The organism is Allobaculum stercoricanis DSM 13633 (assembly GCF_000384195.1).
Classification (GTDB): Bacteria; Bacillota_I; Bacilli_A; order Erysipelotrichales; family Erysipelotrichaceae; genus Allobaculum; species Allobaculum stercoricanis.
In genome coordinates, this window is the sequence record NZ_KB913034.1 from 1,474,070 (window position 1) to 1,531,740 (window position 57,671).

At 36.4% G+C, this 57,671-nt stretch carries 47 protein-coding genes and 2 pseudogenes (2 of these 49 running past the window's edge); 4 read left to right on the top strand and 45 right to left on the bottom strand.

Features of this window, described 5'->3' with window-relative positions; genetic code table 11:
- The 15 genes from ALLST_RS11320 to ALLST_RS0106860 form a co-directional block, all read right to left on the bottom strand.
- Positions 1–488 carry the 5' end (the start) of a hypothetical protein gene (locus tag ALLST_RS11320; RefSeq protein WP_019893383.1) on the bottom strand. The gene continues 916 nt to the left of window position 1, outside the view, so 488 of the gene's 1,404 nt are visible here — the first part of the coding sequence; it begins with the start codon at positions 486–488; its stop codon lies off the left edge, out of view.
- Positions 489–788: 300 nt separating this feature from the next.
- Positions 789–2,222, bottom strand: coding sequence for a hypothetical protein (locus ALLST_RS11325; RefSeq protein ID WP_019893384.1), 1,434 nt, complete (start codon positions 2,220–2,222; stop codon positions 789–791).
- Positions 2,223–2,522: 300 nt separating this feature from the next.
- Positions 2,523–3,950, bottom strand: coding sequence for a hypothetical protein (locus ALLST_RS11330; protein ID WP_019893386.1), 1,428 nt, complete (start codon positions 3,948–3,950; stop codon positions 2,523–2,525).
- A gap of 220 nt (positions 3,951–4,170) precedes the next feature.
- A complete protein-coding gene (locus ALLST_RS11335) occupies positions 4,171–5,604 on the bottom strand; it encodes a hypothetical protein (protein ID WP_019893384.1) in 1,434 nt (477 codons plus the stop codon).
- 221 nt (positions 5,605–5,825) lie between these two features.
- A complete protein-coding gene (locus ALLST_RS11110; protein ID WP_019893387.1) occupies positions 5,826–7,286 on the bottom strand; it encodes a hypothetical protein in 1,461 nt (486 codons plus the stop codon).
- A gap of 877 nt (positions 7,287–8,163) precedes the next feature.
- Positions 8,164–9,576, bottom strand: coding sequence for a hypothetical protein (locus ALLST_RS11340; protein WP_019893369.1), 1,413 nt, complete (start codon positions 9,574–9,576; stop codon positions 8,164–8,166).
- 992 nt (positions 9,577–10,568) lie between these two features.
- Entirely contained in the window at positions 10,569–11,225 is a 657-nt protein-coding gene (locus ALLST_RS0106815) for an acyltransferase (protein ID WP_019893388.1), read from the bottom strand.
- 208 nt (positions 11,226–11,433) lie between these two features.
- Complete coding sequence (locus ALLST_RS0106820; protein ID WP_019893389.1) at positions 11,434–14,097, bottom strand: hypothetical protein; 2,664 nt, start codon at positions 14,095–14,097, stop codon at positions 11,434–11,436.
- Positions 14,098–14,407: 310 nt separating this feature from the next.
- Positions 14,408–16,588 carry an ATP-dependent helicase gene (locus tag ALLST_RS0106825; RefSeq protein WP_019893390.1) on the bottom strand — a complete coding sequence of 727 codons (2,181 nt, stop codon included), beginning with the start codon at positions 16,586–16,588 and terminating at the stop codon, positions 14,408–14,410.
- Between the two features lie 404 nt (positions 16,589–16,992).
- On the bottom strand, positions 16,993–17,217 hold the full coding sequence (locus ALLST_RS0106830) for a type II toxin-antitoxin system RelB/DinJ family antitoxin (RefSeq protein WP_019893391.1): 225 nt from the start codon (positions 17,215–17,217) through the stop codon (positions 16,993–16,995).
- Positions 17,218–17,272: 55 nt separating this feature from the next.
- The gene (locus tag ALLST_RS0106835; protein ID WP_019893392.1) at positions 17,273–18,328 is read right to left on the bottom strand and encodes an FxLYD domain-containing protein; all 1,056 of its coding nucleotides are present in this window, start codon (positions 18,326–18,328) and stop codon (positions 17,273–17,275) included.
- Positions 18,329–18,736: 408 nt separating this feature from the next.
- Positions 18,737–20,185 (bottom strand): RNA/DNA-binding domain-containing protein, encoded by a 1,449-nt coding sequence (locus ALLST_RS0106845; RefSeq protein ID WP_019893393.1) that lies wholly within the window; start codon positions 20,183–20,185, stop codon positions 18,737–18,739.
- A gap of 157 nt (positions 20,186–20,342) precedes the next feature.
- Positions 20,343–21,653 (bottom strand): RNA/DNA-binding domain-containing protein, encoded by a 1,311-nt coding sequence (locus ALLST_RS0106850; protein WP_019893394.1) that lies wholly within the window; start codon positions 21,651–21,653, stop codon positions 20,343–20,345.
- A gap of 256 nt (positions 21,654–21,909) precedes the next feature.
- A complete protein-coding gene (locus ALLST_RS0106855; protein WP_019893395.1) occupies positions 21,910–22,095 on the bottom strand; it encodes a hypothetical protein in 186 nt (61 codons plus the stop codon).
- Positions 22,096–22,182: 87 nt separating this feature from the next.
- Entirely contained in the window at positions 22,183–23,109 is a 927-nt protein-coding gene (locus ALLST_RS0106860; RefSeq protein ID WP_019893396.1) for a diacylglycerol/lipid kinase family protein, read from the bottom strand.
- A 648-nt stretch (positions 23,110–23,757) separates the two neighbouring features.
- Here ALLST_RS0106860 and ALLST_RS11345 point away from each other — a divergent pair.
- On the top strand, positions 23,758–25,596 hold the full coding sequence (locus ALLST_RS11345; RefSeq protein ID WP_019893399.1) for an MraY family glycosyltransferase: 1,839 nt from the start codon (positions 23,758–23,760) through the stop codon (positions 25,594–25,596).
- Between the two features lie 98 nt (positions 25,597–25,694).
- On the opposite strand, the gene ALLST_RS0106880 is transcribed toward ALLST_RS11345, so the two are convergent.
- From ALLST_RS0106880 to ALLST_RS10415, 20 genes and pseudogenes are all read right to left on the bottom strand, one after another.
- Complete coding sequence (locus ALLST_RS0106880) at positions 25,695–26,132, bottom strand: arsenate reductase ArsC (protein ID WP_019893400.1); 438 nt, start codon at positions 26,130–26,132, stop codon at positions 25,695–25,697.
- Positions 26,133–26,142: 10 nt separating this feature from the next.
- Complete coding sequence (locus ALLST_RS0106885; protein WP_019893401.1) at positions 26,143–26,493, bottom strand: thioredoxin family protein; 351 nt, start codon at positions 26,491–26,493, stop codon at positions 26,143–26,145.
- Between the two features lie 15 nt (positions 26,494–26,508).
- Complete coding sequence (locus ALLST_RS0106890; protein ID WP_019893402.1) at positions 26,509–27,516, bottom strand: permease; 1,008 nt, start codon at positions 27,514–27,516, stop codon at positions 26,509–26,511.
- 83 nt (positions 27,517–27,599) lie between these two features.
- Positions 27,600–27,905 carry an ArsR/SmtB family transcription factor gene (locus ALLST_RS0106895; protein ID WP_019893403.1) on the bottom strand — a complete coding sequence of 102 codons (306 nt, stop codon included), beginning with the start codon at positions 27,903–27,905 and terminating at the stop codon, positions 27,600–27,602.
- A 226-nt stretch (positions 27,906–28,131) separates the two neighbouring features.
- Entirely contained in the window at positions 28,132–28,755 is a 624-nt protein-coding gene (locus ALLST_RS0106900) for an alpha/beta fold hydrolase (protein ID WP_019893404.1), read from the bottom strand.
- Positions 28,752–29,342 (bottom strand): hypothetical protein, encoded by a 591-nt coding sequence (locus tag ALLST_RS0106905; protein WP_019893405.1) that lies wholly within the window; start codon positions 29,340–29,342, stop codon positions 28,752–28,754. The genes ALLST_RS0106900 and ALLST_RS0106905 overlap by 4 nt, the downstream gene beginning before the upstream one ends.
- Before the next feature lie 768 nt (positions 29,343–30,110).
- A complete protein-coding gene (locus ALLST_RS0106915; RefSeq protein ID WP_026472835.1) occupies positions 30,111–30,299 on the bottom strand; it encodes a sugar nucleotide-binding protein in 189 nt (62 codons plus the stop codon).
- Between the two features lie 45 nt (positions 30,300–30,344).
- Positions 30,345–30,443, bottom strand: coding sequence for a hypothetical protein (locus tag ALLST_RS11830; protein ID WP_169336057.1), 99 nt, complete (start codon positions 30,441–30,443; stop codon positions 30,345–30,347).
- 402 nt (positions 30,444–30,845) lie between these two features.
- Positions 30,846–31,229, bottom strand: a complete 384-nt coding sequence (locus ALLST_RS0106920; RefSeq protein ID WP_019893407.1) for a hypothetical protein — start codon at positions 31,227–31,229, stop codon at positions 30,846–30,848.
- Entirely contained in the window at positions 31,204–31,644 is a 441-nt protein-coding gene (locus tag ALLST_RS0106925) for a hypothetical protein (RefSeq protein WP_019893408.1), read from the bottom strand. Before ALLST_RS0106925 ends, ALLST_RS0106920 begins: the two co-directional genes overlap by 26 nt.
- A complete protein-coding gene (locus ALLST_RS0106930) occupies positions 31,644–32,309 on the bottom strand; it encodes a DUF4417 domain-containing protein (protein WP_019893409.1) in 666 nt (221 codons plus the stop codon). The genes ALLST_RS0106925 and ALLST_RS0106930 overlap by 1 nt, the downstream gene beginning before the upstream one ends.
- A 222-nt stretch (positions 32,310–32,531) precedes the next feature.
- Positions 32,532–33,071, bottom strand: coding sequence for an ImmA/IrrE family metallo-endopeptidase (locus ALLST_RS0106940; RefSeq protein ID WP_019893411.1), 540 nt, complete (start codon positions 33,069–33,071; stop codon positions 32,532–32,534).
- Positions 33,068–33,385, bottom strand: coding sequence for a helix-turn-helix domain-containing protein (locus ALLST_RS0106945; RefSeq protein ID WP_019893412.1), 318 nt, complete (start codon positions 33,383–33,385; stop codon positions 33,068–33,070). The genes ALLST_RS0106940 and ALLST_RS0106945 overlap by 4 nt, the downstream gene beginning before the upstream one ends.
- Positions 33,386–33,556: 171 nt before the next feature.
- Positions 33,557–34,807 (bottom strand): annotated as a pseudogene (locus ALLST_RS10845) (IS110 family RNA-guided transposase).
- Positions 34,808–35,336: 529 nt separating this feature from the next.
- Positions 35,337–36,200, bottom strand: a complete 864-nt coding sequence (gene rfbD / locus ALLST_RS0106955) for a dTDP-4-dehydrorhamnose reductase (RefSeq protein WP_019893415.1) — start codon at positions 36,198–36,200, stop codon at positions 35,337–35,339.
- 188 nt (positions 36,201–36,388) lie between these two features.
- Positions 36,389–37,423 (bottom strand): dTDP-glucose 4,6-dehydratase, encoded by a 1,035-nt coding sequence (gene rfbB, locus ALLST_RS0106960; RefSeq protein WP_019893416.1) that lies wholly within the window; start codon positions 37,421–37,423, stop codon positions 36,389–36,391.
- A 64-nt stretch (positions 37,424–37,487) separates the two neighbouring features.
- Positions 37,488–38,060, bottom strand: a complete 573-nt coding sequence (rfbC, locus tag ALLST_RS0106965) for a dTDP-4-dehydrorhamnose 3,5-epimerase (protein WP_019893417.1) — start codon at positions 38,058–38,060, stop codon at positions 37,488–37,490.
- A 264-nt stretch (positions 38,061–38,324) separates the two neighbouring features.
- Positions 38,325–39,212 (bottom strand): glucose-1-phosphate thymidylyltransferase RfbA, encoded by an 888-nt coding sequence (gene rfbA / locus ALLST_RS0106970; RefSeq protein ID WP_019893418.1) that lies wholly within the window; start codon positions 39,210–39,212, stop codon positions 38,325–38,327.
- 203 nt (positions 39,213–39,415) lie between these two features.
- Positions 39,416–40,189 (bottom strand): glycosyltransferase family 2 protein, encoded by a 774-nt coding sequence (locus ALLST_RS10410; protein ID WP_019893419.1) that lies wholly within the window; start codon positions 40,187–40,189, stop codon positions 39,416–39,418.
- A 73-nt stretch (positions 40,190–40,262) separates the two neighbouring features.
- Positions 40,263–41,333, bottom strand: a complete 1,071-nt coding sequence (locus tag ALLST_RS10415) for a hypothetical protein (RefSeq protein ID WP_019893420.1) — start codon at positions 41,331–41,333, stop codon at positions 40,263–40,265.
- A gap of 382 nt (positions 41,334–41,715) precedes the next feature.
- On the opposite strand from ALLST_RS10415, the gene ALLST_RS0106985 reads away from it, so the two are divergent.
- Together ALLST_RS0106985 and ALLST_RS0106990 are read left to right on the top strand one after the other, a co-directional pair.
- Positions 41,716–41,994 (top strand): type II toxin-antitoxin system RelB/DinJ family antitoxin, encoded by a 279-nt coding sequence (locus ALLST_RS0106985; protein WP_019893421.1) that lies wholly within the window; start codon positions 41,716–41,718, stop codon positions 41,992–41,994.
- Positions 41,991–42,281 (top strand): type II toxin-antitoxin system YafQ family toxin, encoded by a 291-nt coding sequence (locus tag ALLST_RS0106990; protein ID WP_019893422.1) that lies wholly within the window; start codon positions 41,991–41,993, stop codon positions 42,279–42,281. Before ALLST_RS0106985 ends, ALLST_RS0106990 begins: the two co-directional genes overlap by 4 nt.
- A gap of 276 nt (positions 42,282–42,557) precedes the next feature.
- Here ALLST_RS0106990 and ALLST_RS0106995 read toward each other — a convergent pair whose 3' ends face one another.
- The 10 genes and pseudogenes from ALLST_RS0106995 to ALLST_RS0107045 form a co-directional block, all read right to left on the bottom strand.
- Positions 42,558–43,562: a glycosyltransferase gene (locus ALLST_RS0106995; protein ID WP_019893423.1), complete on the bottom strand. Its 1,005-nt coding sequence runs from the start codon at positions 43,560–43,562 to the stop codon at positions 42,558–42,560.
- 44 nt (positions 43,563–43,606) lie between these two features.
- On the bottom strand, positions 43,607–44,788 hold the full coding sequence (locus tag ALLST_RS0107000) for a glycosyltransferase family protein (RefSeq protein WP_019893424.1): 1,182 nt from the start codon (positions 44,786–44,788) through the stop codon (positions 43,607–43,609).
- A gap of 396 nt (positions 44,789–45,184) precedes the next feature.
- Positions 45,185–46,234 (bottom strand): C39 family peptidase, encoded by a 1,050-nt coding sequence (locus ALLST_RS0107010; RefSeq protein ID WP_019893426.1) that lies wholly within the window; start codon positions 46,232–46,234, stop codon positions 45,185–45,187.
- 357 nt (positions 46,235–46,591) lie between these two features.
- Entirely contained in the window at positions 46,592–48,964 is a 2,373-nt protein-coding gene (locus ALLST_RS11115) for a hypothetical protein (protein ID WP_019893427.1), read from the bottom strand.
- A 273-nt stretch (positions 48,965–49,237) separates the two neighbouring features.
- Positions 49,238–49,408 (bottom strand): annotated as a pseudogene (locus ALLST_RS11720) (hypothetical protein); the annotation flags it as partial.
- Positions 49,409–49,465: 57 nt separating this feature from the next.
- Positions 49,466–49,645 carry a winged helix-turn-helix transcriptional regulator gene (locus ALLST_RS0107025; protein ID WP_211215119.1) on the bottom strand — a complete coding sequence of 60 codons (180 nt, stop codon included), beginning with the start codon at positions 49,643–49,645 and terminating at the stop codon, positions 49,466–49,468.
- A 153-nt stretch (positions 49,646–49,798) separates the two neighbouring features.
- The gene (locus tag ALLST_RS11120) at positions 49,799–52,165 is read right to left on the bottom strand and encodes an LCP family glycopolymer transferase (protein WP_019893430.1); all 2,367 of its coding nucleotides are present in this window, start codon (positions 52,163–52,165) and stop codon (positions 49,799–49,801) included.
- A 346-nt stretch (positions 52,166–52,511) separates the two neighbouring features.
- A complete protein-coding gene (gene ftsZ, locus ALLST_RS0107035) occupies positions 52,512–53,645 on the bottom strand; it encodes a cell division protein FtsZ (protein ID WP_083922025.1) in 1,134 nt (377 codons plus the stop codon).
- 165 nt (positions 53,646–53,810) lie between these two features.
- A complete protein-coding gene (locus ALLST_RS0107040; RefSeq protein ID WP_019893432.1) occupies positions 53,811–55,067 on the bottom strand; it encodes a cell division protein FtsA in 1,257 nt (418 codons plus the stop codon).
- Positions 55,068–55,613: 546 nt separating this feature from the next.
- Positions 55,614–56,567, bottom strand: a complete 954-nt coding sequence (locus ALLST_RS0107045; protein ID WP_083922026.1) for a glycerophosphodiester phosphodiesterase — start codon at positions 56,565–56,567, stop codon at positions 55,614–55,616.
- 219 nt (positions 56,568–56,786) lie between these two features.
- On the opposite strand from ALLST_RS0107045, the gene ALLST_RS0107050 reads away from it, so the two are divergent.
- A protein-coding gene (locus ALLST_RS0107050; protein WP_019893434.1) for a hypothetical protein crosses the window boundary here: on the top strand, positions 56,787–57,671 show its 5' portion. It continues 426 nt past the right edge of the window; the window shows 885 of its 1,311 coding nt (coding positions 1–885); it begins with the start codon at positions 56,787–56,789; the stop codon falls past the right edge of the window.

Below are 57,671 nucleotides of genomic sequence, written 5' to 3' on the forward strand. Positions count from 1 at the left end.
ACATCTTCATCATCTTCATTTTTATCGGCTTTTGGAAGTTCAATTCCATTTAAAATAGAAGCTTTTTTTACAGATAATGTTTTCAATTTAACGTTTGCAGAGAAATCTAATGCTTCGTTTGTTACTGCTGTAGCATTTGTATCATCAAATTTTTCTAATTTAGTGAAGTATTTTAAACCTTTAATTTCACCATTAGTATTTGCTGTTAAATTGATTTCAGTAACTTCTGCTAAATCAGCAGTTTTTACTTTTTTACCTTCTACTAATTCAGTTGTTCCTGGCAGTTTTGAGAAAGCAGATTTTTGTTCTTTTACCAGAGCACCGAAGTTAGCTTCGTTCCAAACTACTTCTGTTGGTACTGGAATTAAATCACCTGGTTCAACAACATTGGATTCTTCAACAAAATCATCGGCAAAGACAGCGATAGAACCAGACGCAGTGAAAGCCATAGTTGCAGAAGCTAAAGCTGCAAAAAACTTTTTGTTCATAATGTTCCTTCTTAGGCATTTTGGCACTTCGATCATTTTTCCATTAAAACCCAGATTATCTATTTTTCCTATTGCCTGAATTGGTTATTTTAAATTGCACAAATTGGTAGTTCTTATATTGCATTTAACAACCACCTCTTTTCGATTGCACTCAATCGCTTTATTTTCTTTATCTTTAATTATAAATTTCATCATAAATAAAAAAATCGCGAGCTTCCCGCTCCTTGTTCTGGAGCGACAACCCGCTTCTTGGCTTCTTTCGATTCGTTGATCGATTCGATTCTTTGTTTTTAAATCAGATTACTGAAGAGCGAACCAAGCAGTTCCTTCTGGAGTCCATCCTAGGGATACTAAGTGGTCGTTTTCAGCTTTGTCTGTAGTGTAGTTGTGAGATCCTGCACCGTTAGCGTATGGGTTGTATTGACGATAAACTTCTACAGTATCACCAGTAGCGGAATACCATCCAATGTTTTCGTATTTCCATCCATAAGCAACAAGAACATCTCTTTCTTCAGCTTTCATTGTGTAGTGGTGGTCACCAGCATTTGGGTTATATAAACGGAAAACTGGAGCTTTTGCTGATTTTCCTTCTGCTACTGTTGGAGCTACCCATCCGAAACCTTCATCATTCCATCCAAGTGCAACTAAAGCTTCTTTTTCTTTAATGTCAGCTGTATAGAAGTGTTCACCGGAGTTAGGGTTATACACACGGTTCATTGGGTTTGCTTTTTCAACGTTTACAGTGAGCGCATGTGTTTTATTTGCCTTGTCATAAGCAGTGTATGTGTATCCATTCGTACCATCAACTAATTTTAATACACCTGTTTTTGGGTTATAGTTATCCCCTTTGAAATCATGAGTATCAATGTTAGCAAATGTATCTTTTACATTGATTGTTGCTAAAGTTTCTGAAACATATAATTTTTGATTCTGTAAAGCGATTGTTTTAGCAGTATCTGCAAATGTTGTTTTGCTTAAATCAAGTACACCAAGACGGTTTTCGTCCAATGCTAATGTATCATTAACTTTAACGTTTTCAAGATTAATATCTTCTAAAGAGTTAACTGAAAGGTTTAATGTGTCATAAGCATATGGATTTGCATTAGTTCCTTTTGCAACAGTTACATCTTTTAAATTTTTATTTTTTGTAACTCGAACATTGTTAAGTTCTGTTTGTTCGGATAAATCCAAGGAAGTAAGTTTAGTATTTTCTAAAGTTAAATCTGTTAAAGAGTAATATACTTTTTCGTCTTCATCAACAGTTGGTTCTGGAAGAACGATTCCTGTTAATTGTGTTGCGTTTTTAACAACTACAGATGCTAATTTTTTGTTTGCAGAGAAATCTAATGTTTTGTTTGTGAATTTTTTAGCTCCAAAATCGTCAAATTGTTTTAAGCCAGTGAAATATTCTAAACCTTTGATTTCACCATCTAAATCTGTGCAATTAATAGTTTCTACTTTTGCTAAGTCAGCAGTTTTAACCATTTTACCTTTTACTAAAGTAGCAGGGTCACCTGCGTATGAAACAAACGCAGATTGGTCTAATTCAACTAAATCACCGAAGTTTTCTCTATTCCATTTAACTGTTTCTTCAACAGTATCAGGTTTTACATCGTTACCGCCTAATACTGGAGCGTTTTCTTCAACAAAATCATCGGCAAAGACAGCGATAGAACCAGACGCAGTGAAAGCCATAGTTGCAGAAGCTAAAGCTGCAAAAAACTTTTTGTTCATAATGTTCCTTCTTAGGCATTTTGGCACTTCGATCATTTTTCCATTAAAACCCAGATTATCTATTTTTCCTATTGCCTGAATTGGTTATTTTAAATTGCACAAATTGGTAGTTCTTATATTGCATTTAACAACCACCTCTTTTCGATTGCACTCAATCGCTTTATTTTCTTTATCTTTAATTATAAATTTCATCATAAATAAAAAAATCGCGAGCTTCCCGCTCCTTGTTCTGGAGCGACAACCCGCTTCTTGGCTTCTTTCGATTCGTTGATCGATTCGATTCTTTGTTTTTAAATCAGACTATTTTAAACCGTACCAAGCAGTTCCTTCTGGAGTCCATCCTAAGGATACTAAGTGGTCATTTTCAGCTTTATCTACTGTATAGTTGTGGGATCCAGCACCGTTTGCGAATGGATTGTACTGACGGTAAACTTTAACACCTCTAGTGTCATCATCGGAGTACCATCCTTTTCCTTCATCTTTCCATCCGTAAGTCACAAGAGTGTCTTTTTCAACTTTGTTTGTTGTGTAGTGGTGATCTCCAGCGTTTGGATTGTAAAGACGATAGACTGCTTTATCTCCAGATTGATTTGCTTTTGGAGCTACCCAACCGTAACCTTCATCATTCCATCCAAGAGAAACTAACGCTGCTTTTTCTTTGATGTCAGCTGTGTAGAAGTGTTCACCGGAGTTAGGGTTGTATAAACGGTTCATTGGGTTAGCTTTAGTCAGTGTAACTTCTAATTTTTGAACCCCACCTTTTTTTGCTTTAGAAACATAGCTATATCCCTTAGCTTTTTCAAGGTCTAATTCACCTGTTTTTTTGTTGTATCCAGCATCAGCAGAGAAATCATGTGTATCTACATCACCAAATGTGTCTTTTAAGTTTACTGTTGCTAATGTTTCAGAAACATATAATGTTTGACCAGTTAAAGTTGCTTTTGAACCAAGAGTTGTTTGACTGAAATCAATTACTCCAATATGGTTTCCACTTAAATCAAGTGAATGGAAAGCACAGTTTGCAAGATCAATTGTCTCAATAGAGTTTGCAGAAAGATCTACATCTCCATATGGTGTTGGATGTGCTTTTGTTCCGTGAAGAAGTTTAACATCTTTTAAGTTTGCATTGTTTTTAACTGTTACATCTTTTACAGAATTTTGTGCAGTAAGATCTAAAGCTGTTAATGCTGTATTTTCTAAAGCTAAAGTAGTTAAAGAATATACATCTTCATCATCTTCATTTTTGGATGGTTCTGGTAAAACAAGTGTTGCTAAATCTTCTGCGTTTTTAACAGTTAATGTTTCTAATTTTGTGTTTGCAGAGAAATCTAAAGCTGCATTTGTAACTTTTTTAGTTGAAGCCACTTTGCTATCATCAAATGTTTTTAATCCAGTGAAGTATTGTAAACCTTTTACTTCCCCTTCAAAATATTGTTGTAAGTTGATTGCTGTAACTTTTTTCAAATCATCAGTTTTAACTTCTTTATTTTTTTCTAATGTAACACCTACAGGAAGACCTACGAAAGTATCCTTTTGATTTACAACAGTAACTAAATCACCGAAGTTTTCTTTATTCCATTTAACTGTAGTTTCGACTGGTTTTACATCATCGCCAGTAATGATATCGTTTCTTTCTTCAACAAAATCATCGGCAAAGACAGCGATAGAACCAGACGCAGTGAAAGCCATAGTTGCAGAAGCTAAAGCTGCAAAAAACTTTTTGTTCATAATGTTCCTTCTTAGCGTTTTGGCACTTTAATCACTTTTTCCGATCATCAACCGCTACTATTCAATAATCATCAATATCCCAGTTCTCCTTCTCTAGTTTTACCGATTTCATCATAAATAAAAAATTTGCGAACTTCCCGCTCCTTGTTCTGGAGCGACAACCCGCTTCTTGGCTTCTTTCGATTCGTTGATCGATTCGATTCTTTGTTTTTAAATCAGATTACTGAAGAGCGAACCAAGCAGTTCCTTCTGGAGTCCATCCTAGGGATACTAAGTGGTCGTTTTCAGCTTTGTCTGTAGTGTAGTTGTGAGATCCTGCACCGTTAGCGTATGGGTTGTATTGACGATAAACTTCTACAGTATCACCAGTAGCGGAATACCATCCAATGTTTTCGTATTTCCATCCATAAGCAACAAGAACATCTCTTTCTTCAGCTTTCATTGTGTAGTGGTGGTCACCAGCATTTGGGTTATATAAACGGAAAACTGGAGCTTTTGCTGATTTTCCTTCTGCTACTGTTGGAGCTACCCATCCGAAACCTTCATCATTCCATCCAAGTGCAACTAAAGCTTCTTTTTCTTTAATGTCAGCTGTATAGAAGTGTTCACCGGAGTTAGGGTTATACACACGGTTCATTGGGTTTGCTTTTTCAACGTTTACAGTGAGCGCATGTGTTTTATTTGCCTTGTCATAAGCAGTGTATGTGTATCCATTCGTACCATCAACTAATTTTAATACACCTGTTTTTGGGTTATAGTTATCCCCTTTGAAATCATGAGTATCAATGTTAGCAAATGTATCTTTTACATTGATTGTTGCTAAAGTTTCTGAAACATATAATTTTTGATTCTGTAAAGCGATTGTTTTAGCAGTATCTGCAAATGTTGTTTTGCTTAAATCAAGTACACCAAGACGGTTTTCGTCCAATGCTAATGTATCATTAACTTTAACGTTTTCAAGATTAATATCTTCTAAAGAGTTAACTGAAAGGTTTAATGTGTCATAAGCATATGGATTTGCATTAGTTCCTTTTGCAACAGTTACATCTTTTAAATTTTTATTTTTTGTAACTCGAACATTGTTAAGTTCTGTTTGTTCGGATAAATCCAAGGAAGTAAGTTTAGTATTTTCTAAAGTTAAATCTGTTAAAGAGTAATATACTTTTTCGTCTTCATCAACAGTTGGTTCTGGAAGAACGATTCCTGTTAATTGTGTTGCGTTTTTAACAACTACAGATGCTAATTTTTTGTTTGCAGAGAAATCTAATGTTTTGTTTGTGAATTTTTTAGCTCCAAAATCGTCAAATTGTTTTAAGCCAGTGAAATATTCTAAACCTTTGATTTCACCATCTAAATCTGTGCAATTAATAGTTTCTACTTTTGCTAAGTCAGCAGTTTTAACCATTTTACCTTTTACTAAAGTAGCAGGGTCACCTGCGTATGAAACAAACGCAGATTGGTCTAATTCAACTAAATCACCGAAGTTTTCTCTATTCCATTTAACTGTTTCTTCAACAGTATCAGGTTTTACATCGTTACCGCCTAATACTGGAGCGTTTTCTTCAACAAAATCATCGGCAAAGACAGCGATAGAACCAGACGCAGTGAAAGCCATAGTTGCAGAAGCTAAAGCTGCAAAAAACTTTTTGTTCATAATGTTCCTTCTTAGCGTATTGACACTTTGATCGGTTTTTCCCTTCATTATCAATACTTCTACCGAATAATCCTCTAGTAACCTGTTTTCCTTATCTACTTTTGCAGATTTCATCATAAATAAAAAATTGCGAGCTTCCCGCTCCTTGTTCTGGAGCGACAACCCGCTTCTTGGCTGATTTCGATTCGTTGATCGATTCGATTCTTTGTTTTTAAATCAGATTACTGAAGACCGTACCAAGCAGTTCCTTCTGGAGTCCATCCTAAAGATACAAGGTAGTCATTTTCTGCTTTGTCTGTAGTGTAGTTGTGAGATCCAGCGCCATTTGCGTATGGGTTGTATTGACGGTAAACAGGTGTATTACCAGCTTTTGCTGCAGATTTCCAACCTTCGCCTTCATATTTCCATCCATAAGAAACTAAAGTTTTCTTTTCTGTAGCACTTACAGTGTAGTGGTGATCACCAGCATTTGGGTTGTAAAGACGATAAACAACTTTATCTCCTTCAGTCATTTTTGGAGCAACCCATCCGTAGCCTTCATCATTCCATCCAAGTTTCACTAAAGCTTCTTTTTCTTTTAAATCAGCTGTGTAGAAGTGTTCTCCGGAGTTAGGGTTGTATAAACGGTTCATTGGGTTAGCAGCTGTGAGAGTAACTGATAATTTAACGGAACTTTGTGGACCATTCACTAAAGTGTTGTATTCATAAGTTGCATCTGTTCCTTTAATAGTTAAAATACCAGTTTTTTCATCATATTTTGCATTTCCAGTTGCTTTAGCAGCTTCTTTATCGAAGTTTTCGAAAGTTTCTGCTAAGTTTACGTTTTCCAATGTTTCAGAAACATAGAATGTTTGATCTTTTAATTCTAAAGTAGAGTTAACTGTTGTGTCGCTTAAATCTAATGCACCAATGTGGTTTTTATTTAATTTAAGAGTACCAATTGTAGTATTTGCTAAATCAATTGTTGCTAAGTTGTTTTCAGTTAAATCTAAAGATGCATATTTTGCATTGTTGAATTTTGTTCCATGCTTAACTGTAACTTCTTTTAAATTGTTATTATTAGTCACAACGACTGAACCGTCATTAGCTAATTCATTTTGAGCAGAAAGATCTAAAGAAGTTAATGCAGTACCTGATAATGTTAAACTTTTTAAAGAATATGTGACTACTTCTTTTCCATCTTTTTCAGTCACAACTGGTTCTGGAAGAACAATTTCTGTTAAATCTTCTGCTTTAGTTACGGATAAAGTTCCTAATACTTTATTTGCTGAGAAATCTAAAGAATTGTTTGTGATTTTTGTAGCCGCATTAGCATTGAATGTTTTTAATCCAGTGAAGTATTCTAAACCTTTGATTTCGCCATTTGTAGCACCTGTTAAAGTGATATTTTCAACTTTTTCTAAATCAGCAGTTTTAACTTTTTTACCTTCTACTAAAGCGTTTCCGTTTACATCAAACAATCCATTTGAATCTTTGTCTTCGAAAACAGAATTTCCTTCTTTTACTAATGCACCAAAGTTATCTTTATTCCAAACTACTTCAGTTTCTACTGGTTTCACATCACCATTGTCAATAACAGGATCTTTTTCTTCAACAAAATCATCAGCAAAGACAGCGATAGAACCAGACGCAGTGAAAGCCATAGTTGCAGAAGCTAAAGCTGCAAAAAACTTTTTGTTCATAATGTTCCTTCTTAGCGTCATGTCACTTTAATTGAATATTACCTTTTATCATCAATATTGAGATATCTTATTCACTATTTACACTTCAATTTATTCTTCTACTAACTCCAAAAACATCAACAAATAGATATATCTTCTTCTATATTAATTAGCATAGTTATTTCAATAAAAATATGATCATCCAATTTCCGTTAAGATTCACCTGCATATGGGCAAAAATTATCTCTTTAAATTTCATGAGTAGTTGCATGCATTTCAAATTAACATCATTTATCTATAGATGCACTTATACTATATTGTTGGTCCTTTTATTAGCTTCGTTGCATACTTTACAAACACAAATAAAAGAGGTGCACATTACTTTAGCCAAATAAGCCAAAGTTGATCTGCACCTCTTCGTTTTTTATGTAGAGATCATCAAATGATCAAAAATGTATTATCGAAATTGCAATCAATAGAATCAGAAAGCTAATACAAGCCATATTTTAATGAATATATAGCGTTTTATATATTTTCGATAAAAGTGTTAAATAGCATCTATTTCGTTTGATTTCAGACTTAATTACAATCATATAAACGAAATTTAAGCTTATCAAATCATTTTCTAATTCAATTCTAAAATTCGAATTTTCCGTCTGTTTTTTGGTAGCCCCGTCCTTTCAGTCCGGGGCTACCGAAACAAGTGAAATCTCCTCTTCTTTTGGAAATTTCTATTCTTTTCTTTTTTCTTGTTTATTGGAAATTCTATTTTATTTTTTCGCTTCTCTGATTACAAAAGAAAAGAAGCGAGCTTCCCGCTCCTTGTTCTGGAGCGACAACCCGCTTCTTGGCTGATTTCGATTCGTTGATCGATTCGATTCTTTGTTTTTAAATCAGATTATTGAACAGCGTACCAAGCTTTTCCTTCTGGAGTCCATCCTAAGGATACTAAGTGGTCGTTTTCTGCTTTATCTGTTGTGTAGTTGTGAGCGCCTGCACCGTTTGCGTATGGGTTGTATTGGCGGAATACAGCTACTTTTTTATTTGTATCAGAATACCATCCAATACCTTCGTCTTTCCAACCGTATGCAACAAGAGTGTCTCTTTCACCTTTGTTCATTGTGTAATGGTGATCTCCAGCATTTGGATTGTATACACGGTATACAGGAACTGTTGAATCTTTTCCTTTTGGTGCTACCCATCCGTAGCCTTCATCATTCCATCCAAGGTCAACTAAAGCTTCTTTTTCTTTGATGGAAGCAGTGTAGAAGTGTTCACCAGAGTTAGGGTTATATAGACGGTTCATTGGGTTTGCTGCAACAAGTTTAACTGTAAGAGTTTTACTTGTAGCACCTAATAAAGTGTCGTAAGTATAATTAGCATCTTTACCATCAATTGTTAAAATACCAGTTTCTGGATCATATTTATCTGATTTAGCGATAGCTTTTTTGTCAAAGTTTTCAAAAGTTTCTGCCAAATTAACAGTTTTTAATGTTTCAGAAACATAGAATTCTTGGTTACCTAAATTACCAGTACCAGCAGTTGTATTGCTTAAATCTAATGCACCAATGTGGTTATTATCAAGGTTTAATTCTCCAGTAATAGCTACGTGATCTAAGTTCACAGTTTCTAAATTGTTAGCAGATAAATTTAAAGATGCATATGTTTTAGGCTCTCTTTTATCCCCGTGTTTTACAACAGCTTCTTTTAAATTGCTATTACCAGTAACTTCAACTGTGCTTAATACTTTTTGATCAGAAAAATCTAAAGAAGTTAATGCAGTTCCTTTTAATGTTAAGCTATTTAAAGAATATGTTACTTCTTCTTTTCCATCTTTTTCAGTCACAACTGGTTCTGGAAGAACGATTTCTGTTAAATCTTCTGCTTTAGTTACGGATAAAGTTTTTAAAACTTTATTTGCAGAGAAATCTAATTTTGCGTTTGTTACTGTTGCAGCAGAATCATCAAAAGATCCTAATTTAGTGAAGTATTCTAGTCCTTTGATTTCACCTTTTAAACCGGATAATGTGATTGCAGTTACTTCTGCTAGATCAGCAGTTTTTACTGATTTTCCTTTAACTAAAGTATCAGAATCTCCTGCATAATCAGCAAAAGCATTTTGTTTTAAGTTAACTAAAGCACCAAAGTTATCTTCGTTCCAAACAACAGTTGTTGGAACTGGTGTTACATCGCCATTGTTAATAACAGGATTTTTTTCTTCAACAAAATCATCGGCAAAGACAGCGATAGAACCAGACGCAGTGAAAGCCATAGTTGCAGAAGCTAAAGCTGCAAAAAACTTTTTGTTCATAATGTTCCTTCTTTCCTAAATATTAATTCAAAGCAAGGTATTCCCACGAATCCATATATTTTTCAATACGATTTGTATGAGTGGATCATCGAGGGACCGGCTCTTGGTATGGATTTTATTCATTAAGAAAATCCGAGGGATGCGATTTTTGATAAACATCGAAAGGCCAAGGCCGAAAATATTTTTTATCCAGGGAGCATATTTAAAGAGTCCGAGAGATTCAGGAGTCAAGAAAAGCCGAGGGACGCGACGAATTGGCAAAAATCCGAGGGTCGAACGCCTTGTCAAGACGAGAATTGGGCTAGACAACCGAACTAGAATGGTGACGTTCAAGGAGAGATTGTCTGCTCTTTAACTAGACTGATACACCTTTTGATGACTCGCATCGTAAGGGATACATTGAGTTCGGGCCCTGAGCCTCAATGCACTCTGGATATAAGTATCAGCATTGACAGTTTACGATAACCAATCGCTTATTGCAACCTTTTACCAAGAGAATTATTAAAAAATCATAACTATTTCTAAATAGTTCAAATAGGCTTATATATAACTCATTTTGTGTCTTCTTTTTCGGAATATTTTTTGCGAAAATTGCCGTTTTCCCATGATTTTCATACTAAAAATTTAATATTTATTTTAAAAACCAATTGCTTCATTCACGCTTTTTAAAACAATTCTTTTTTTGCCTAATTAATCACATTTTATAACCATAATTCACCTGTTTGGGATTACTTCGCAATTCGGTTAAATTTCATTCCTGATCCGATTTATCCACTTCAATTCTACTCTGTTTTTGTTTGGCTATTCAAATCAAGCTTTAGAAAACGATAAGAATTGTTTTCGGATTCTTCTCTTTTCATCTGGATATGAAAACGCTTTTGCATTTTCTGTTTTTTTGTGACCGTTCCAAGGACACTTGTTTTTGGGTACGAAACTCATGCCAGCGCAATTACTATTGTTTACAAGCCTCATTCAATCTTTGTTTTACTTGTCTATTTTTTATGAACGATATTGTTTTGGTCTTTAAAAATAGAATGCGCAGGAATGACATGACGAACGCAAGATAATGGATAAATATTTGTATTGCAGCCAACGACAGTTCCTGGGTTTAAAACAGAGTTACATCCAACTTCGACATGATCACCTAACATCGCCCCGACTTTTTTACGGCCTGTTTCATAGCGTTGGTCTTGATCTTGAATGACAACAAGGGTTTGATCACTTTTGACATTCGAAGTAATGGAGCCTGCTCCCATATGTGCATAATAGCCCAGAATGCTATCACCAACATAGTTATAGTGAGGGACTTGGACATGATCGAATAGGATCACGTTTTTCAGTTCTGTTGAGTTTCCGACTACACAATCAGCACCCACTAACGCATCTTGGCGAATGAATGCACCTGGTCTTACTTCAGTGCGGGGTCCAATAATGCAGGGACTACCCAAATAAGCATTCGGATAGATTTTTGCGGTTTCATGAACATAGACGCCTTCGGATACTTGTTTGTAGTGTTCATCGAGTGTGTCGATGAGTTGGAGGATGAGTTCATGAATTCCTTTGAGTGCTTGCCAAGGATATTCATATTGCAATAAATAATCTTTGGCTAGAGTATGTTCGAGTGAATAGAGTTCTTGAATCTTAACCATAAATCGTTTTCTCTTTCTATATTTTTATATTCTTTATTTCTTCAATTGCTTTTATTGTCTTTTCATTCAAAGTCGCATTGATGTTGCGCTTTCTAGTTTAAGTTATTGCTTATTTATATGTTTGTCATTTATTTTCTGCGCTTGCCATCTCTTTTATATTGAATCCAGCGATATGACGAGAACAAATTGAGTAAGTGTCTATTTTTCTTTATTGCTCTATGGGTGTTGAGTCAACTTCTTGTCCTTGTTCAAGAGCTGAATCTGATTCTAATGGCGTACTTTGATCGACTGGCAAATCTTGTTCTATTCCATCTAAAGGATCACTACCTTCTTCTAAAACTGGCGTAGTAGATTCTGGTGTAGGTTCGCCTTCTTGATTGGCTTGTTCTGTTGCTGGCGCTTGTGAACTTACTTGTTGCTCTTGGTTTTGCAAAATTGCTTCTAAAGTTGATGGTTGTGGTAAAGGATCGACTTGAATTTGTGCCGGCCGATTTGGACTTGCATTTACGATAGCTTGGATTGCTTGTTTGATTGTTTCTAAGCTATTACCATCGGCTTTGGCCATATAGAGCATTTCAGTTAGGGTTGGTGAGTATTGCGTTGTTGTTTGACTTTGTAGCCATGTGTAATGGGCTTCCATCTTCATTGGAAAAATCAAAAATGTTTTGATTAATTGGGCTAATTGATTTGGATTCAGTGAAGTGGAAACAGCTTGTTGTAATAGCTCAAGAATTGGAGCGAGATCTTTTGTATGCGGCATTTCTTGTGCTTGCAAAATCGTTTTTAATACCCGCAAAATCGTCAGTTCTTGATTCATGTCATCTGGCGCAAGGTCTTGAACATTGCCGATGAGTTGTTTCATTTGATAAATGTTGTATCGTTCACCTTGGCCATGTTGAATATCGACATAGGAATCGACTTCATTGGCTTGTTGATAACGCAGCGACGGATCAAGATCGAACAATTCAATCAGTTTTGAAAAATCAATACGCACCGTAAAGTCAATTGGAATATCTAATGTTTCTTCTAGACTTTGTTTGAGTGCTTCAATGGAGTTGTAGCTAACAAGAGAAAGTCTTTCTTCACTCACCCCTTGCGGGCAAGCGTTTTGTTCTTGGCATTTACTGGCAACCGCAAGCGTTCGTGGAATGAATGTCGTTAGTACTTGTTTAGTTTGTGGATGAATCGTGACGAGTAAGTTGAAGTTGGAACGATAAGCACGTTGACTTAAAGGATCATTGGAACCACTAATCAATATTGTATAAGGTTCAACTTCTAAGTCTTTACTCGTTGTTGTTGGCGCATTTTTGGTTTGTGCTGGCATTGTCAACGAAAATACTTTCGTCAATGATGGGGTTTGACTAGCACTTGGTGTAAAGTCATCAATAAAACGAACATCGGCTTCATTGAGAATGACCGCTCTGACAGCTAAGCCTTTGGCACCTTTAGAGAGTTGTTGTAAAGACGAATAACTTTTCGTTTGAACGTGAATACCTTGATCGGCCAGACTGGTCAATACTGCATGAATGCCTTCGTCATCTCTTTGCGCCATAATTCCGATCGTTTCTCCATCTAATGCCGCTAATGAAGAAATTGGAATATGGGCAGGGACATAAATGCCCATTGCTCGACCGCTATTTTGTTGGATATCGCTCATTTGGGCAATGGAATTTGAAATCAAATTGAGCTCATTTTGCAGACCTAAAGATTGGGTTGTGACTAAAACACAAAGAAGGACTGCGCCAATATTGCCAATCCTTTTTGGGACATAGTAAAAGCCGAAGATGGCCATAGAGATAACAATCATCCCTAGTCCAAGGATCATTCCTGCAAAGGAGAGTTTAAAGAAATGTAGTGCATGGATTTTCCAAAGCAAAAAGAAAATTGAGAACATTGCCCCGAATACAAAATATGTTTGCCATTGATGCAATAAGTGGCTGATCTTATGTTGATGTACATGGCGCTTACCTTGCGTTTTGGATTGGACTTGGCTTTTTTCAAATTGATCTTGCGCTGAGCTATTTTCTTCGATTGCTTCTTCAATCAAGCTCGTATCGAGCTGATCCTTTTCATCTTCTAATTTTTTTAAAGATTTACTTTTCTTTTTTGGAATCTGATTTAGATTTTGATGATGAAAAGAAACGTGTTCTGCTTGATCTATTTCACTCACTTGATTTTGAATAAGTTCAAAATGATGACGAGTCCGCAAATCGAGCTCTTCTTGCTGATTTGTGTTTAACTCTTTTTTCTCTAGCTGATCAATCTCTCTTTCTTTTTCTTGGATTGTCCTTTGATCTTGTAAAGAAGAATGTTCTTTTCGATTGCTGTCTTGCTTTTCTTGTTGATTTTCTTGATCCATGCATTGCATTTGATCCGCTTCATTGAGTCCATGTGAATAAGACGAGATTTGCTGGTCTTCTCTTTCTATATTTATATTGCGCTCTTGCAACAAGTTTTGTTTTTCAAGATCTGGATCATGGTCTTGTTTTGCGAATGAATCTGATTGCTGCAGTAATTCCTTTTGCGCGCTTTGTCTTTGTTCAAGCTCACCAAACTGACTTTTTTCTTGTTTTTCTTCTATTGAATCGACATCTAAATCCATTGGGCTTGAATTCAATTTTGATACATCTTTTTTTCCTTGCTCTAGATCCTTTTTTTGCACAACTTGATCAGCCATTGTCTTTTTGGGTTGTGGGGTAATCACAAGAAGATCTTCCAAATGATCTTCTTGTGATGCGGTTTGTTTTAAAAGTTCGACGAGTTGTTCGCGGTCAATTTCTTTTTCCTCTATCGTTTGCTTTGGTTCTCGACTTTCTTTTTTGAAGCGGCTTTTCAAACTACGCTTTGTTTTTGCGGTATTTTTTTCCTTCATAATCTATCTTCTCTATCTTGAACATCATTCCCTTTGTGAATTATCTTTTTCATCGATCATACAACTCGATAAACAAGTGTTTTTGATAACTCTCAAATCGGAATAATGGAATTGAAATTGTCTAGTGATATCGTTTGTCATTTTATCATCGCTAGAAATAGATGGACAAAATTTGCACAAACGTTAGATGTTCCCTCTCGTATTCGATGGTCTTTTTCATTTTCACCTAAAGAAAAGCAATCAAATCAATGGGATCCATGACTTGATTGCTTAAGGTTTAACGAGATTTAGGATTCACGCAAATCCAAATTTAGTTGAGCCAAGGTGTAGAAGTTTTGGATTCAACTTTCTTTAAGCGAACTCTTGTCGAAAGGGTTCTTGTTGTATTGAGCTTGTCAAACTGAATCACAATGGCTTGTTGTTCAGCAAGAATCTCTTGGATGACCCCTTGTCCAAAAACAGGATGTTCAACGACATCACCAACACTTAGAGCATCAGATTGTTCCGGTTTAGCGAGTAAATTTTTCTTGAGGCTAATCATCCGCTTAGCCCCTTCTTGCATATCTTTTGGAATCTCGGGATTCCATTTCACATTCTCTAATCCTAGATCAAAAAGAAAGCGACTTGGATAACGCGTATAGCCACTATGCAAAATACCTTGAGCTTCAGAAAGATATAATTCTTTTTTCGCTCTCGTTAAAGCAACGAAGGCAAGTCTTCTTTCTTCTTCCATCGCTTCTAAGTTTTTCGTTTGTCTTGAAGGGAACATTCCTTCATTTAAGCCAATCAAAAAGACACAATCAAATTCCAATCCTTTTGCGGTATGGATCGTCATCAATTTGACTTTGTCACTCTCGCTTTGACCATCGATTCCACTAAATAAAGCAATGTGATGGAGCCATCCTTCCAAATTTGTATCTTCTCCCCAAGAAATTTCATATTCACTCGCTGCTTGTTTGAATTCTGCTAAATTATCGAGTCGTTCTTGGCTTCCTTCTAATCGCAGCATTTTTTCATAACCCGATTGTTCAAGAATATCTTCAATCGTTTCACTAATTCTTTTTTCTTGATAAGGATATTGATCAATCAATTCAACATATTGTTTGGCTTGCGTGGATTTAAACAAATCCGTTTCCAAATTATCTTTTAAGGCTTGATAGAGGGTCACTTCATGTTCTTTAGCATAATCTTGTAAAAAGGCGATTCTTCCTTTACCAATATTTCTTCTTGGCCGATTAATCGTTCTTAAAAAATCAAGATCATCTTGATAAACGAGCATTCGACAATAGCTCACAGTATCTTTAATTTCCATGCGACTAAAAAATGGGACACCTGAATAAATCACATACGGTATCTTTGCTTCAATCAAGGCATCTTCAATCGGTCTAGACATATAATGAGCCCGGTATAAAACCGCCATATCTTTGAGGCGATAGCCTTTTTGTTGCAGATGCAAAATGTTTTTCGCAAGAGTGGCTGCTTCAAGATTTGGATCTGTAAAGTGGGCTGCATGAACTTGTGCTCCACTAAAAATCGTTGGCACTAAATCTTTTTTAATTCGATTGACGTTTTTAGAGATTAAAGTATTGGCCACCTGGAGAATTTGGGGTGTAGAACGATAGTTTTCATTGAGGAAAATCGTTTGGCAAGGGGCAAAGTGTTGATCAAATTCTGTTAAAAAGCGAACATTTGCGCCACGCCATGTATAAATCGTCTGGTCTGGATCTCCGACCACAAATAAGTTTTTATGTCCTTGCGTAAGGATTTCCATTAATTCATATTGCAAGGGGTCAATATCTTGGAATTCATCGACCATGATATATTCAAAACGCTGTTGCCATTTCTTGGCGGTTTCTTTGTTTTCATTAAAAATCTTAAGCGTCAATAAGATCAGATCATCATAATCGAGCGCAAAATTCATTCGTTGTTGATAAAGATAGCCAAAGAAAATGATGTCATCGACTTCACTAGCATTTTCGTATTTCTTCAATAAGTCTTGATTAGAAAGATTGATGAAATCATCCGTATATTGACGATATTCTTGAATCTTTTTCATCTCAATCATTTCCCTTGCCTTAGCAAACGTCATATTGCGTAAAGTCAATTTGCGTTGATCATAAACAAGTTTGAGCAATTCATCCATATCGGGAATATCTAAAACCATGAAGGATTTGGGAAAATGGATTTGATGACTTTCTTCTAACAGAATCGTATTGCACAAACCATGAAAGGTGCTGATCGTGCCACAATCTTCATCCCCAATTAAACGCGAAATCCGATTTCGCATTTCCGCTGCCGCTTTGTTTGTGAACGTCATACATAAAATATGACTTGGCATAATGCCAAGTGTTTCAACAAGCCACGCAAAGCGCATGCTCAAAGAACGTGTCTTTCCCGAACCCGCTCCCGCAATCACGCGCACATAGCCTTCGGTTGCTTGTACTGCTTCTTGTTGGGATGAATTTAAAATGAAGTCCTCTTGTTGATTCATGGCTTTCTCCTTCTTGATCGAATCGAAATGATTTCTTGTCTAGTCCATCTATTTTAGTCGAAACGTCAGTTATTGAAAATGCAGCTTCATCCAATTAGTCATCAACTATTCAGATCAAGACAAAAATCATCTTGTTGGATTTATTTATGACTAACGATTACAGCTCATTTTTGAAATTATTCGTCGTTCTACAATATATCTTTATTCATTTACTGACCATAAGAAAAGCTCCTCAAACACTCACACGGATCGATCTTCATCCTGTGTCTATGCTTTGAAGAGCTTTTAGAAATTAGTTTTATTCAGTGTTCTTGACGGTGATATATTTTTGATGCCTGCTTCTCGGTTTATCTAGCAAAGTCATAACAAGATTTAATCTTCAATATCCTTAATCAATTCTTGAATTATCCACTTGTTTTTTCCATTCTTTTCTTTGCGATCATTAAACGCGACTGGTTTTCGGCTGAATAGAATGGATCTGCGTTTAATTCGAATGGAATTCCATTTGTACGCACCACTTGCTTCAAGTACAACGTAATGCCTACAGAAAGCGAAATTCCTAGTTGTTCAAAGACCATTTCACTTTCTCTTTTTAATTGATCATCAATATAAATATTTATATTAGCCATAACCTATATTCCCTTTTATATCTGTAATCAGACAGCCTTGTATATTTTTTATATTTTAATCGTTCATCACATAATACATGTAAACTTCAGCAGTCGTAGGAATGGCTGGAACATTTAAAAAGTAATCTGAAACAACAAACTTTCCTTCTTCTTTAATCATTTCTGGCAAGTTATCTGCACTCCAAAATTCTGCATCGATAATTGTTCCATTTTCATCTTTTAAAATAAATTGTCCATCTAGACGAGAAGTACTAATTTCTGTATCTGTTTTACATTCCGCAGAAACATCATAACTACCGCCGAAAAATGCATTTTTGATTTGGATGTTGCTGACTTCGATATTTGGATTAACTCTGTTTGTTAAAATTCCATCACTAATTACTTTTACTTCGACACTCGCTGGAGTTGCCGACAAATTAGCACCCCCTGCGCCGCCAACATAATAAATAGATCCATTTGCTGGAATATCCGATTGCATACCAGAATAGCTTCCGACAACAGCGCCTTGAGCATCGTATGCAGTCCACTCAATCTCTACATCTCGCAATACTGCATCGTTAGGGTTGGTAATTTTGCTGACAAATCTTAATACAGTGAGATCTTGGTCCACATTAAACCACTCAACATCGATACTTGCTGTTGCGAAATTCGTAATGATTGAACTGTAATGTTCACTTGCTTCTTTGATTTTTGTAAGAACTTCACCATTGGAATCCACCAATTCGCTTACTACATCTTTTGCCTCTAAAACTTCAGCAGATACAGGTTTGATTTTATCAATACTAAATGGTGCACCAGGTGCTTGCGCAATCTCTTTTTGTGAACATTCACGCGCTTCTTTAACCATGTCTTGTGCAGACGAGATCAAGAATTGATCAATAGGAATATCTGGTGCCCCTACAGTTTCTTCTAATTGATCAGCATTTTCGTTTAATTCTAAATTGATTTGTTTGAGCTCAGTGACTTTTGCATCATACTGTTCTTTTGCGATATTGTATTCCACTTTAGCTTCATTGTATGGGATTAAATATAACGTTACGAAAAGTGCTGTAGCTACGACAATGACCCCGCCAGCAATGCCAGCGATAATTTTTGATTTTTTAGATTTCATGTTTCATTTCTCCTTCTCTTCCCATGATCGATAGCTTGCGACCTTTAACCGTTAATTGCCCCCTATTAAATCTAACAGTTATAACCATCGCCTTTTATCAATCTCATTGTATATCTATAACGCCGATACTCAAGTTGCAATTTCTGTTTTATTTTTATTTGAATAATTAATCTCAATTAAGTGAACTATTTCAACTCCATCCAATTAGTCATCAACTATTCAGATCAAGACAAAAATCATCTTGTTGGATTTATTTATGACTAACGATTACAGCTCATTTTTGAAATTATTCGTCGTTCTACAATATATCTTTATTCATTTACTGACCATAAGAAAAGCTCCTCAAACACTCACACGGATCGATCTTCATCCTGTGTCTATGCTTTGAAGAGCTTTTAGAAATTAGTTTTATTCAGTGTTCTTGACGGTGATATATTTTTGATGCCTGCTTCTCGGTTTATCTGGCAAAGTCATTTTCAACTTGCCTTCATTCAGCAATGGACGCAAATAATTTTGAGTGAATTTTTTTGAACTTTTATATCCACAATATTCTAAGATTTCTACCTTAGAGTGCGGCTCAATACAAAAGGCAAGAATTGCATCATAAGTCCTATCTTGGGTCCTATCTTGGGTCCTATCTTGGGTCCTATCTTGGGTCCTATCTGGCGGGCCGACTTTTTCAACCGCAATTGGCGCAAGCGGAATGACTGTCCGGAATATATCCCCCTCTATAAATTCCGGTGTCCCACCAGAATATAACTTGGTATATTTATACGTATTTCTCATACCAGATCCCAACTCATCTGCTAGGCCAATTTCTCTAAACACCTTAGAAATCGGAGGATTTTTCGCAAATGGTTCAAACGAGGACAACTGTAGAGTTCCATGACCATGTGATCGGTTCGCGTTTTCTGTATACATCCGATCTTTTTCAATGACAAATTTAGCAGCATAACCGCTGGAATAATCGCGATGAGCCAAACTGTTGGAGAAAATCTCTCGCAAAATTTGATCTCTAGCACTAACACTTTGAATTCCATCTAGAACGAATGGATCACTGAGATGTTTTTGTCCAAATGCCATCAACCGATCATAAGTTTCTAGAAGATTGGTGATCATGACATCTCGGTCATCATAACGATCCAAATTTTCAACTCGGAAAATAGCATCCGTTTTATGCTGAGGAAGAACCGACATAATGGTCGAGTCTTTTCCAAAAAGAAGAATTGCAGCTATGGTGATTCCTTCAATTTGACGTTCTTCATCTCGTAAAATAAGTCCAGCGCTGCGCAGGAGTTCTTCATCACTCATAGTTTTCCAGGGGTGATTCCGATTGCGACTTGTAGTCATCACACGTGCCCGATCTAACAAATCAGAACGTAAATCATTCAATTGAAAACGTGTGACTTTATTGACGAAATAGCTACCGCTTTTTCTCGCATATAGCTGATATACCATGTCGGAGTTATTGGTGATATCAATATCGGCCTCGTGGTTTCGATCAAAAATCCGTCCGCGATGCCGGCAAACTTGGCTAGCGACAGGCACTTGAATAACCAAAATAATCTTCCCCTCTATAGAATATTCTTCCGGCTGCAAGTAAAGTGGTGGATTAATTTTCTCTCCATTATTGATGGTTGTGACAAAATCCTTTTTCAAATGATCTACAGCATTTGGGGCTATGCCAAGAATATCTCCATTGTCTTTTATGCCTAAGACAATCGTGCCACCTTCCCGGTTGGAAAATGAACAAACCGTATCATATACATCTTTTGTGATCTCATTCGTTGATTTTTTAAACTCCACATGAATATTCTCTCCCTCTTGAATAAGCTTCAAAAGTTCGTATTCTGTCATTAGTCATTCCCCCATTTCATTTTGTTTTTTTATTATACGATGATTTTCTTAAAAAATTAACTTTGTTTTTTTCTAGAGGTATGCATCAAATCAAGTGCGATACTTAATTTGATTATTCACCACCGCAAGTAAAGCTAATCCTGCAGAATAAACCTGACTATTTTAATTTGTATCTCTTGTTTACTCCTCTTCCGACAATTGAAATCAAACCTTGTTCATTCATTTGCTTTGTCAGTAGATAAGCTCTTGTCCTTTTGATCTCTAATAAGTCTTGCAAATCTTCATCACTCATCTGGCCATGATGAACTAGATAATCAAGTACTTTTTGCATCTGTGGTGTAATGGTTAATGGGATTCTATTTATGACTTCTTCTCGATCTTCAATAGCATCATGCTTGGCATTCATATTAGGGAGCATTATTTTAAAAGCATTCGTCGTTACTTCAATACTTGGTTGAACAGGACAATGTTCATACAGTTTAAAAATACGACGAATCCCCGTACCATAACTTTCGATTAAATGGAGGCGATGAAAGATTTCTGCCAATTTCTTATTTCTTGGTTGCGAAATTCCAATTTGAATATCCTCTTTGGTAAGTCCAGGCAATAATCCACCTAAAGAAATAAATTCCATCTTATCGTCGTTTACATTAATGATGACACTGCCACTAAAGCTATAATCACGATGAACCAGAGCGTTTAACAATGCCTCTCGAATCGCTTCATCCGGATAATCTTTTTTATCCGTTCGAATCATTCCTTTAATTGTGGAAACCGTCTTGTTGCACAGATCAAGATAGTTTATTGAATCTTCGAACTGTTTGAATAATGAACCACCAAATTCTCGACTATCTCTAAACTCTGTGCATGATTCATCGTTAAACACGGCAATTTTTGTCGTATGGAGACACTGATCAGATACAAGCAAAGCAAGATTGCTGAAGATGTCATGATTTGTAATGCCTAGCGCTCGATATTTTTCTTCTGAGAATTCGACGCCATATCGCAAAAAAGCATCTTGCGCTGCTTGGAATGTCAAATCTTGTTTTAAACAACGTAAATTCTCGAAATGATCTCCATCCGCATCTTTGATCATTTTTCGAATTTGCTCAAAAGACGCTTGTATGCTAGATGCCCCTTGACGGACATAAACACCACTCGGTTTCATTCCCTTGTTTTTTAAAAAATAAGGTTTATTCAAACCTTGGCCGACTTCGATTCGAATCACCTTGTCGTCTTGAAGAACATATCTCACAAACATCGTAACATCCGGTACAATCACATCACGTATTCCATTTGTGATCCGATTATATGTTTCATCTACATTATCAATTCCTTTTACATTGCCTTGATCATCGATACCAATATAGATTACTCCGCCTTCTGTGTTCGCAAAGGCAATCACTTCTCGATATAGATCTTCAATCATTTGCGATTTATATTCGATCCGTTCACTTTCATATTGCATACAAAACACCTCCACTCTAATCCATATTTCAATGTCTATTGCGTCATCTCTCTATTATTTTCTAACCTAAATATTGAATAACAGTCGCATATAGATCGTATTGAGTAAAACAATCTGTCTTTTTCTTTTATTTTGTCGTTCTGAATTAAAATCAAAAAATCTATTTAACAATCTCTTGCTTCCATTATATCTATACATTCACTTTATTCACCTTAAAACATGAATATTCACTATTTATTCACCAATCTATGAATATTCACTTTTCAATTAGAGATAGATTTTCTAAATGTTTTAATTGTTTCCTTGAAAGTGTTTCTCCGTTATTAATTACTTCTTTTACTTTTTTCGCAGTGATTGATTTGTTTTTTTTTATTTTATACCCCGTTTTCCCCCGTTCTATTCCTCTCACTTTTCTCAAATGTTCGCTCTCTTTCCCTGGCATTGAAAAAGGACATCCTTATGATTTCGTATAAGAATGTCCTTTTGATTTATATTCTAGATTTGATTTGTCAAAGAATAAATTTTTTTCCTATGTATTCTTATCTTGCTTTGGGGGCATTGCGATGTTAATCGCATTGGGTACAACTTGGATTTTGACATGATCCTGCGTGCCACCATATTCGCCATCTAATGTCCACTTTGATTGGTGGGTTTCAAAGTCAAACCATGGTGATTGGGCTAAGACAAAAAGTGGATGAGAGAAATCTCCTCTAGTCAGTCCGCCAATAATTGTATTTAAATCTATGATATTCATCGGTCGACGAATAAAGAGACCTTCGAGTAATCCATCTTGCCAATCGAATAGACTAGATTTGAAGAAATCTTGTCCAGCTACATATTGCGAATTGGAGACCATTCCATAAAGGAAATCACCTTCAATTTCATGATCTTGCCAAGAGATCTTCATCGTTTCGCAGTTATTTTCCCAATGTGAAAAATCAACAGAATTGAGGGCTTCAAGCACATAGGCAAGAGGTCCTAATTTTTGTTTCAAGCGTTGGGGCGTTTGATAGGACACTGCAGTCGCAATTCCAAATGCGGCAACATAGCTAAAATATTGATCATTGAACTGACCGATATCAACAGACTCCCAATGTCCTCCTCCCGCAATTTTGGTTGCTTCTATTGGGTCTTTACTAATTTGATGAGTTGAGGCAAAGTCGTTTACTGTTCCGGTTGGAATATAGCCGAGAATTGGGGCCTTGTTTTTCATTTTTGGACTGGAGAGCCAACCATTAATTGCCTCATGTAACATGCCATCTCCTCCACAGACTACAATGCGGTCGAAATCATGGGCAATCTCTTCAATTTGTTCTTGAGCATCTAGTGGTTTTTGCGTGGGATAAACAGTCACTAGATATTCTTCTTTTGTCATGAGATCGACAATAGACGATAATGCCGGCACAATTCTGCCATCTCCAGAAACAGGATTATAAATTAATAAGAGTTTTTTCATGACAAATTCTCCTTGAAATACAAAACAAAAAAGGCCAATACAAGATATTGATCGAACTCAATTTTTTCTCTTTTGATTGATTGTATGTCTTAATGTTGACTATAGATGTTTTTTCGTATAGAGCTGTCTTGATGCTTGAGTTTTTGATTTGATCCAGAATCGCATCCGCAAAGTGATCCAATAGTCGACAAAAAATCATAAACACAACTATATCACCACCACTGAAAATTCGAGGATGAAAAGCAATTTTGTTTTTCATTCTGCTTCTTTTTATTACTCCTTCAACATATAGACTTGAAATTGAAAGCAATCCAAAATCTATGACGGAAGATTTCCCTTCTTTTTTCCCAGTTCCACTTCCTCTTTTTCTTCAATCTTTGGTGATTGCCATTTTCATTTAATCTTTACAAAGATGCTTCTTTAACCTTCCATTTTGGGTTGGGATTTATGGTTTGCCCATCTAGAACTTTATTTTGATGTCTTTTTGTTTTCTGTTTCATTTAGTGAATCTTTGAATTGAATCTAAATTTTAATGCTCTGTCTTTGTCCTCAAATTCAATTTACAAAGACTAAAGATTTTGTTGAGTTTTCAATTATGGCAGATCTTGTCTATAATAAAACTGTTTTACATAAAGAAAGGTGGTCATTATGGAAACCCTTCTGGCTTTTGTGGTTCCGTTTTGTCTGTCCACCCTCTTGATTCCACTTGTCAAAAAAGTGTCGATCAAAACTGAGGCTTGGGCAAAACAAAATGAAAGAACCATCCACCATGGAATTATTTCTCGAATTGGTGGAATCGCAATTTTTATCGCATTTTCTGTTGGCCTGGCTTTATTCTTTAAAGCTGACCGTTCGATACTCGGTATTTATCTTGCCAGTTCATTGATGTTTTTAATTGGGCTGTGGGATGACTTTTTAGATTTACCTGCTAAGTTTAAATTTCTTCTCCAAGTAGGATGTGCCATGATCTTACTCGTCTTTGGCGTCAGAGTCGATACTTTACGTGTACTCGGTGTTCCGATTACCAATACTATGATCACTTCGATCTTTACCATTCTGTGGGTAGTCGGTATTACGAATGCGATTAACTTTTTAGACGGCTTAGATGGTCTATGCGGCGGGATGATTCTCGTTGTGCTCTCGGTTGTTTGTTCGATTTCAATTGTCGATCAACGAGGAGACATCGTCTTACTCTCTTTAATCATGATGGGCAGTATCCTTGGATTCTTGTTATACAACTCGCATCCGGCATCGATCTTCATGGGCGATTGTGGCTCGTTATTTTTGGGCTGTATGATCGCATCCATCTCTTTGCTTGGATTTAAGTCTTCAACAATGATGACATTGAGTTTTCCAATCTTGATTTTGATTTTACCCATTATCGATACGTTCTCGGCCATTTTACGTCGTAAGATTAAACATATTCCTTTCGACCAAGCCGATCGCTCTCACTTACATCACCAATTGATGGCTCGCTTTGGGCAAACAACAAGTGTCTTGATTATGTGTGCCATTACCTTTGGTTTTGGCATGAGTGCCTTCGTTTATATCCATGATCGCAGAATCGGCATGTTGTTGATGTTCATCTTAATGTTGGGCATTGAACTCTTTATTGAACGTACGGGAATGATTTCCCCTTCGTTCCATCCAATCCATTCACTTTTTAGAGGGATCTTTAAACCTTTTTTCAAAAACAGACCGGCTTGGTATGAAGAAGATGAAGAAGTCGATCAAGAAATCGCCAAGCTAGAAAACGAACTCAAAGAACAAGAACTGATCAAAGAGTTAGCACAAGACAAAGCCTCACATGAAATTGAACTTGCGGGCTATCAAGAAGGATTAAACAATAATCCTCACTTGTCTTTAGACGCGAATGATACACAAGCATCATTCGCAATGGATCGCACTCTAGAATATCCAAATACAACAGCTAATCCAGATAATGGTCCAGATCTTGATTCTTCTATTCCCAATGCGGAAAATGTCGCAGAATATTTAGCTTCTTTTACGATGACGCCGCAAGAACAAAGTGAATTGGAACAGTTTAAACAACGTCCAGCAAGTGAGTTCTTTAATCAATCTGCTTTCCAAGCAGACCCGACAACGATTCTTGAAAACATGCGTTTAAACCAAGATTCAAAACAAAACGCAAACTCGAATCAACAAATGCAAGAAAGCTCCAAGCAAGTTGCTTTTGTGCAAACAACAAAAAGTAATTCAGCTCAATCTGAATTCCAAGTCATCCAACCTCGACTCTTTGCATTTGATGCCGATGGTATTCTCGAAGAAGATCTTTATCATCATGATTCTTCTTCACAAATGCCGACTTCAACAAAGTCCGTAGACACCCATGACAAAATGGATCAAACAAAACAAAGCGATTCAACTTCACAAAACGATGTTGAAGAAGTCGTTTATCCTAGCGCCCTCTCAGCTTTTTCCTTAGCAGAATCTTCATTAGAAGATGAAGCGCAAGAAAGCAAATAATCAATCCGTTTTCTTCAAAACGAAATCAAAAAAAAGGTCTTCATCATCAGCAAGTGGATTCAATATCCTCGCTTTTATGAAGACCTTTTTCTATTGACTTATTGATTGTTGGATTGATTTTCCATTAAAACAAATTCATTATTTTTAATTCTTTCTTTTAATTCAAGAATTTTGGCATGGATCGCACGGATCGTTTTTGAAAACTCTTCATCCTCTTTTCCCGTCGGATCTGCCAATCCCCAATCTTCACGATATTCACAAGGCATCGTTGGACAACTTACATTGCAGCCCATTGTGATCACCATATCGACTTGGGGCAATTCGGATAACAACTTCGAATATTGTGTTTTTTCCATATCGATTTGATAAATCTCTTTCATCAAGCGAACAGCATCTTGATTGATCTGCGGTTTTGTTTCTGTGCCTGCCGAATAGCTTTCAAATGTATCTGCACAAAGATGTTGTCCGAGTGCTTGCGCAATTTGGCTACGACAAGAATTATGAACACAGACAAAAGCGACTTTTGGTTTTTTCATCAATGAACGCCTAACCTTTCTTTATTTCTAACTGACTCAACAATGCTTTTACTTCATTGACCGTCAATACTTTTCCATAAGAGAGCACTTGACCATTAACGACTAGAGCTGGTGTCGACATCACTCCATAACTTGCAATTTGCGCAAAATCGCGAATATGTTCAATTTCAAGATCGAGCTGAAGTTCTTCAACAGCTTGGTGGGTTGCTTTTTCTAATGCCGTACATCTTGCACACCCTGAACCTAATATTTGAATTCCTTGTTTTGGTTTGTTGACTTGCTCATTTTGCGTTTGTTCTGGCAAGCAAGTTTGATCACAACAACAAGATTTTGTTTTTAATTTTTGTCCAAATAATTTCATGTCTAATTTCTCCACTTAAATCAAGAACGCACTCAGCGCATTAAAGAGATAGCCAACAACAATAATGCCCACTGTACAAATCGTAATGAATACGCCTAATAGTTTTGGTTTTATTGCCTTTTTAAGCATGATGATCGAGGGCAAACTCAATGTCGTAACGGCCATCATAAAAGATAAAATTGTCCCGAGTTGCGCCCCTTTGGCAAGTAAAGCTTCCGCTACTGGAATCGTCCCAAAAATATCGGCATACATCGGAACACCGACAAGCGTAGCAAAGATTACTCCAAAGGGATTTTCACTTCCTAAAATCTTTTCAATCCAAGTTTCGGGAATCCAGTTATGAATCATTGCACCTAGGCCAACGCCGATCAAAATATAAGGAAATACTTTTTTAAACGTTTGGATCACTTGTTCTTTGGCATATTGAATTCTGTCTTGATAGGACAAGCTGACATATGCAATGTCTACATAACTTGCCTGTTTGATAAAATCTTCCACATGATCTTCTAGGTGCATGTGTTCAATAATCGTTCCGCCAATCACCGCAATGATCAAACCTACAATCACATAAACAACCGCCACTTTTGCCCCAAAAATACTCATGAGTAAAACAAGACTTCCTAAATCCACCATCGGAGAAGAAATCAAAAAAGAAAACGTGACACCTAATGGTAATCCGGCACTTGTAAAACCAATAAATAAGGGAATAGAAGAACACGAACAAAACGGCGTCACTGTTCCGAGTAATGCAGCTAGAATGTTCGCACCAATTCCATGAAATCGCCCTAAAATTTTACGCGAGCGCTCTGGGGGAAAATAGCTTTGAATATACGAGATCAAGAAAATTAAGACACATAATAAAATGGTGATTTTAATAACATCGTAGAGAAAAAATTGAACACTTCCCCCTAAACGTGTATTCATATCAAATCCAATCACCGATAATCCCTGTCCAATCCCATCATTTAACCACTTCATTCCTAAGATTTGATCTTGAATGAATTGCCATATTGATTGAATCATACTCAATTCAGATCCTCCTTTGTTCAATAGATCAACTTTTTTTGATGTGAAAACGCCAAATAAAAGTCACCTTTCGATGACTTTTATTTGCAGCATTTTGTTGGATGATCCTCATTTGGTGTAGTGAGCTCTAACAATCGTTTTGACGCATATTCACTGCCACTTTGACTCAAACTGTAATGCGTCCATTTCCCTTCTTGTCTAGCTTTTACAATGCCCGAATCACAAAGTATTTTCATGTGGTAGGATAGTGCGGATTGCTTAATATTCATCTTTTCAATAAGAGCACAAGCACATTTTTCTCCACTCTTTAAATCGTCTAAGATCGCCAATCTTTTTACGTCGCAAAGCGCCTTAAAAATCGCCGCATCTTTAGAAAAATCAGTCATGAAAACAGTCCTCACATCAAATTATTTTGATATATACAGTATAAACCCCATATATTGACTTGCAATCTTTTCAATCAAATATTCTTATTTACCTTTTACTCTTCTTCTTTTTCCATACAAAAGATGATTGATTGCCTATACAAACTGAAATCCTTTCCCCTACTTTAGGCAGAACACAATCTTTATGATGAGATGAATTACTCACGGCATATTATATTCAATTTCGTCATTCTTGGCAGATGAATTCATTTAAGATATGAGCAAGTTCCTTCGGATTATCTACATTCACTTCGTGCCCTGAATGATCAATCATGCAAAATTGAACATTCAGTATATTTTCAGAAATTTTAAGTGCCACTTTTTTATTCACATGATCTTGTTTTCCGCAAAGGATCAAAACAGGACAAGAAATCTTCTCAAGTTTATCTGTAAAATCAAGATCCATCATTGAATTTGTAAGAGACAGAAAATCCTTTTTCGTAAGACCTATGTTTTTAAATTGACTCTCTGGCATCAATCTAAAAACCACATTCTGCACTTTGAGTAGAAATTTCGGCATATCATACTGTGGTGCAATAAGAACCAACGATTTTATTCGCTCTGGAAACTCGATCGCATAGTTTAATACAAGAACTGCACCAAGAGAAAGACCACATAGATTCAGTGGCTCAGATCGTTGATTGCAATAATCGCAAAAACGAGAATATAAATTCTGGTAATCACAGCTTTCTTCTGTGAAAAAATCACTTAATTCCAAGCAGATGGGTTGAATACCGTTATTTAAACAAGCTATTGTTTTATCCCAACTCGAAGCATTTTGTCCCATCCCATGTACAAATATATATTTCATTGAATCAATCTCCAAAACACAGGGAATAGTTCCCATAACGTCATAATCCCTGTGGAAAAAAACATAATTCCAAAAATAACAGTAACGATTGAACTCACTTTTATCTTTTTTTGAAGAATAAAGACAGCCGGATGTTTCGGATCCACATAAATATTATACGTTTGGCCATTTCTCATCTTTTGCGTTAATAGTTTATAAGAAACTGTTTGCGCTGTCTGTTCTTTGTAGAGCGTTCCGTTATACATATATTCAAACACAGGAGCTTGGGTAGAAACACCATTTCCCCCATAATACGTGTTATAGCCGTGATAAATTCCAGCCACCTTATCTTTGCATCGAACTAAAGAATAGAAATCGTTCAACGCAGCCAAGATCACGACCACGCCCAATACGATGCAACCTAGAGGAAAGATCAATATTTCTCCATAAGGAACAACTAAAGAGATCATCGAGATCAATAGACATCCGCCAAAAAATATTAAAATAACCCCACTAACAAACGGCACAACTTTGTATCGTTTATTTTTGATGATAAAGAATACTGCAATTGCCAACAATATCGTCAGCACATATATAATGATCGTCATAATTACGTTTTTAATTCCCTTTCTTGTCGTTTCCAACCTCTCAATGATTTAGATGTCTTTTTTAGTTATTATTACATCTCGCACTCTTTTTTGAATATATCTAATCTCTGTTTTTTTACATTAGACAACTTGCATTTTTTACATTAGACAACTTGCATATGTTGTTATTCTTGAGATTGTTTTCATATAAACGTCGCTTTCAAAATCTTAAATTTTATTATTTTTTTGAAAGTGCATTTTAAAAAACATAATTAAAGATTTGCCAAGAATACACTTATTCGAAATCATAAGAGTTCTTTTTCATCACTGCATTGACCTTACTTCTGTTCTCTCATATTGACCGATTTTTCCCCATACTTGAGTAAAATGTGAGTTAGAGAAGGAAATGTGTTAGCTACGCATGAAATACTGAAAAGTTTGCTATCTTAATACAAAACACCAAATGAAGTTATGAACTCACATTAAATGTTGCGTTTAATTTGATAATCCACCTATTAAAAAATTTTATTTGAACATCACATTTAAACCAAGCAAATTTTCTGCAAGAATCATTTCAGTTTTAAACAAATTCACCATACAATCTTTCTGTAATTTAAAAGGCGAAGAACCTTGAATATCGAACGATTGATCGATATGAGTTCTTCGCCTGATTTTGTTTAGATGAAATGGGATTGATTCATCCTTAAAGTTCGCCCATGTCTTTTAAGACTTCAAGGTAACGTCCTAATGCATCTTGCCATGCTGGAAGTGGTGTGAATCCAGCTTGTTCTACTGCTGAAAGATCCATTCTAGAGTTTGTTGGACGTTTGCTTTCGCTTCGTATTGGTCAGATCCGACTGGAACGACTTTTACTTTCATGTTGGCTTGTTTGAAGATTTCTTTAGCAAAGTTGTACCAAGAAATATATTCGCCTGTATTGCTGACATGATATGTACCATATTTTTCAGTTTCGATCATATCGGCCGCTTAATTCATAGATTATCTATAGCGACTCATGTCTATTCACTTTAATAAATAATATTCATCATCTCGAAAATCATAAGACAAGCTTAGAACTGTTTTGATTCTATGATTGATCCCCTCTGTTTTGCCATTAAACAAGTAGAAATCTGTATAGCGAATCCATTCCAGTGTCTGAGGATTAAATTAGAGAACCATTTAAAATGTTTATTCTTTATCGCATTGCATATTTCTACAATATACGTAAGATGATTTTCCAGGCATACTAATAACTTTTATATGATGAATATATTTAATTGTTCATCATATACTAATTGCCTAGACATGGATTAAGATCAATTAAAAAACGTCTTTTATATAGGGTATAAATCATACACATTAGAGGAAACTTAATTTAATAAGTGTCATAAATCGTGAACAAATCGATTCAGTGCCTAGTACATGTGCTATTCCTATATCGGCATTCGTTATTTATTTCAACTCAAATTATCATCCAGCTTATAAGAACCTGCAATGGAGATTAATTTTACTTTATTAAACTTATCAAACGACTTTTACAATTATCTTTTTGCATCTTTTATTTATTGCCTCTTCTAACCAAGAAAAAAGCATATCGTAAACATCCTTTGTATCCTCATAATCAAATTTACGGGTTGCATATGATTTTAAATCATCCAAATATTCTGATATATTTGTTATCACCTCTATAGATTCATCTCCAAATGCTCCTTTGCATTGATGATAATCTCTCGTGAACCCTAACCATCCAGCACCTTCAAGGTCTGGATCTCGTAATATATCGTCCAAGTAGCCTTCCCACACATGTAATATTTCCATATCTTCTCTATCTGATTCAAATATTATTTCAGGCTCATCATCAAAATTCTCAAAGAATTTATAATTATCTTTTATCTTTCCAATGTCCATTGTCTAACTGCTCCTTTTGTCCCTTTGTTAGCGTTCCTTTTTTTCGAGCTATTATTGCATCTCTCCACTCTTTTTTTGAAATCCATTTGTTTTTTCCTACTAAAATCTCTTCTGTCTTTGGATGTGCGTTTTTTCCATATCCAACGCCTGCTTTTTTACGTTCGACAACCCACGAATCCCCTTGCCCAGCTGGAGCATTAGGAGTGGGTGTATGCCAGCGACTCGTATAGGAATAATCACCTTGTTTCCATGTATATTTTACTTGATCATATCCGTTTTTACGTTCCTCTTTGATCGTAGCAGAAGATGGAATTTTTATCGGAGAACCTTTAGGTAAATTCTTTTCAATATAATCCTTATGATTTTTCCGTGCACCGTAAGTATTTCCAAAACCTCCGTGAAAACCTGCACCCATTAAGCATCCACAGCCTTTCTGCTTTGCATAAATTCACTATCGAATTGCAATATTTCAATTCCCATTTCCTGATACGGAGCAAAAACTTCTTGCGGCATTGCACCATATACAATAAGAGCTGAAGGTTTCAAGCTTTCAATTACATAATTAAGTCCTCTTTGGAAATAAGCACGTTCTACAACTAGCTTCATACACCCATGCGAGCCTACTGCTATAACGCCATGTTTTGTTATTCCTGCACAAGATAGTTTATAAGTTCTTTTATCTCCAAAGCGAATATTTGGAATCACGGCCACCCCATTTTCTTGTAACCAATGAGCTATCGCTCTGCTTCGATAGATATTCCAATACTGCATTACCAAAGGCATGTCGCGATAAACACTAAAATCAGGGGATATGACTCCCTTAAATTTTTTGAGAATTGGAAGATAAACATGCGGTTTATTCCAAAGCCTTTCAAAGTTTGCGTCGTCTTCATAAAAATGTACCCATGCATCATACTCAGTACTTCGCAATGCTTTTGTAAATGAAATTACTTTGTTTGGTTTTTGCGTTTCCAATTTTAAACATGGAATTTCTAACAAACTATCATAGTTAGCATTTTTAATTAAAAATGCATGAAAAACATCTCTGCATCCGTTACGGGTGCTATTTATTCTTGACATAAATTATGCCTCCTCTTTTGCTGTTTTTTTCAATGTTTTTATATGGCTTTCTTGAAAAAATCTTCAGATGTGGCATAATTTCAATGTTTAGATTAGGATGATCACATCCGAAGAAATCGCATCTAATAAACTGTTCCCGCAATTTATTAGATGCATTTTTTAATTGATGGACTACTACAATCAATACCTACCACCCCCTTTCATAAAATCAATCACATTCCTCTATGCAAACTGCTGAAGCAATCTTAATTCATAATTGGTATAGTCTCTATGACCATAGGTTAGCCATTTCTGATAATAAGAATAAGCGTAGTCAGATGCCTCACGGCTGATATCAAAATGATTGTAGATTTCATATGGATTCTGAAGCTTGAGCTTATGAATAAGTACAGGTGGAGCAAGAGCGTACTTCGCAAAAAAATTAGCTTCAGCTTCTGCCAATTCACTTGCTTCTGAATGATCTAATACGATATGTCCGCATTCATGACAAATTGTATTATTGATACGTCTATACTCATTTTCGTCGTTATAAAAAATATACCAATGCCCTCCTTTCTTAACAGAAAATCCATCCTCACTTTCTTCCAGCATAAGTCTACGTGTCTCAATAGGTTTAGAAGAATATGGGACTACGATAACTCCAAGTTTTGTTGCAATTTCAAATCCACTGATTGGAATACATTGAATAGATAGTCTCTCAAAAAGATCGACGATAATCTCTTTGATTTCTTCGTATCGTTCTGCTGATAATCTATATATCAATATTGATCCTCCCCAAACAAAGCATTAATGAGAGCTCGTTTTTGCTCTACGGTTATATTTGCAGAATTTCTTGCTAACAATCGCTCAACCCTTGGATAATCAAAACCATCTTGTTCTATACCGAGTAGATAATCGGAGGTAGTGTGTAATGCTGTTGCGATATTAGCGACCACATTTGCCTTAGGCTCTCTATCTCCTGAAATATATCGAGATAGGGTAGCTTCAGTAGTGTTAATCCTTTTAGCAAGTTCCTTTTGGGTTGTACCTTGCCTTTGCAATAAACTCAATAACCTCTCTCCAAACTCCTTACTCATTGTCCTTCCTCCCTTTCGACGTTACAAGTTTATGTAACTTACCATAAGTATAATAATCATTACCGTTTGTATCAAGTTTCTTACCGATTTTTTTTCTGTAACCAAATCTAACATTTTAGAAAAAAGCGCACAAAAGCCCTGACGTTTTTGAAAAAATAAAATAGTAAAATTCTAGAAGGCTACTTGTGCCAGTTGTTCTGGCATGAGAGTTATCCCAAAATTTTCAAGCTTCTTTAAAGTTGATATCAACTTATTTTTGTGATTTTTCTTTTCAAAGTAATCTGATCCTAAATCTTCATATCTCTCATTCTTTTTGAGTAGTTGCCAAATGATTTGTAACATTGCATGTGCAACTGCAACAATAGCTCTTTTCCTTCCTCTATGTGAGGCAATCCGTTTATACATTTCTCCAAAGTAAGAATCTTTTTTCAACACAGCTGAGTGAGCACAGACAACTAAAGTACTTCTTAAGAGTTTATTCCCCTTGTTTGTTCTTCCATTCTTTCGTTTCCCAGCACTTTCATGATTTCCAGGACATAGTCCACCCCATGAACACAAAGCTCCGCTTGTCGGAAAGCGCGACATATCTGTTCCAATGATTGAAATGATCGTTTGTGCACTTGTATCTGAAATACCAGGGATGTCTTTGATTAAATCAACTGCGTTTTCTTCTTCTTCGTTTAGATGATTTGAAATGTCGTCATTAAGTTCTTTAATGTGCGCTTCAAGTTCTGAAATATGAGTTCGAATCACTTTGATCATCTTTGCCTGAATTGGGCTGATACAACCTTGCATATCTTTGATCAATTGTTTTTTAGGTGCTTTTAATCGTTTAGAAATTAACTTTTCTGCAAGAAGTCGTTCATAAGCTTCTTCGTCAAAAATTTCGCCAGAAACAATATAGTCAAGAAGAGCTTTTCCACTCTTACCATTAATATCGGATATTGTCCCAGATAGTTTGATATTCGCTCCTTCTAACATTTTCTGCAGTCGATTCTTTTCAGCACCTAAATCAACGATCAATGATTTTCTGTATCTGCATAGTTCGCGAAGTTCTCTTTGACGTCTATTTGGAATAAAACTCGGTTTAAGAAGTCCATTCATTAAGAGATCAGAAATCCATTCAGCATCTTTTACATCTGTTTTTCGCCCAGGAACTTGTTTCATGTGTTGAGCATTGACAACCATTGGGTTTAAATCATAGCCTTCAAGAATATTAAAAACAGGCTTCCAGTATGAAGCTGTACTTTCCATCGCTACAGCTTCGCATTGATTAGCTGTTAATCAATCCACAAGATCGAGAAGATCTTGTGTTGATGCACCAAAAGAACGAATTTCAGTAGATTGTTTCGTTCTCAAACAAGCAACCAAAATCTTTTTGTGAACATCGATACCACAACAAACCGCATATAGTCTTTCCATAATTACCTCCAAAAATAGAAAAGCGGCCGATCTTCTGCGAATTAATATTTTTTTCTACGTTCTCGAGCAGGGCGAATTATTCGTTCTGTTTCGAAACAGTCAGTGGTGCATACAGAAGATCTTCTATCAATTTTTTTTGCGAGATCAAATCTCAAAAAAGCAACGATCTCTTCCGCTAATTTCAGTATAGCAAGAGAAAAAAGACCGAGTGATCAAATTCACTCGGTTACATCAGGAGTGGTAGAGCCCGACTGTATGGTTATTTTTTTTGAAATTTTCGTACTTTAATTCAAACAAATAAATTTTATGAAATTCCAGATTTATTAACGTTTTGCTCAATAGAATTTTTACATATAAAAAAGCGAAGCATCTCGAATTTCGAAATATCGATCAATTCGAGTTCTTCGCCTTATTTTATTGTTTATTTTAGCGGGATATTTTAATCTCTCTGTGTTTCACAAATCCGATTCAATCTGATTCACCGATTGTCGGCCTTTCTTATTTCGTCAAGATGAATTTACTTGAAAGACTAAAGTTCGCCCATGTCTTTTAAGACTTCAAGGTAACGTCCTAATGCATCTTGCCATGCTGGAAGTGGTGTGAATCCAGCTTGTTCTACTGCTGAAAGATCCATTCTAGAGTTTGTTGGACGTTTTGCTTTTGCTTCGTATTGGTCAGATCCGACTGGAACGACTTTTACTTTCATGTTGGCTTGTTTGAAGATTTCTTTAGCAAAGTTGTACCAAGAAATATATTCGCCTGTATTGCTGACATGATATGTACCATATTTTTCAGTTTCGATCATATCGACAACAAGTCTTGCTAAGTCAACAGTGTATGTAGGTAATCCAATTTGGTCATCAACAACAGTTAAGCTGTCGCGAGTTTTTCCTAAACGAATCATTGTGCGGATGAAGTTTTGTCCACTTTTTCCAAATACCCAGGAAATACGTAAGATCCAATTTTTTTCGTTTTGCATCACATAGTCTTCACCTTCAGATTTTGTGATTCCATAAACGTTTAATGGATTTTTTTCATCATCGATTTTCCAAGGTTCAGTTCCTTGACCATCAAATACATAGTCTGTAGAAAAGTACATCAAAGGAATATCGAGCTGACGGCAAGTATCCGCAATATATTTTGTTCCTAATGCATTTACAGCTTCTACTGTTTCGAATAATTCAGGTTCTTCTGCTTTATCGACTGCTGTCCAAGCTGCGCAATGCACAACGACATCGTAGTTGCCACGAGAAATGACACGTTCAACTTCGTTGCGTTTTGTGATATCCATTTCTGCAACATCTACCCCTTCTGGGTTATAGCCGCGTTTTTTTGCTTCTAAGATTACGTCATTTCCTAATTGACCTTTAGCGCCGGTAATCAAAATTTTCATTTTGTGTGATCTCCTTGATAAAAGCCGGATTGCGATTTCAATCATCGTCATCTCCGGCTTATTGTTTACTTCGTTTGATGAGAATCCATTGACTATACGTTAAATTGCGGATTGATTTGATCTTCAATTCAACATCGCATCTCTTTGATGGAGCATATCAATGGAAAGAATAAGCCAGTTTTTCTTGCTTATTCTTCAACGCGGCCTTTGTCCACGTACATTTTCTGGAAGTAGTTTTGATAATCACCAGAGAGGATGTTTTTCCACCAGTCTTCGTTATCTAAATACCATTGAATTGTTTTGGCAATTCCTGTATCGAAGTTTTCTTCTGGCTTCCAGCCCAATTCGTTTTCAATTTTAGCAGGATCGATCGCATAACGACGGTCATGACCTTTACGGTCTTGAACATATGTGATTAAAGATTCTGGTTTATTTACCGCATTTAATACAGTTTTTACAACTTGTAAGTTAGAACGTTCGTTGTGTCCACCGATGTTGTAAGTTTCACCAACTTTACCGTGACGGATAATTAAGTCGATCGCTTTGCAGTGGTCTAAAACATATAACCAGTCACGAACGTTTGCACCATCACCATATACTGGTAATTTTTCGTCTGCTGTAGCTCGAGAAATCATTAATGGGATCAGTTTTTCTGGGAACTGATAAGGTCCATAGTTGTTGGAGCAGCAAGAGATCGTTACAGGTAATCCATAAGTTCTGTGGTATGCCTTCACGAATAAATCCGCAGCTGCTTTAGAAGAGGAATAAGGAGAGCTTGTGTGGATTGGAGTTTCTTCTGTGAAGAATAAGTCTGGACGATCTAATGGTAAATCTCCGTATACTTCATCTGTAGATACTTGGTGATAACGAGTTACCCCAAATTCACGAGATGCGTCTAATAAAGTTGTTGTTCCTAATACGTTTGTTTTAACGAAGATTTCTGGATCTTCAATGGAACGGTCAACGTGGCTTTCAGCCGCGAAGTTTACAACTACATCTGGTCTTTCTTTTTCGAAAAGATCGAAGATGAATTCACGATCAGCGATATCACCTTTAACGAATTTGTAGTTAGGTTCGTTTTCGGATTCCTTGCAGTTTTCAAGGTTTCCTGCATAAGTTAATTTATCCAAGTTAATGAACATATCTTCTGGATATTTTTTAACCATATAGTTGACGAAGTTGGCACCGATAAATCCAGCTCCACCTGTGACTAAAAATTTCATAGTTTTCCCTTTCTAAGGCACAAAGCATTTAGCTTGTGATCTTTTTTATTTTATTTTTTAAACTTTATTTTTCTTGATAAACGAAATGGTTATTAGATTGTTCTAATTCTGGAGCAATGCGATCTTTATCAGAAAGAACAGGTTCTAACCCTTCAAGAAGTGTTCCCCAATCCACATTGACTGTTGGATCGTCGTAGCGAATTGCTCCTTCAGATTCCTTGTTATAAACGTTATCGACTTTATAACGGAATTCTACATCAGGACTTAAAGTTAAAAAGCCGTGCGCAAATCCTTGAGGAATGAAGAATTGACGGTGGTTTTCCGCAGAGAGTTCACAAGATACCCATTGTCCATAAGTAGGTGAACCTTTACGAATATCAACCGCAACGTCAATGACACGTCCTTTTGTGCAGCTCACTAATTTCGATTGTGCATAAGGAGGGTTTTGCCAGTGTAAACCACGGATTGTTCCTTCTTGTGCAGAGAAAGACATATTGTCTTGAACGAAATCGACATCAATACCTAATTTTTCATATTTAGGTTTGGAATATGTTTCAGTAAAGTATCCACGATGATCGCCAAACACATCTGTTTCTACGATCAATACACCTGGAATTTTAGTTTCAATTACTTTCATGTTTAATTGTTCCTCTATTCGCTATGGATTCAGCGTTTGAAATTTCAAACGATCCAAAACGAGTTTGTATTTTAATCCATCAACAAAATTGATCCTAGTTGATTTTAGCAAGTTCTTCTTTTTGAAAAAAGGGATTCATCTTGTTTGATTTTAGACAATTTAACTTTTCTATTTTTGAAAAATGATTGCGCTTAATTTTTCAAAACTATCGACAATTGAATGATTGCTTGCGCTAAATCTGAAAAGAAATTTTGTCTATATTGTTTATTTATCGATATATTTACGATCGATCAATTTCTTTAAGTATGCACCATACTGATTCTTTTTATAGATTTCGTATGCGGCATTCATATCGTCAATCGTGATCCATCCTTGACGGAAGGCAATTTCTTCAAGGCAAGCGATTTTGCGGTGCTGATGTTCTTCGACTGTTTTAACGAAGTTCGTCGCATCCACTAATGATTCATGCGTTCCAGTATCTAACCAAGTAAATCCATCACCCAATACCGTTACATTTAATGTTCCATTTTCTAAATAAATACGGTTTAAGTCAGTGATCTCTAATTCCCCACGAGCAGATGGTTTTAAAGATTTTGCGTATTCTACGACTTTGTTGTCGTAGAAGTATAAACCAGTCACTGCATAGTTTGATTTTGGGTTTGCTGGTTTTTCTTCTAAAGATACAGCTTTACCATTCGCATCGAATTCCACAACACCAAAACGTTCTGGATCTTCAACATAATAACCAAATACAGTTGCTCCCTGTTTGCGGTTTGCAGCTTCTACTAAACGTTTAGCAAGTCCATGACCATGGAAAATGTTATCTCCTAAAATCATCGCTACAGAATCATTGCCAATAAAGTTTTCTTCATCTGCAAGTAAGAAGGCTTGTGCAAGTCCATCTGGAGAAGGTTGAACTTTATAAGAAAGTTCTAAACCGAACTGATGACCATCGCCAAGTAATTCTTCAAAACGAGGTGTATCTTCTGGAGTAGAAATAATCATGATCTCACGAATTCCAGCTTCCATTAAAATGGACATTGGATAGTAGATCATTGGTTTATCGAAAACAGGTAAAAGCTGTTTACTCGTCACTTTAGTGAGTGGATACAAACGGGTTCCGGATCCTCCGGCAAGGATAATTCCTTTCATATTATTAGGTCTCCTTTATTATCTTCCTTATTTTATCGACAAATCATGGTAAAAGAAACAAATTGTCAAATGCTTTAAGTCAACGCTGAGTTAGAGGATTAGATTTTGGCTATTTATGCAAAATGTACGAATTTTCAACAAATTGAAACTTTTTCAGATACCGCTTTCTCATTTCGTTGACTTTTAATATCTTCATGTGATAACTACACGTTATTTTGTCTTGCCGATCTTGTTTTAATTCTTTGATCTATTTGATGCATTGCCCGAATCATTTGCATGCGCCATTTAATTTGTTGGCCAAGTGATGCATGCTGCAAAGAAGAAGCATTATTTCCATGTCTTCGATAGCGCACGAGCTGTTGTTGGACAAACTCCACCTTGCCAAGCTTATACGCAATCAATCCTAAATATTGATCATGCATCGGTAAAGGTTGCACAAAAGGCAAAGCAAGATCAACCACTTCTTTTTTAAGAGCCATACAACATCCGATAAAGGAATTGCGCACGATATTCTTTACATAGCCTTCTTGCGAGTGATGAAAGGCAAAGAAAGAGGGCTCAATAGAATTCAAATTCGCATCGCAAATCAATGCATCATGAACGACAGCCATTAAGTTTGGATCGTTTTGAAAACGTTCTTTGATCACTTCAAGTTTGTTGTCCAGCCATTGATCATCTTGGTCGCAAAGAAAGATGATCTCTTTACTCGCCTGCTTTAATCCATTCTCAAAGTTTTTAATAAGCCCTTGTTTCGGTCCTTCTAAAATCTTGATGTCTAAACTTGGATGTTCTTGTTGTATTGCTTGGCAAATCGATAACGTTTGGTCCGCTGAAGGATCTATTGAAATAATCAATTCATCTTGCTTGCCCATCTGCGCGACAATTGAATCGATTTGTTCTTGAATGTATTGTTCCCCTTGATAAGCCGCCAAGACAATCGAAGCAGATATAGGTGGATTTTGTTTTGAATTGGACATACAAATTTTCCTCTTTGACTTTTCGTTTTTAGATCGTGATCCCAGTTCGATCTATCCTTCGAACCTGATTTTTTTATTGTTTATTTTCATCTTGTTGTTCTTGTTGATCCAAACTAGTTGGTCCTTCATGCACATCATGATGACAATGTGAACAAAACGTTTCCTGTTTTAAAACCAGCCTTTTACAATACGGACAAATCTTATACTCTCCCGTTTGCATTTTTTCTTCTATACCCTTCATTTTATACGTATAAAAAAGTTGCCAGACTAAAACGCCAATCATGAAAAGGTCATAGAGAATCCATATTTTCCCAAAACAAATCGGCATCAAAATGTTTAAAGCTATAACAGCAGGAACAAACCATAACGTTCTTCTAAATTTGCCTTTGTAGTTCATTCGATGATACAACAGTGCTTGATCTTTTCGCATAGATGCCTGTGGATCATCTTTTTCTTTTTCAATCACTAGTGGACAGATTTGGTGTAGTAAATTTGCGATTTCTTTTTGGCGTAATTCGTTGTCTGGTGATCCATCACTATGCAAAAAGAATGTTTCCCCATTTGAAAAGACAAACTGGATTTGTTCATGGCGAACAAAAGGCGGTTCGTGTAAATAATATATTTTTTCAATTCCGTGTCTAGGTATCATATATCCATCGATCACAACCCAATTTTTGCTCATCAAAACATAGAAATCACGACTTAGACTTTTATGCTCAAAATTGACCTTCTCAAAATATTCCCCTTGTAACGCTGCTTTAAGTTCTTGTTTCGATTGAGTCTTGTTCAATACAACAGCGCAATGATAAGGCAAACAGATATATTTCCATAATGGATAGAGACTCGTTAGGGTGATAATCCAAAAGATTGCTGTGAGCAACACATATGTTCTTCGCGAATCTCGAATCGTCAAAATCGTTCCACCAACCGCAATCCATAAACAAATGCCCCATAGTAGGACAAGACAGACTTTTTTTAACGGATAAAGTCGCAACCATTCAATTCTCGATAGACAGTTGATTTGTACGCCTTGACCTTGTTTACGAGCGCAATAATTGGCGATCGATTGTGTCAGATACTTTCTCGTATAGATCGGCAAATTTACGATCAAAAACAAAGCAACAAAAACAAGAATAATCACCATATGTTCATCTACTCCTTTCTTTATCACTGTCATCGAAAGACATGGCAATGTTTTTTGACCAGCATTTTATTGCTGTTATGATCATTCTATTCTTTTTTAATTCAAGCACTTCTTACATTATATTATGAAACATTCCACTTCTATTTATTCATTCAATACGGACAAGCATCTCTTTTTGAGAATTGGAAGACTTGCTCTTTGCAATATCAATTCTCTCTATATAAAGAGATGGTGAAAATCCAGTTGAATTGGGATCGGTAAAGTGATTTCTGATATATAGTGGGAAATAACCAACTATTTCAAATTAAATATTCGTGCATAGCATTTCATTCTTCGTGCAACCGGCATACAATATAATCATCAACAGAGAGGAGTTGATCATATGGCTGGAAATACTACAAACATCAGTATTCGCATGGATGCAGATTTGAAGGCGCAAGCAGACGTATTATTTGGTGAACTTGGTATGAACCTGACTACGGCATTTAACATCTTTGTACGCCAATCTCTTCGTGAAGGCGGTATCCCCTTTGAAATAAAGCTAGGACAACCAAACAAAGAAACTGTCTCCGCTATGCTAGAAGCAGAAAGGATTGCAAAAGATCCATCTGTAAAAGGTTATAATGATCTTGATGAGTTGTTTGCCGAACTGAAGAGATGAAAAACACTAAATATACCGTAAAGTTCACGAATAGTTTTAAAAAAGACTACAAAAGAGCCATAAAACGCGGTTTAAAGATCGAGTTACTAGAACAAATTGTAGCGTTGCTCGCAGCAGGAAAGCCTCTGCCATATCAAAACCATGACCATGACCTCTGTGGCGATTGGGCAGGTTATCGAGAATGTCATATCCTATCCGACTGGTTACTTATCTATCGGTTAGAAGATGATGTTCTCGTTTTGACACTCACCCGCACTGGCTCACACAGTGACTTATTTGGCAAATAAATTGTCCGTTTCTGCATGATATAAATGATACATCCTTAAAAGACACAGTAAAATCTATAGCATTGTCCTAATTGGGTTATAAATGGCTCACCATTTATAACCCATTTTTTTGTTCAATCGATCTACAGAATCTATAGATTCACAAATTCGGATAGATTATAGATTATCTAAGTTCATTGAATTTGAAATCGGCATATCTTCTTCGTTTGTTCTAGATTTTAATTCCTTCATCCTTTAAAAAAGTGCCATGAATCAACAAGATGTCTTTCAAATTGTTTAACGCCCAACAAAAGAAAACAAAGTCGTTTTCAAATCTAAGCCAAAGGTCAAAAACATGCCTTGTGGCCATGTCGTCAGCAGCATCCAAGTTAGTGAAAATAAATTTTTATTTTCAATTGCGTTTGCTCGTTTGACATACAGATCTTTCACTTGTTGGGTTTGCGCTTTTTGTTGATCGGAGCCTTTTTGGTCCATGATATAGGCTAACGCTTGTTTTTGTTTTGCTTCTAGTTTTGCCGCTTTTAAACGATCGGCATAATCATGTCTTCTTGTCATGCCAAGCGTATTGTGTTCATGTTGGCGATAACCCATAAGAGGTTGATCCAAATAATATAAGCCGCCATTCACGGCACCAAGAATAGAAATTGCCCAATCATGCGGTAAAGACAGTATATCGTTATCTTCTTGATTCGCCATTTTTGCTTGTTGGTGGATTAAATCGAGATATTCTTGGGCGATCTCTTTTTTTAAAGCGATCGTACAGCCCGGCGCAAAGTTATAACGCAAAATATCTTGCACAAACATTTCATTGAGTTGGCCAGGATTAACCGAACGATGAATCAAGTTATGATTGGCGCGATTGTTCATCAATTCATCCTGGACCTGTTCTCCTTCTTTATCCACTAAATCAAACGAACAAGCGAGAACTTGAAGTTTTGAATCTTCCACAAATTGTTCTGTCATCACTTTTGTTTTTTGGGGATACCAAAGATCATCATGATCGCAAAGGAAGATCAAATCACTACTCGAATGGAAAAGAGCGTCTTGGAACGTTTGAATAAAACCTTGGTTTTGTTCATGCTGAAATATTTTCCAATTTTCTAATTGATGGTCGGCAATAAATCGATTTAATCGTTGAACTGTATCATTTGTGGACGCATCATCGACAATAATCACTTCATCAAAAGGACGAAGTTGATTCACTAAAGTTTCGAGTTGTTGTTCTAAATAGGCATTGGAATTATAGGTTGTCAATGCACAACCAATCGTCATCGTATTCATAACTACTCCTCTCTTCTTCTGTTCATCTTTAAGGAAACAGCCGGCTATTTTTGCCGGCTGGAATAAATCGTTTCTAAACGAGAATAGAATGCTTGTAAAGACAGTTTTTCTTCAAATAATGTTCTAGCGTTCATGCGCATGCGTTCTTGGGTTTTAACATCTTGAACGAGATGAAGCACTTTAGTAATATCCGCTTCAATCTGATGACGATCTAAATTGATTCCACAATTTTGTTGTTCAATCCAAGTATGTAAATCGCCTTGTAATGTATTAAGAATGGGTAATCCAGCTTCTAGATAATCGATGGATTTCATCGATAACCCAATGCAGACACTCGATTTCATCATGTTCAATCCAAAATGGCATTGTCTAAAAATGTCTTGTTTTTGTTTAGCATCATAGACTAGTCCATGGTCAATGACATGAACAAATGGTTTTAAAGTATCCATCATTTCTTGTTTCTTCGCCCCATTGGCAATGACATGAAAATCAATTTTGATCTTTTGGGAGAGTTGTTCTAAAAACTCTTTCATGTAAGCCAAATCGATGATGTTATTGGCAGATCCCAAATAACAAAGGGATAAAGTCGGCTTTTCTTGCGTTCTTAATTCTGGCTGTAGTGATACATCAACTTGTTCATCATTCCCTTTTCTTGACCAATATAAAACGTTTGAATCCAAACCGATTTGTTTTTGCAAAACATCATGGAAAAGTTGGCATTCTACAAAAACATGATTTGCTCTTGATAAATGGTGATTTCTCAAGTTTTTCCAATACCAAGAAAAAGGCGTGTATTCGAATCCTGGGATTGGAAGAGATTCTGGCCAAAGATCGTTGATATCAAAAATCAGTTCTACTTGCGGATGATCTTTTTTATAGCGATCCATCTGCTTTGCTAAACTATTGGCTGGCACGAGGCAATGAATTCGTTGTGGTTGGATTTGTTCCACCACTTGGCGCGCTAATTTCGCAAATTCAATATGTCCATAAATACGTTGCCAAGATAGATTTTTCGAATAGCGGCGATGGTGCAAATACATGACACCGTCTTCTTTTTGTTCAATGATCTTTTTATGGCTATGCGAAAAATCAGGGGTCAAAATTAATGTCGATTCTCCATGTTGGGCATAGAAATCGGCAAGGATATGACCTCTGGCTAAATAAGTATCCGATATACAAATGATGACTGTATGGATATTTTGATTCAAATTACTCATTGCTTGCATAGACTAACCTCGCAGTTGTAAATAAAATAGGCAGCCAACAAACAAGCTGATAAAGATGAAAAATAAAATCCAACAAAAGTATTTGAGTTTTTTTGAAAGAGTTAGTTTGTTCATAGCTACATTATTATAAAGCGCAATTGTTTGTTTTGCCATGTTTGTACGCCTAATCGCCAAACTGAACCGCCCATTTTAAAGAAATCATTGGTGATGATCGATTGAACAAACCGTTTTCATGCTGCTCTTACTTGTTTTTTCTTCTTTTTATTCATCGCTTCTTCTCTTTTATACATTCTCTTTTCTAATTGTTGGTTCAGCGATTTTGTCAAAATAAAACCCATCCTGCTAAATATGAGGATGGGTTTATACTTCAGATTTTCAAACGTGAAATGAGCTTTTCTATTTCCAATACGCCCAAGCATAGGCACATTCGGCAAGAACAGCATCATAGTCCCATAACGTATTGGTTCTCGCAATATTGTTTGGATCACGGATGACAAGTTTTCCATCCTGATCGGCATAAGCGACAATAAAGTGTCCAACTGATGTAAATGTTCCCGGGACCATATTTAAAAGCACGACATTTCCCTCTGCAATGCATTGGGAAATTGTTTCTTTATTGACTTCAACACGAGCACCATTAATGCCATATTGAGCTCCAACATCGTCTAATAAAGCATGACTTGTTCCGACGCCATCTACATAATAGCCATTATCTTCAGAAAACTTTTTGATCACGTAAGGTGTAATCGTTGGATCTTGATTTAAATAAGAAAATGCCATAGACAGACAAGTCGGCGCGCATCCCGCATAGTACATTGTGGATGTTCCATATGGAAGATAACCCCAATCCAAGGACCATTGATAAACTTCTGGAACTGTATCAAGAGATTGAGATAATTGTTCTGGTGGCGTTTGATGAGAAACGCGATAAGGATAAGATTTCACGAACTCAAAACGTTCCGTGTTATTTAAATAGAACGCTAGAATATCATCATCATATTCATCGAGATTCATCAAGAAATATTCAGCTTGATTCGCCAATTGATTATTATCCGCATGCGTAATCTTGCCATTTTCCGCTTCGGTATAAGCTTGCAATGCCATTTCTTTTAAAGGAGTCAGTGTTTCACTCGTAACATTTCCATAAGGCATCATTGATTTTAAATAGTTATAGTGATCTTCAAGCTCCAATTCAGCCTGAATACTTTCACTAATTGAAATACTTTCTTGTCTTAAACGTTCTTCTTCTCGTTTTGGTTCTAAAATAAAACGATTGACTAATGCGTATCCTCCACCTAAAACTGCAAGGACAAATAAAACACCCGCAAGAATGACAATCATCAAACGTCTTCTACGAATTTTTTGTCTGCGTTTTTCTCTCGCTCGTATTTCTTTTTGCGTCAAAGGTCTTTGTGGAGGTCTAGATTGTTGAGGTTGATTCGCCATTAGATCTTCCTTTCTTGAATTCTATATAGTTTTAAACAAAACTATTTGTTCATCTTCAACTTGTTTCATTCAACTTCTTTTTCATTCTTTTCGCAGATCGATCATTTTGAATAACGATCCTGCATATTTGAATCTAGTCTGATCTAAATCCGTCACTTCAATTCAAAACTTCTTATCCATGATAATCGATTGAAGATCAATTTTAAAATTTCTTACGAAATTGATCGTTGAAGGATCGTTAAAACAATCAAATCACTATAGTAAACCTTTCCGCTTTTCGCTCAATCAAAAAAAGAGAGAGATCATCTTCTTTATCCATGATCTCTCTTTTTGTTAAAAATTATTTAAAAGAACTTTTTATTTTTCAATAGGTGCTGTGCGGAATGCAATTCCTTCATCTTGCCAACCATAGGAAACTAATACATCTTTTTCTTGTTTATTCATTGTGTAATGATGGTTTCCATCATTTGGATTATAAATACGATAGACTGGAGCGCTCTGTGGTTTTTTAGAGGTGTACCATGCAACCTTTTCATCATGCCAACCTAATGAAACAAGCGTGTTTTTCTCTTTTTCATCTAATGTGTAATGATGTAATCCGCTATTTGGATTGTAGACACGATATAATGCTTGACCATTCTTTTCTTCTTCAGCCATGAACGCAACGCCTTCAGCATCCCATCCAACACTTGCTACATGTTTATATTCTTTTTCATCTACTGTATAAAGGTGTTCACCATTGTTTGGATTATAAGCACGATAAACTGGGTTTAGTTTAACAGTTGCTCCACCAGAACCATTTCCTGGATTGCTTGGTTCAACAGGATCTGTAACAGTAACTGTTACATCTTTTTCAACTACTTTTCCATCCGCTGTTTTATATTTAACTTTAATTTTTGCTGTTCCTTTTTCTTTAGGCGTAACAATGACTTTTCCATTTTCTATTACTACTGAAACTGCACTACCTTCAACACCTACAGAATCAAGAGTGAGGCCATTTAAATTCACACCTACAATTTCAAAATTCCCATTATTTAAAGGAATAATAGGTGTGTTATCGATATATCCAGAGTCATCTTTGGAACCGATAATGACAGGTGGAGTTGTAGGTTGTTCTCCCGGTTTACCCTGAGTATCTTCTTTTGGTCTAGAATACTTAGATACCGCTTTAACAATGCCATTGGCATCATATGCAGCAACACTTGCTTGCCACATTGTCTTAGTGGTATTAGGTTTTTGACTATTATTGAGATAGAAATAAGTACCTGATTTAGTTGGACTATCGGAATCAATCCAATATCCGTGTGCTGGGCTAGTCTGATCTGTTACGTAGTAAAGGTTATTATTTTTATCCTTCACTTCAATTCCTTGAACTTCTTCAGGATTTACAGGATTATTTTCTCCGTCAAGAGCACTAGGTTTGTTTTCGTATGACATATCTCTAAGCTCAACATCAAAAATATCTTTTGTTGTGAAGTTTGTTGATGCATCAACTCGCTCTGTCAATGTTACGCGATCCGTACCAGTTGATGTCAGGTTTCCATTAGAATCTTTTCTGAACATATTAACAGGGTAAGAAACAGAAATATCATATGAATAATTTGGATTTGGATTGTCCACTCTAAAATGCTTTAGTCCATCTTCTCCATAAACAATAGAGACAGCCAAAGTAGGTAATAGTTCATTTCCTTTTTGGATACTTCCTTTTTCATTTCCCCCAAATAATTTCTTATCCTCATCGGTTGTCGGATTGAAAATTTTATTTTCTATTTTTGAATAAAAAGAGTCTTGATTAGCATATTTACCACTGTTTCCTGCACTAAAGAATTGGGCAGATTCAAGACCATATATATTCCCTTTATTCTTTACATTTTTAATGGTGAAATTACGTCCTCCATTATAAGCGTCAATTTGGTTATCATTTCCAAACAGCAAGCCTGCATTTAAAAGAGTAATATTGCCATAGTTTATACAGTTCTCAAAAGTTGTCATATTATCTGATGGAAGTTCCTCTTCTTGTTTAATAGGTAGAGGATATCCACCAACAAAAACACCTGCATAGGTTGGACCATTAATATCAGCATAGTTATAACAATTTTTCATTGTAAAATATGGTCCAGTATTACCAATGAATGGTGAATAATTGCGGCGGTCATTGTTTACCAATTGAATTACTTCATTAGAATCAACTTTAATATCATGAAGCACATTGCTTCCCCATGTCACGTTTGAAGTGTTTTTATCTTTGATACTAAATGTGCGCGCAACCAAAAATGCTGGTTTACCATTTAATTGCAATGTTAAATTGCCAATTTTTGCATTATGAATCTGATAAAAAAGCATCATATCGGCTGGAATATTAGAAATAGTATGGTTCCCACCATCAAATTTTCCAGAAAAATACTTGATAAACCCATTCCAAATAACTGGTTTTTTACTTGATTTTGATAAATCCAAATCAGCAGTTAATGTTACATCATAATAAGTACCAGCGTTCTTGCTATTGCAATCATTAACAAATGCATCAAATTCAGTAATACTTCCAATCGAAACTTTATATGGACTCGTTTCAGTTCCATTCCCCTGATAATTTGTTGTACCACTGTCTGCTTCTTGTACGAATGTTTGTTCGTCAATATCAACAAATGATTCCTCTTGCGCAAAAATAGGAGATACTGTTGAAGTCATCATACTTGCAGCCATCAGCAAAGGTAAAACTCTTTTCTTCATTTTCAATTACCTCTCTTTGTGTTTTACTTATCTAATGCTTCAATCTCTTAAAAACATTAGATCTGTGCAAAAATAGTATCACCTTTTTAGTGATATATATATATATATATATATCGGATGTTATTTTAATCTTATTTGTGTTTTATATAGGAATTGAAAATCTCATTTTGCGTTCTATATCATCTTATCCACGTTGGATTTAATCCACTAAAAATCGTAAAAAGCATATTCGCCAGTTATTATTTGTTAATATTTTAAAAATCAATCTCAATTTCATTCATTTTCTCTACTTTTTTCGACATTAAAACGATTTTTATCCATAGGTGCAGTGCGGAAGGCTAATCCTTCATCTTGCCAACCATAGGAAACTAAAACGTCTTTTTCTTGTTTATTCATTGTGTAATGGTGATTTCCATCATTCGGATTATAAACTCGGAAGACTGGTACACTTTGTGTTTTTTAGTTGTACACCAATTTGCTCCGGATCGTTTCCTATTGTGATCATTTCCAATATCCTTTACGATCAGATCCAACGCGTTCTATCGATCCTAATTCTTTCATCTTTTTTAAACGAGTTGCCTCTGTTTTTCGACTAACACCTAATCGTTCTGCGAGTTGCAAGAATGTATAACTGGGATTTTCAGTTAATAAATCCAACAGAGCTTGTTCCTTATCAATCACCTTATCAGTCACTCTATCAATCACCCCATGCTAATTCCAATAATAAAAAAGGCGAGAATCTCTTGGACATCAACTTTCTTGATCTAGAAAGTTGAGTCAAAATAGATTCTCGCCTGATGTGATTAATTTTAAAAATGAAGGTTTATGTACAGACTAGTAATAGACTTCTTGATCGCCATCTACTGGTTCATCAAATCCGGGATCAAGATAGGAATTGTCATCTGGTACGACTGTATTTGGATCGACATATCCTGGATCTTGCACATTTGGATCCACAGCATCTGGATCTTGATAGCCTTGTTCTAACAGACTTGGATCGATGTAATCTTCACCATAAACTGGTTCTTGTTGGCTTGCTGGATCTTGTTGTGGTTGATCCACTGAAGGTGTGGTTGGATCAACTTGTGGAGTGACATTCGCATTTGGATCTTCCAAATTCACCGTGCCTCCACCTAAAACTTGTTGGATTAATCCTTTGGCTTCTGCAACATATTCGTCATATAACATCATGACAGAAAGATCTTGCATGGCGGATGCGGAGAACTGAGTAGAAGGTTCACCTAAAATCGCATAAGATTGGAAATTCCAATTTGGGAATTTCGATAATTCTAAAGTCAGAAGTGATTTGATTTCGTTTTCGGACATATTGGTATCAAATGCCGTAGACAGAGCTTGCATCACGTCTGGGTAGTTGATCACCATGGATGGTGACAACAATTGTTTTAACATCGCACGTAATACGATTTGTTGGTTTTTCGTACGTTGTAAATCTCCATCAAGATAAGCATGACGTTCACGCGCAAAAGCTAAAGCTCTTTCGCCTTCTAAATGGTTCCAGCCGGCTTGTACCCCTTCTGTTCCATTCGCATAGAACGTTTCGACTTCTAGTCCTGGTTCGACATAAATATCAATTCCTCCAATCGCATCGACGATATTAATGAGCGATGAGAAATTGACACGAACATAGTAGTTAATATCGATTCCAAAATAGTCTTCGATTGTACTTTCTGTTGTTCCAATGCCATACAAACCAGTATGGGTAAGTTTATCGTTGTATCCGGCAACCCCTGAACATGCTGTCGCATTTTTATTACAGCTAACGGGCATGTAACTATCACGAGGAATGGAGACCATTAAGACTTGCGCCGTCTTCGGATTGACGACAACAAGCATGTTCACGTCTGATCGAGATTCTTGTGAGATTGAGCCATAGCTGTCATTTCCACTCACCAATACAACAAATGGATCCGACATAATATTGCGGACAGGATCAGAGCGGTTGATCGATGCTGGATCACGATCGGTGTAATACAAGTAAGAATCAACCACATTTGTGAATGTCGTTAGCGCATTGTATTTATTGTCGTCGTTGGCAATTTCATATAATGCCGCATGTTGAATTTCTGGAAATGCGATCGCATCGACTTCGTGGGCATATAGCGCATCGACTAAACTGTAGACATCGTCATAAACGACTTCTTGGAAGTTTGCTCCATCATCATGAAGTTGGTCAAGCATGCCTGTCGTTCCGATTTGATCGACACTTGGTGTAACGCCGAGTTTTTTATCGGCAGTTAATTGATTTGGTTTTTCGATATTGGATTCTTTCATCGCATAGACGGTGACAGAATTAACTTGTTTATTTGTTAAGTTTGTGACTTGTTCAAACATTTTGTCGGTGTCTTTTAACATGAAGCCACCAAATGCACAAACTAAGCCAAATACGCAAGTTAAAAAGCCCATCGCATAACGTGCAAAAGGACGTCTTGTTTTAAACAACCAACATCCGACTAATACGCCACCTAAAATCACGACTAGCCCACAAACAATCATCAATAAATGCATTGGCAAAATATTGATTCTCACTAACTGATAAATCAACCAAACGATCGCAACGATTGCTAAAATTGAAAGAATGCGCGCAACCCATCCTGGACGATGGATTGATTTTTTTAAACGAACAGATTGAAGTCCATCACGATTTGGAATATTAGGATTTGGACGACTCGGGCCATTGGGACGGTTTGGTCCTTGATTGTAGTTTCCATTTGCGGGTTGCCCATTTGGATTTGGGCGCGTTCTTCTTTGTGGTTGGCCACTTGGACGAGATTGTCCTTGTTGAATCGGTTGTCGATATTGACCTTGCGCTTGGCCATTTGGTCTGGAGACTACCCGAACTACTGGTTGAGAACTTGGTCTTTTTTGAGCTGTATTTTGCGCATTATTTTGTGCCGTTCTTCTTGCTTGTCTAGAAAGAGGGGGATTTGCCGAAGAGCGGTTGTCATAATTTTGACTTGTTGGATTTGATCTAGATCTTAATGCTTCCGATCTAGAATCCGACAGCTCGGAGGACATATACCAATTCGGATCTTGTTTCGGTTGCGATTTTGGTTTCTTGTCTTCAAAAAAATCGTCCACGAAATGATCATCTGAAAAATATGAATCAAAGGAATTTCGTTGAGATGGTCTTTCGTTTATATATGGGTCACGATTTTGTCTCGAATTATTTCCATTCGCCATGGTAATGTCCTCCCTTAAAAAAATGCTTTTTTCATAATAGAGATAAAGGCGTTAAAAATCAATTACACCAATGATCACGTTTTCTTTCCTTTTCGTCATCATTATATTATTCTCTATCAATTTACACGGCACATCCATTTTATCATTGAATTTTTAATCTTGATTTTCAACCGTCAAAACGTTTCTCCCATTTTTTTACAAAATGTTCCCTTAAATACGATAAAAAAGACCTGCTTTTGGCGATTGAACACTTTGCAGGTCTTGGTATTGTATTGAATTACTTTTCTTTAGATCGAGAACATGAATGCTCATGATATCGATCTATCTTCTTTTTTACCTAACCAAATTAGTTACGGTTTTGGAAGAAGAAGTTAGGAATTGAATCATCTGTATCAGATTCAGAAACAGATGTAGATACACCGCTAGGTCTTGGTGCACTTACTTTTGGTTGAGTGAATAGACCAGGGTTGGATGTACGTGTATCGTTAGTCACTTTTTTTGCTTGTTTTTTCGCTTTTGCGGATTCTTCAAATCCAGTTGCGATTACTGTAACGATAATTGCATCGCCAAGTTGTTCGTTGATTGCGATACCGAAGATGCAGTCAACATCTCCACCAGCAGCATCTTGGATAACTGCAACCGCATTTTGTGCATCGTATAAGGAAACTTTATCGCCACCAGTAATGTTGATGATTGCGGATTTAGCACCAGCGATGTCACTTTCGAGTAATGGAGATTGGATTGCTTTTTCAGCAGCTGTGATCGCTTTGTCTTCGCCATCAGCCATACCGATACCGATTAAAGCACGGCCTTGGTTTTGCATAACGGAACGAACGTCAGCGAAGTCAAGGTTCACTAATGCTTCTACAGAAATCAGATCAGAGATTGTCTGTACACCTTGGCGTAATACGTTGTCAGCAGCTTGGAATGCTTCTTCGATTGGTTTACGACCAATTACTTCGAGTAAGTTATCGTTAGATACGATAATTAAGGAATCAACATATTTTTTCAGTTCTTCAATGCCTTCTTCTGCATTTTTGGAACGACGTTTTCCTTCAAATGTGAATGGGCGAGTCACAACAGCAATTGTTAATGCGCCTTCTTCTTTGGCAAGTTTTGCAACGAGTGGTGCAGCACCTGTTCCCGTTCCGCCACCCATACCGGCAGTAACGAATACCATGTCAGCACCTTTTACTGCTTCACGGATTTCTTGTTCACTTTCTTCTGCAGCTTTGCGACCTACTTCTGGATTTCCCCCAGCACCTAAGCCTTTAGTTGCATCGTTTCCTAAGATTAATTTATTTTCTGCTGGTGAGCTTTTTAAAACTTGAACGTCTGTGTTTGCTACATAGCAGCTAATTCCTTGAACATTGTCGGAGATCATACGGTTAACCGCATTGCTTCCTCCTCCACCCACGCCAATAACGCGGATATCTGCATTTCGATTCATTTCTGGCATATTGAACTCTTCCTCCTGCATTTGTTGGTTAAAAATCGACTTTCATTCTTTTCTTTTCTAGTTGAATAGGATCCTGACTATTCATTTTATTCAAATTCAAATTTACATTTAAATTGAAAACAAAGTTGACCCGTGCCTGATCTATCCATTGCTCCAATTGCTAGATCGACACCTTATCTGAACTACTTATTCTTTTGTGGATAAGACCGCTTTTTTTAATTTACGAGTAAAGCCACCTTCTTGGTCTTTGGCATAACGTGTAATCGACTCGATACTTTCTTCAAGTTCGTTGTTGTTCACTGACGTGATGTCTTTGTTCTGCATTTTGTTGCTGTCCATCAATGCATAAATTAAACCAAGATTCGTCACATTTGCCCCGCTTCTTGCCCCAATTGTTGTGACACTATAGATCGAAGCTGGTGCATTAAACGTATGGAGATATTGTTTTAATACTGGAATATCTGCCCCTTGACCGGTGAGGACATAACGAGCTTGCACAGAGTCCAAAATATTGGCACATCCGGCATTAATATCGGCGATCCAAGAACGAAGGTTTGGTAAAATTGCTTCCGCAAGTTCTTTTTGCGAAATTTCAACTCGTCTTTCTTCTTGTTGTTCAATATAGATGACAACATCTTTGGCATCGATTTCTCTTGAATCAAATAGATTTTCCAATAAACGCCAACAAGTCGTTTCGGATAATCCATATTTTTCACGTAAACCTTGAATAAAGGAGCGATATCCTCGATCCAAAATTGTCGTAAATCCAATTTTGTTTTGGTTCACAAAGGCAAGTGTCGTATGATCTGCTTCCAAATCTAATAAGATCACAGGTTTATCCATGGATTGTGATAATGTTCCTGTTTCTTTTGCCATTCCATAAGCATCTAATACGATATCTAAAATCTGTAAACCGGCTTTTTCTACCGCCGCAACGTAACTGTAAATCATTTTGCGATCGGCACAAAGGAAATCAACTTCCATGTCGAATGCTTCGCTATCGACACCGAGTGGAATTTTATCTTGTTTTACGCCATCAATATAATAATTAATTTGATTGACGTTCACGAATTCTACGTTTTCAAAGTTTGTTGCGCTCATTGCGCTTTTCAGTCCTTGTTGAACGTGGAAACGGCGAATGGTATGTGTACCGTCTTCAATTTCAATATGAACTTTATGGTTTACCGGACGAACATTCACACTAGGAATAGCGAGAATTACACGTTCAATTTGATAGCCCAAAGCCATCTGTGCTTGTGAAACTGCTGTATCTATTGCTTTGACTACTGCATTTTCATCGCGAATTTTTGAATTGCGAATTCCATCGTGACTAACACGTTCAACCCGGAGAACATTGCTTCGACCATTAAAGATTTCCGATACAACTAATCGAACTTCCCGATCTGCAAGTTCTAATGCTGCATAGACACTTTTCTTAGCCATCAAATCTCCCCTTTACTCCTCTTATCATTATAACGGAAACCTACGCCAAATATTTTGTGGATTTCACAAAACTCGTCTTGCATTTCCGCTTTATTGGTTTAACTTTCAGCAATCATGCTGAATAGATCTATTGTAAACGACTTTTCGAATACTCAATCAAACATTAATCTTACAAGTGATTGACCTTGATCCTGAAAAAAATACTACAAATGAACACGCTTTAAAAAATAAAGCGGATTCATTTTGATCATTTTCACACACGCCATTATATGGTCTTTCTAATTTCTAGACATTCACCCACAACATGCGTGTTCAATACGCAAGATTACCGGACTGATTGTCCTATATCCGGATTTAATATACTAGATAAATCTTTTTTCTGTACTTTCATTTGTTTCTTTCAATCAGATTCAAAATCAACCCATCAACTTGCGATACTTTCACTTATTTTTCCGTAAGTCAATAACACTTGAATTGTCCATTATTCATACTCCAATTCAAGGTTTCTGATCGTCTGAAATTTTGGATTCGATCGAGTTGCTTGCTTTATTCAAGTGCCATTTCTTTATACAAGCTCACAGCACTTTCTAAATTCGTGATCACACCATCAACACCCCAAGAAAGATAGGTATGAATCATCTCTAAATCATCAACGGTCCATAACCACACTTCTTTTTGATGCTCATGAATTGTTCTGACCCGATCTTCGCTAATCAAAATGTGATCTAATGCGATCGAATCGAGCCAATCACAATTAAGCGCTTCTTCGACTTTATGATGGTCATTGATCAGCCATTGTACAAACATATTGGGCAATTCGTGATGAATCGCTTCTAGAACTTTGCGATCAAACGATTGCACTTGGATATTTTGGGCCAGTTGCGGATGTCCTTTCACGACATCTAAAAATGGCCAAGCATCTCCTGATTCATCTTTGATTTCGACTAAATAAATCATTTGATCCCGATAGCGTTCGACCACTTCACTCAAACGGTGTAGCTTTTCCCCATTGCTCATCAATACACCATCTAATTCGGCACTCGTCTTTTGCGAAATCCACCAATCTAAACCGGTGATCGATTTAATGTTGTCATCATGACTGACATAATAAACGCCATCGGCACTTGAGCGAACATCGAGTTCAATTTGCGGACATCCCGATTGTAAAGCGATGTCAAATGCAGCGTACGAGTTATCAAGGGCATTTTGGGCAAACCCCCGATGAGCAAACACGGGAATGCGCGTTAACTGTTTTGAAGAACGATTTAATAAACGCTCATTGGCTTGTTCAACCATTTCCTGATTGGTATACACACCAAGACTTAACACAAGCGGATCGATCTGACCATTGACAATGTGTGTTCCCATAAATGCGCACACTAAAGCAAGCGAGCCACTAATCGCTCGCCTAATTTTGCGCTTTAATCTACGCTTTGGCGCTTTTTGTTTGGGTTGATTGGTTTCTGTACAGAAATCAGAATCGTTCATTTCGTTTTTCATAACTTATATAGTTTAGTAGATATCAGCAATTGTTCAAATAAAAAGTGTAAAAATATCGCGGATCTCGGCACCTTTGTTCTTTTTCTTCATCATCAACAAAATGCCAATTCACTCATACTTTCGTTTATTTCATTCCAGAATCAGGCGAAATTATTCGTTTCAAAGTGCAGATTAGCTGCAATCTCCTTATTTTAAAAAAACACATGATAAAATAGCGTTATGAAAAACAAGAACAAAGATCTCAATATGAATCAAAACAATCCAATCGCTAACGAAAACGACGCTATGGATCCAAATGATCTTTTTGCGCCCGATTGGAAAGAAAAATCTTTATCGAGAACGCGTCGCCGTCAAGAGCGGATCAAACGCCACGACCAAGATTATGAACCCCTTGCTCATTCTGTGCCATCCAAACAAGAATCAAAAGATATCGTGCAAATCGATCCAAGTGTTTTGCAACAAGATCAAAATTCCACAAAACAAAAGGATCTAGACGAAACGATCGAGCAAGCTACAATTGCCTCTAAGCTTGAGTCAAGTATGAACCAAGCCGGAACTAAAACACATAAACGTCCATTTCTTGTTCCTGCTTTGCTTTTATCCGTTGCTTTAATTGGTAGTTCTTTAGGGGTGTCTTGGTATTTAGGCAAAGATGCTACAGGTAATACTCTAGCAACACTCTATGAAGAAGAAAAAACTCAATATAACGACTATGCCAATACGATTCATTCGTTAACCAAACCAGAAGGTTGGAGCGATCAAGCATTTGAAAATCTCAAATTTGCGGCATTACAAGCTTATGATCAAAGCCAACTCAACACCCTTTCTTTAGCATTAGAAGGCAATATTGATGCCAAAGCACAAGCGGATCACTTAACGAGCGTTTCTAGTCAAAATGGCATTGAAGCATTTAAAAACTTATTCACAAAACCAGACTCCATTCCAATGAATGTCATCAATGTGGCCGAACATGAAGATATGATTGATTTTGTGATGAGCTATGGCCAATCGGCCGCTATTGATCCAAACCAAGTTACACTTGGTGATGTAACCCAACAAATGCCGGATCTGAAAACATTTGATCCTGCTTGGGGATATATCGAT

Excerpts from the sequence above, each read along its gene's own strand:
- ALLST_RS0107040 (WP_019893432.1), bottom strand. The coding sequence starts at position 55,067 with ATGGCTAAGAAAAGTGTCTATGCAGCATTAGAACTTGCAGATCGGGAA.
- rfbB (WP_019893416.1), bottom strand. The coding sequence starts at position 37,423 with ATGAAATTTTTAGTCACAGGTGGAGCTGGATTTATCGGTGCCAACTTC.
- ALLST_RS0106820 (WP_019893389.1), bottom strand. The coding sequence starts at position 14,097 with ATGAAGGAAAAAAATACCGCAAAAACAAAGCGTAGTTTGAAAAGCCGC.
- ALLST_RS11115 (WP_019893427.1), bottom strand. The coding sequence starts at position 48,964 with ATGAAGAAAAGAGTTTTACCTTTGCTGATGGCTGCAAGTATGATGACT.
- ALLST_RS11325 (WP_019893384.1), bottom strand. The coding sequence starts at position 2,222 with ATGAACAAAAAGTTTTTTGCAGCTTTAGCTTCTGCAACTATGGCTTTC.
- ALLST_RS0106905 (WP_019893405.1), bottom strand. The coding sequence starts at position 29,342 with ATGACGATCATTATATATGTGCTGACGATATTGTTGGCAATTGCAGTA.
- ALLST_RS0106855 (WP_019893395.1), bottom strand. The coding sequence starts at position 22,095 with ATGCCAGGGAAAGAGAGCGAACATTTGAGAAAAGTGAGAGGAATAGAA.
- ALLST_RS0106900 (WP_019893404.1), bottom strand. The coding sequence starts at position 28,755 with ATGAAATATATATTTGTACATGGGATGGGACAAAATGCTTCGAGTTGG.
- ALLST_RS0106945 (WP_019893412.1), bottom strand. The coding sequence starts at position 33,385 with ATGAGTAAGGAGTTTGGAGAGAGGTTATTGAGTTTATTGCAAAGGCAA.
- ALLST_RS0106845 (WP_019893393.1), bottom strand. The coding sequence starts at position 20,185 with ATGACAGAATACGAACTTTTGAAGCTTATTCAAGAGGGAGAGAATATT.
- ALLST_RS0106920 (WP_019893407.1), bottom strand. The coding sequence starts at position 31,229 with ATGGACATTGGAAAGATAAAAGATAATTATAAATTCTTTGAGAATTTT.
- ALLST_RS0107045 (WP_083922026.1), bottom strand. The coding sequence starts at position 56,567 with ATGAAAAACGAAATGAACGATTCTGATTTCTGTACAGAAACCAATCAA.
- ALLST_RS0106925 (WP_019893408.1), bottom strand. The coding sequence starts at position 31,644 with ATGGGTGCAGGTTTTCACGGAGGTTTTGGAAATACTTACGGTGCACGG.
- ALLST_RS0106835 (WP_019893392.1), bottom strand. The coding sequence starts at position 18,328 with ATGAAATCTAAAAAATCAAAAATTATCGCTGGCATTGCTGGCGGGGTC.
- ALLST_RS0106985 (WP_019893421.1), top strand. The coding sequence starts at position 41,716 with ATGGCTGGAAATACTACAAACATCAGTATTCGCATGGATGCAGATTTG.
- ALLST_RS0106990 (WP_019893422.1), top strand. The coding sequence starts at position 41,991 with ATGAAAAACACTAAATATACCGTAAAGTTCACGAATAGTTTTAAAAAA.
- ALLST_RS0106890 (WP_019893402.1), bottom strand. The coding sequence starts at position 27,516 with ATGATTCAATCAATATGGCAATTCATTCAAGATCAAATCTTAGGAATG.
- ALLST_RS11345 (WP_019893399.1), top strand. The coding sequence starts at position 23,758 with ATGGAAACCCTTCTGGCTTTTGTGGTTCCGTTTTGTCTGTCCACCCTC.
- ALLST_RS0106815 (WP_019893388.1), bottom strand. The coding sequence starts at position 11,225 with ATGGTTAAGATTCAAGAACTCTATTCACTCGAACATACTCTAGCCAAA.
- ALLST_RS10410 (WP_019893419.1), bottom strand. The coding sequence starts at position 40,189 with ATGTCCAATTCAAAACAAAATCCACCTATATCTGCTTCGATTGTCTTG.
- rfbC (WP_019893417.1), bottom strand. The coding sequence starts at position 38,060 with ATGAAAGTAATTGAAACTAAAATTCCAGGTGTATTGATCGTAGAAACA.
- ALLST_RS11335 (WP_019893384.1), bottom strand. The coding sequence starts at position 5,604 with ATGAACAAAAAGTTTTTTGCAGCTTTAGCTTCTGCAACTATGGCTTTC.
- ALLST_RS0106825 (WP_019893390.1), bottom strand. The coding sequence starts at position 16,588 with ATGAATCAACAAGAGGACTTCATTTTAAATTCATCCCAACAAGAAGCA.
- ALLST_RS0106860 (WP_019893396.1), bottom strand. The coding sequence starts at position 23,109 with ATGAAAAAACTCTTATTAATTTATAATCCTGTTTCTGGAGATGGCAGA.
- ALLST_RS0106915 (WP_026472835.1), bottom strand. The coding sequence starts at position 30,299 with ATGATCGAAACTGAAAAATATGGTACATATCATGTCAGCAATACAGGC.
- rfbD (WP_019893415.1), bottom strand. The coding sequence starts at position 36,200 with ATGAAAATTTTGATTACCGGCGCTAAAGGTCAATTAGGAAATGACGTA.
- ALLST_RS11110 (WP_019893387.1), bottom strand. The coding sequence starts at position 7,286 with ATGAACAAAAAGTTTTTTGCAGCTTTAGCTTCTGCAACTATGGCTTTC.
- ALLST_RS0106830 (WP_019893391.1), bottom strand. The coding sequence starts at position 17,217 with ATGGCTAATATAAATATTTATATTGATGATCAATTAAAAAGAGAAAGT.
- ALLST_RS10415 (WP_019893420.1), bottom strand. The coding sequence starts at position 41,333 with ATGGTGATTATTCTTGTTTTTGTTGCTTTGTTTTTGATCGTAAATTTG.
- ALLST_RS11340 (WP_019893369.1), bottom strand. The coding sequence starts at position 9,576 with ATGAACAAAAAGTTTTTTGCAGCTTTAGCTTCTGCAACTATGGCTTTC.
- ALLST_RS11330 (WP_019893386.1), bottom strand. The coding sequence starts at position 3,950 with ATGAACAAAAAGTTTTTTGCAGCTTTAGCTTCTGCAACTATGGCTTTC.
- rfbA (WP_019893418.1), bottom strand. The coding sequence starts at position 39,212 with ATGAAAGGAATTATCCTTGCCGGAGGATCCGGAACCCGTTTGTATCCA.
- ALLST_RS0106850 (WP_019893394.1), bottom strand. The coding sequence starts at position 21,653 with ATGCAATATGAAAGTGAACGGATCGAATATAAATCGCAAATGATTGAA.
- ftsZ (WP_083922025.1), bottom strand. The coding sequence starts at position 53,645 with ATGCAGGAGGAAGAGTTCAATATGCCAGAAATGAATCGAAATGCAGAT.
- ALLST_RS11120 (WP_019893430.1), bottom strand. The coding sequence starts at position 52,165 with ATGGCGAATGGAAATAATTCGAGACAAAATCGTGACCCATATATAAAC.
- ALLST_RS0106880 (WP_019893400.1), bottom strand. The coding sequence starts at position 26,132 with ATGAAAAAACCAAAAGTCGCTTTTGTCTGTGTTCATAATTCTTGTCGT.
- ALLST_RS0106885 (WP_019893401.1), bottom strand. The coding sequence starts at position 26,493 with ATGAAATTATTTGGACAAAAATTAAAAACAAAATCTTGTTGTTGTGAT.
- ALLST_RS0106930 (WP_019893409.1), bottom strand. The coding sequence starts at position 32,309 with ATGTCAAGAATAAATAGCACCCGTAACGGATGCAGAGATGTTTTTCAT.
- ALLST_RS0107010 (WP_019893426.1), bottom strand. The coding sequence starts at position 46,234 with ATGGCGAATCAACCTCAACAATCTAGACCTCCACAAAGACCTTTGACG.
- ALLST_RS0106995 (WP_019893423.1), bottom strand. The coding sequence starts at position 43,562 with ATGAATACGATGACGATTGGTTGTGCATTGACAACCTATAATTCCAAT.
- ALLST_RS0106895 (WP_019893403.1), bottom strand. The coding sequence starts at position 27,905 with ATGACTGATTTTTCTAAAGATGCGGCGATTTTTAAGGCGCTTTGCGAC.
- ALLST_RS0107000 (WP_019893424.1), bottom strand. The coding sequence starts at position 44,788 with ATGCAAGCAATGAGTAATTTGAATCAAAATATCCATACAGTCATCATT.